This is a genomic window from Mesorhizobium sp. Cs1299R1N1 (assembly GCF_037179655.1).
GTDB lineage: Bacteria > Pseudomonadota > Alphaproteobacteria > Rhizobiales > Rhizobiaceae > Mesorhizobium > Mesorhizobium salmacidum.
The window spans coordinates 167,951-225,308 of record NZ_JAPYKR010000008.1; the positions used below are offsets into that span (position 1 = coordinate 167,951).

A 57,358-nucleotide genomic window follows, 5' to 3' on the forward strand; every position below is an offset into this window, starting at 1 on the left:
ACCATGCCGACGAGCGGCTGACCGATCCGCTGGACGATCCCGAGAGCTACTATAAGGCTCTGTGGCATCACGAAGAATTGCCGCCGCTGATGAAATTCGTGCTGAAGATCAACAACACCATGGCCGGTCGCCTCGTGCTTGGGCCATGGCTGTCCTGCATCGGCTTCTTCATCGATGACGCCAAGCAGGCGATCGCCGGCGACAAGGCGATCCGCAAGGCCTGGCTGCTGCATGCGATCGGCCTTGTCGTGGTGCTGCCGGTCGTGCAGTTCGGGTTCGGCATGCCGGTTTGGCTCTATGTGCTGGTGCCGGTCTGGCTCGGCCAGTCGCTGATCTCGATCCGCACCTATGCCGAGCATCAGTGGTCGGAGCATCCGGAAGGCCGCACGGTGATTGTCGAGCGCTCGCCGCTGTCGCTCCTGTTCCTCAACAACAATCTGCACTTTGTCCATCACAAGAGCCCGACCATCGCCTGGTACCGGCTGCCGAAGCTGTTTCGTGACCGGCGCGAGGATTGGCTGCGGATGAACAATGGCTATGCCTACCCGAACTATTTCGCGCTGGTCAAAGCCTATGCCTTCAAGGCCAAGGAGCCGATCGTGCACCCGGTTCTGCGGCGCGCCCCCGAGCCGGGCAGGGCGTTCAAGCCGCGCGTCAGGGCGCGCAACATCAATGGGCTTGGCACGGTGCCGGTCCCGGCCGAACCGCCCAAGGAATAGCATCCGCGGATGGCGTGGATACCGTGTCGGCCAATTCTGATCGGGCGCCGCGTTTTTGCGATCCTTTCTCCCGACTTCGTGGTTTGATATCGGCATGAGCGAATTGATTGCGGCTTTGCCAATGTACGACTGGCCCGAAGTGCGTGGGGAAGTCGATGCGCAGTGGACGTCGTTGCGCGATGCCTTCCGGCGGAAGGGTATCGACGCGCCGCAAAGCATTGTGCGCCGCAATGGCGACCTGCCGGTCGTGCCGGGTGGTATCCATGAGGCTCAGGGGGGCCTGATTGCTCCGGATCCTGCGACGCTGCCGCCGGACGAATTCGATTCCCACAAGCTCTGGCTGCATCCGGCACTGTTGTTCGCGCAGGCCTGCTGGGGGCCGATGGAACTCGGCCTGTCCCGGCATGTGCAGGTGGTTGGCCAGCCAAGCTATGACGCCTATGAGGGCGGACAGGGCGAACTCTATTCGAGCGCGCTGGTTATGCGGGCAGGCGAGGGACCGCAGGTTCGGTCGCCCGCCGACGGCAAGGCCTGGCTGCCGCTCGATCTCATCCGAGGCAGGCGCTTTACCTTCAACAGCCTCGATTCCATGTCGGGCATCATCGCGCTGACGCGCGACCTGGGAGCGGCCGGCGAAAACCTGGACATATTTTCGTCGAGCGGCGAAAGCGGCGGCCATCGCGACTCGATCGTGGCGGTCGCCGAAGGCAGAGCGGATATCGCGGCGATCGACTGCGAAAGCTGGGCGCTGGCGCAGCGTTTCGAGCCGGCGGCGCGAAAGGTCGTGATCGTCGGCTGGACGGCACGACGCAAAGGCCTGCCTTACATCACCGCCAGGACGACGCCGGAAAAGACCATGCGCTCGATGCGCGAAGCGCTTGCCGGACTAGCCGAGCAGCCTCGCATCCAACGGGTAGGTTGAAAGCTTCTCGTTGCCGGTCTCGGTGATCAGGATCTGCTCCTCGATCTTGACGCCTTCGCGGCCGCTCAGCCGGCCGATATAGCTTTCCACGCACAGCACCATGCCTGGTTCAAGCACGCCATCGGGCGTGTCTGAGGTCCAGTCACTGGCATGCGGCAAGGTCGGGTATTCATCGGCCAGTCCAACGCCGTGGTAGAGCACGCCGTAGCGGGTCGGGAAGCAGTCTCCCGGCGGGATGGCTGAGCGTTCGACAAGGTCGCGGAACGAGACGCCGGGCTGCATCAACGCGATGTTGTGTTCGATCTGGTCGGCTGCGATGCGGAACAGGTCGCGCTGTTCGTTGGTCGGCTTTGTATCGCCGCACAGCCAGGTGCGCGAGAGATCGGCGCAGAAGCCGTAGGGGCCGATCAGGTCGGTGTCGAAGGCGACGAGGTCGCCCGTCTCGATGTTCCGCGACGAACATTCCTGGAACCACGGATTGGTGCGCGGTCCCGACGTCAGCAGCCGCGTTTCGATCCATTCGCCGCCGCGCGCGATGTTGCCGCGATGGAGTTCGGCCCACAATTCGTTTTCGGAGATACCGGGCTTGAGCGCATGTTCCATCTCGCCCATGGCCGCCTCGCAAGCGACGATGGCGCGGCGCATGGCGAGGATTTCGTCCGGCGATTTTAACAAGCGGGCGTTCTCCAACACCGCTTCGCCATTGCCGATTGAAACACCAAGGCGCGCCAGTTCCTCGACGCCTTCCGGGTTGATGTGGTCGACGGCGATGCGGCTGTTGCCGCCACCGTGCTCCCTGACCAGATCGGCGACACCGGCCGCCCAACGGCGGACTTTTTGCTCGGTCAGTTCGCCGCTGTAGAGATACATCCAAGACACCGCCGGCCGCACTTCGTCGACCATGCCGGAATGGTCTGACAGGTGCTCGCAGGAAAAGTAGTCGAACAGCACCACCGGCCCGTCGGTGGCGACGAAGCAATGCCGCGTCGGGTTGTGCGCGACCCAGAGCTGCATATTGGTAGAGTCGGTGGCATAGCGGATATTGACGGGATCGTAGAGCAGGGCGCCGGCACAGCCGCGGCGCTTCAGCTCGGCGCGGATGCGCTCGAGCCGGTATTTTCGCATCGCCGACAGGTCGGGCGCGGCGATACCTGCCGCCGCCCATTCCGCTTCAGCTTGTGCACCATAGCCCAGTACATGCTGGTTGAGCGACGCCGCCTTCTCCCGGGAGGCTTCGCGCAACGCTTCGATCGAGCCTGATACAAACGGCATGATCTTGCGGTGGTGGCCGAAGCTTCCCTTTGGCGCCCCGCTATCCATGACGAAACCTCAGGTTCGCATCTTCTCGCCGCTGGGGTCGAAAGGCGCTTCGACATTGATCCGGGCCGGGCGGCGGGATCCAAGAATCTCGATCTCGAACAGTCCGGCACTTTCATCCTCGGCGAGGGCTGCCGGCACATAGCCTTGTGCCATCGACTTCTGGACGTAATGCGCATAGCCGCCCGACGTCACCCAGCCGACCACACGCCAGTCGCCATCGACGATGCCGCGCACGGCGGACGCGCCTTCAGCGGCCTTTGAACCGCGTATTTCCTGGCCTGACGTGTCGAAGCGCGGCGCACCGTAGCCATGTGGCTTTTCCACCGTGCCATAATCCTTGCTGACCTTGGCCCAGATCGGCTCGTCGCCCATTACGTCGGCGTCCCCTGCATCGACGATGAAGGAGACGCGGCGCAGTTTTGGCCCTTCCGCCTGTTCCTTGGCGGCCGCTTCACGGCCGATGAAGTCGTTCTTCTCGAGCTTGATGAAGCGGTCCATCGAGCCTTCGAACGGCCCGTAGATCGGCCGCAGCTCGCGGAACCAGGTTGGGAAGTTCTTTTCGAGACGCATCGACAGCAAGGCGCGCATGCCGAAATCGACGACGCCGAATTCTTCGCCCGCATCCTTGATCGCCTTATAGACGAGGCGCTCATAGGCCGGCGCCATCCAGATCTCATAGCCGAGGTCGCCGGTGTAGGTGATGCGGTTGACCAGGCAGGGCGCGCCGCCGACCGCCATCTCTCGGAAATCCATGAAGCGGAAGGCCTTGGTCGAAATGTCGACATCGACCAGTTTCTGCAAGAGGTCGCGGGATTTCGGACCGGCGATGGAGAGGCCGACCAGTGTCTGGTCGAAACGGTGGATGCGCACCGATCCGTCTTTGGGCAGGTGCTTTTCGAACCAGCGCATGTGGTACTTCTGCGCCGCCGACGAACCCCAGATCATGAAGCGGTCCTCGCCGGCCTTGGCGATGGTGAAGTCGCCGATCAGCTTGCCGAACTCGTTGATCATCGGCGTCAGCACGATGCGGCCGGTCTTCGGCATGCGGTTGGTCATCAGCCGGTTGAGGAACTCTTCCGCACCCGGTCCCGACACTTCGTATTTGGCGAAGTTGGCGATCTCGGTGACGCCGACGCGCTCGCGCGTGGCGCACACTTCCTCGCCGATCGGCCCGAAATCGTTGGAGCGGTGGAAGGAGACGACGTCTTTCGGCTCCTTGCCCTTAGGCGCGAACCAGAGCGGGGTTTCGAGGCCCCACGAATCACCCATGACGGCGTTGTTGGCGAGCATGGTGTCGTAGAGCGGCGTCGTCTGCGCCGGGCGGGCGGCCGGCAGTTCTTCGTTGGGGAAGCGGATCGAGAAGCGGCGCGAATAGTTTTCGCGCACCTTGGCGTTGGTATAGCGCAGGCCGGCCCATTCGCCGAAGCGGGCGACATCCATGCCCCAGACGTCGAAGCCGGGGTCGCCGTGGACCATCCAGTTGGACAGAGCGAGACCAACGCCGCCGCCCTGGCTGAAACCGGCCATCACGGCGCAGGCACACCAGAAATTGGTCAGTCCCTGAACTGGGCCGACCAGCGGGTTGCCGTCGAGCGCGAAGGTGAAGGGGCCGTTGATGATCTGCTTGATGCCGGCCTTCTCGATGCCGGGGAAATGCTTGAAGCCGATTTCCAGCGACGGTGCGATGCGGTCGAGGTCGGGCGGCAGCAGTTCATGGCCGAAATCCCACGGCGTGTTGACCGGCGACCACGGCTTGCAGGCCTTTTCATAGGTACCGAGCAGGATGCCGTTGCGCTCCTGGCGGGTGTAGATCTCGCCCTTGAAGTCGAGCACGCCGATCATTTCGCGGCCGGTCGACTTGTTGAACTCCTCAACCTCCGGCATCGGTTCGGTAAGCAGATACATGTGCTCCATGGCCAGCACCGGCAGCTCGACGCCGACCATGCGGCCGATCTCGCGCGCCCACAGGCCGCCGCAGTTGACGACATGCTCGGCGTGAACCGTGCCCTGTTCGGTGACGACATTCCAGGTGCCGTCCGGCTGCTGCGTCAGGTCGACCACGCGGTTGCGCAGCACGATTTCGGCGCCGAGTTTTTTCGCCGCCTTGGAATAGGCGATGGTGGTGCCGGAGGGGTCGAGATGGCCTTCAACCGGATCCCACATGGCGCCGACGAAATTGGTCTCGTCCATCAGCGGGAACATCGCCTTGGCTTCGGACGGCGTGATCAGTTCGGTGTCCATGCCGAGATAGCGGCCCTTGGCGTGGGCAAGGCGCAGGAAGTCCATGCGCTCGGGCGTATCGGCCAACATCACGCCGCCCGTCAGGTGCAGCGAGCAGGATTGGCCCGAAATCTCCTCGATTTCCTTGTAGAGCTGGACCGTATAGGCCTGCAGCTTGGCGACGTTCGGATCGCCGTTCAGCGTATGGAAGCCGCCGGCCGCGTGCCAGGATGAGCCCGAGGTGAGCTCCGAGCGCTCGATCAGCATGATGTCGGTCCAGCCGGCCTTGGCCAGATGATAGAGCACCGAGCAGCCGACGACGCCGCCGCCAATGACAACCGCTTTTACATGGGATTTCATGAAGATAGGTCCGTTTCTGAAGAGATTGAATCAGCTAGGTCAGTCCGCCGCGACTGGCCTCGACCGTGGAAGCCAAAGGTCACTGCGGCATACGATCAAAAATCGGTCGGCGCGCCGCCTTCGGCCGTGCGCTTCTGGACGAAGGCGTTGAGCTCCTCGCGGATGGCGGGATCCATGTAGGGCTCGTCATAGGACGCCAGCCGCTCCTTCCAGACCTTGTTGGCCTTTTCCAGCGCCGTCGGCGAGCCGGCTTCCGCCCAGGTCTCGAAATTGCGCCAGTCCGAGAGGATCGGCGAATAGAAGGCGGTCTTGTAGCGGTCCTGCGTGTGCTGGGTGCCGAAGAAATGGCCACCGGGGCCGACCGACTGGATGGCATCGAAGCCAAGTGCCTCTTCGGAGAGGTCTAGCGGGGTCAGGAATTCGGCCACCATCTGCAAGAGGTCGATATCCAGAATGGTCTTCTCGTAGGAGCAGCGCAGGCCGCCCTCGAGCCAGCCGGCGGCATGCATCATCAGATTGCCGCCACCCTGGATGGCGCCCCACAGCGAGAACACGCTTTCATAGGCGGCCTGCGCGTCGACCGTGTTGGCGGCGCAGGTGTTGGAGGTGCGGTAGGGAATGTTGTAGCGGCGGGCAAGCTGGCCACCGACCAGCTGCGCCTTCATGTATTCGGGCGTGCCGAAGGCCGGTGAACCGGACTTCATGTCGACATTGGAGGTGAAGCCGCCATAGCCGACAGGTGCGCCCTTCCTGACCATCTGGGCGAAGGCAATGCCGGACAGTGCTTCGGCATTCTGCTGCACCAGCGCGCCGGCGATGGTGACAGGCGCCATCGCCCCCGACAGGGTGAAGGGCGTGACGATGACGACCTGGCCCTTGCTCGACATCTGGATGATGCCTTCCATCATCGGCACGTCGAGCTTGAGCGGCGAATTGGTGTTGATGATGGTGAAGACAGATGGCTCCGCGAGCAACTGCTCATGGCTGATGCCGCGCGCGATGCGGGTGATCTCGATGCCGTCGACATTGCGCTCCTTGCCGAGCGAATAGATGTGGAACACCTTGTCGGTCAGCGTGGCGAGGTCGCGGATGCATTCGAGATGGCGGACCGACGGGTGGATATCGGTCGGCTCGACCGGATAGCCGCCCGTGCAATTCAGGATGTTGTGCATCTGGGCCAGCCGCAGGAAATTGCGATAATCCTGCTGGTTGCCCGGCCGGCGGCCACGATCGATGTCGGAGCAATTGGGCGCCGACGCCATCATCGAGATGATCAGATTGTCGCCGCCAAAGCGCACATTGTGGGCAGGGTTGCGGGCGTGGATGGTGAATTCGGACGGGCAGTTCGACACCAGCTCCAGGATCATGTCGCTGTCGAAGCGCACGCGCTCCGAGCCCTCGCGCACATCGGCGCCATGCGCCTTCATGATGCTGCGGGCTTCGTCGTGCAGAACGTCGACACCGATTTCGCGCAACACCCGCAAGGAAGCGAGGTGGATCGATTCCAGCTCGTCCTCGGAAACCAGCTTGGTCGGCGTCAGCGGATTTTTCAGCTGGCGGAAAGCCGGCTGCTCGAACGCGGCCGAGCCACCGGCGCGCTTTCCGGCGCGACCGCCACGGCGGGCACGGTCGGGCGCCAAAGCCGGCTCTGAGGGTTGTAGGGCGGCGGTCATGATGGTCCTCGTAGGATGCGATAATGGGCGGCATAATGGACCGGCGCCCGCCCGGCCATTGCGGAGGCGGCGACCACTAGGGCGAGGGAAGCGACATGCCGGAACGGCAGTTGCGTGGACGCGACATCCGCCTTGATCATCCATCCGTTGGCGCAAGCGGATCTTGCTTGCCGGCCCTTTCTTTCCGCCGATCGAACCCGTAGCTAGTGGGGCCTGTCGGCAGGGAGGTTAGCCGGCACCTCACATGGAATGACAGCATGGTCGCAACCGGCTCGAGCGAAGGCGAAGCGGGAACAGCGATAGGACCACTGGGATTGCCACCGTGATCGTCGCCCTCGACGCTTTGCTGGTCGCCTTCGCGCTCTATAGATCCGCCAGCCGCAGAAGCTCCTGGCAGGGTCTGGCTGGAGCCGGGCGTCGGTTCGGGCCGCGGGGCTTACTCCCATCGGACCGAACCGCTAAGTCTGCAACCACGACAGCATTATGGATCATGGACTTGGTGGACACGAGAAGCGACGAGATGATGCAGTGGGCGGCGATCACCGGTGTGATCGCAACCGTGTCCGTGTTCGCCATCGCGCAGGGCCTGTCCTATCCGCTGTTGAGCTTCATCCTGCAGCGCCAGGGTGTCTCGCCGGCGATGATCGGCCTGTCGGCGGCAATGACGCCTGTCGGCTTCATCCTGTCATCGCCGCTGATACCTGGCCTGGCAAGGCGGTTCGGGGCAGGGCGCACGGCGCTCACCTGTGCCGCACTCTCGGCTGTCGTGCTGGCGCTGATCGGCTGGACGCAGAACGTCTATCTCTGGTTTCCGCTGCGCTTCCTGATCGGCGTAGTGACCAACCCACTCTATGTGCTCAGTGAGATCTGGGTGATCGCGCTCGCACCGCCGGCCCGGCGCGGCCGCATCATGGGTCTCTATTCGACGATCATTTCCGCTGGCTTCGCGACCGGCCCGCTTTGCCTGCTTGCCGTCGGCACGGAAGGCTGGCCGCCGTTCCTTGTCGGCATTGGCGCCTTCGTGCTCTGCGGCTTCTGCCTGGCATCGGTTCTGCCACGGCTGCCCAGGGTGGACGAGGCCGGGCATCAGGTTTCGGTGATGGGTTTCATGCCTCTCGCCTGGCTGCTTCTGTCGGCGGTGGTCGTGGCCGCCGGCTTCGAGCAGGCGGTGCTGGCACTACTGCCTGTCTATGGCACGTATCATGGCATTGCGGAGGCTCGCATGTCCGCGCTGCTGTCGGTCATGATTGCCGGCAACATTGCCATGCAGGTGCCGCTTGGCCTGCTGGCCGAGCGGCTGACGGCCCGCCTGGTGCGCTTCATCTGCGTCTCGCTGACGCTGTTCGGTTGTGCGCTGCTGCCGGTGCTGATCGATACCCCGCTGATCTGGCCCTGCGTCTTCGTCTGGGGCGCGGTGTCCTACGGCATCTACACGATGTCGATCATCGAGCTTGGCGAGCGCTTTACCGGCTCGGCACTGGTTGCCGGCAATGCGGCATTCTCCCTGATGTGGGGCGTCGGCGGCATTCTGGTCCCGCCGCTTACCGGCGGCGTGATGGATGTGTTTGGCGCGGTCGGCCTGCCGGTCACGCTTGGCGCGATCTGCGCTACGCTGGCCTTGGCGACGATCATCCGCCGGCGGGTGCTGTGAAGCAACGTGACGTGGACCGCAAAAGACCATATCGCATCTTGAATGTAAGCGCCGCCAACGCGATGTAGGCAAGGCCGCCCAGAATCCCCCGGAGACCTGCATGACCTTTTCGACGACCAAAGCCCAGCCCTCCCAGAAGGCCGGCGATCCTTTCCTCTGGCTGGAAGACAGGACCAGCAAACAGTCGCTCGACTGGGTGCATAGCCAGAACGAGGTCACGGTGGCGGAATTGCAGGGCGATCCATCCTACCAGGTTTCGTTCCAGACGGCGCTCGACCTGATGACGGCCGAGGACAATATCGCGGTTGGCGCGGCAATCGCGGGCCATGTCTACAATTTCTGGCAGGACAAGAACAATGCGCTCGGCCTGTGGCGGCGCACGACGGTCGCTTCCTACAAAACCGACAAGCCCGACTGGGAGACGATCATCGACTTCGATCAACTGGCGGCGAAGGAGGGGATAAAGTGGGTGTTCGGCGGCGCTGTCAGGCTCTACCCAGATTTCAATCGCTGCCTGGTCTCGATGTCGCCCGATGGCGGTGACGCCAGTGCGATGCGCGAGTTCGACATCGCGGCCAAGTCCTTCGTCGAAGGCGGTTTTCAGGCGCCGGCCTCGAAATCGGGCTTCGGCTGGCTGGACGAGGATACGGTGATCGTCTCGGCCGCATTCGAAGACGCCGACAAGACAGAGTCCGGATATCCGCGGGTGGTCAAGCTCTGGAAACGCGGCACCAGGCTGGAAGAGGCGACCCCGATCTTCGAGGGAAAGACCGAGGATCTTGCCGTTGGCGCCGGTGTCGAGTTCGACGGCGAGAAGCGTCACCTGTTTCTGGCGCGGACACTCAATTTCTTCGCATCGCACAGTTTCCTGCGCCTGCCTTCGGGAGAGAACCGCCGCATCCCGCTGCCCGACGACGTCACCGACACCGCGCTTTTTAGGGATCAACTGGTGTTTGGAGTGCGGACGCCATGGACGGCGCCGGACGGCACCGCATGCCAGCCGGACGGGCTTTATTCGATCGATTTCGCGTATTGGATCGAAACCGGCAGTTTTGGCCCGATCGAGACGTTGCTGGCGCCGGCATATCGCGTCTCGATCGCCGGTATCAGCCGCACGCAGGACCGCCTGTTCGTCAACCTGATGGACAATGTGCGTGGCAAGGTTCTCGTTTGCGAGCGTAGGGACGACGCCTGGTCGCTGAAACCTGTCGCGCTGCCCGAAAACGGCACTGTCGGCATCAGCCATGCCGAGCATTTCGGCTCCACCGTCTCCTTCTCCTTCACCGATTTCCTGACGCCGAGTTCGATCATCTGGTCCGATGACGATGGCGAGACGCTCGCCACCGTGAAGTCGCAGCCGGCGCGCTTCGATGCCTCGCCGCTTGTCTCGGAACAGTTCGAGGCGCGCTCGAAGGATGGCACGATGATCCCTTACTTCGTCGTCAGGCGGCGCGACCAGAATGGGCCGGTGCCGACGCTGCTCTACGGTTATGGCGGTTTCGAAGTGCCGCTGTTGCCCGGCTATGCCGGCGTGCGCGGCAGGCTTTGGCTGGAGAAAGGCAATGCCTATGTGCAGGCCTGTATTCGCGGCGGTGGCGAGTTCGGCCCGGCCTGGCACCAGGCGGCGCTGAAAGGCAAGCGCCAGACCGGCTTCGACGATTTTGCCGCGGTGGCTGAGGATGTCGTCAGGCGTGGCATCGCAACGCCTGCCTCGCTTGGCATTCAGGGCGGCTCCAACGGCGGCTTGCTGACGGGCGCTTCCCTGACGCAGCATCCCGAGCTTTTCGGCGCCGTCATCATTGAGGTGCCGCTGCTCGACATGCTGCGCTACACCGAACTGCCGCCGGGCGCTTCGTGGATGGCCGAATATGGCGATCCGTCAAAGCCTGAAGACGCCAAATGGCTTTCCGCCTATTCACCCTACCAGCATGTCAAGGCGGATGCCGCCTATCCGCCGGTGCTGCTGACCACCTCGACCGCGGACGACCGGGTCCATCCGGGCCATGCGCGCAAGATGGCGGCCCGCCTGCAGGAAGCCGGACACGGCAAGACGCTGTTCTTCGAAGAGACCGAAGGCGGTCATGGCGGGCGCGGCGACCGACGGCCGCAGGCGGCGCAGACGGCGATGAAGTTTGTGTTCCTGCAGCGGGCGCTGAGCGGCGAAGCCTGACATCATGCCATGGCGCCACTTGAGCAAAGGGTGGTTCACCTCGACCGCCCTTTGCTCTAAGGTGCCTTCATGGCTCTCGCTAGATTATCAGCTCGCGCATTCCGGGTCGCGGTGACGCCATCGTCACGCACGCTGCGCGCCGAGCTTTTGCGGCTGTGCGCCCGCATCGGCTATTCGCCACCTGGCGTCCTCTGACGAATTCGCCCCGGCACCGCCGGAATGATTTCAGAGGAAAGATCAAATCAATGACCTATCAGAATTATTCGCTGAAGCAGCTTCAGCAGATCGACGCCGCGCATCACTTGCATCCCTTCACCGACCATAAGGAGCTGCGTGAGGCCGGCGCGCGCGTCATCACCCACGCCAAGGGCCCGTTCATCTACGATTCCGAAGGGACGGAGCTGCTGGACGGCATGGCCGGCCTGTGGTGCGTCAATATCGGCTACGGTCGCGACGAACTGGCCGAGGCCGCCTATGCCCAGATGAAGGAATTGCCTTACTACAATTCCTTCTTCAAATGTTCGACGCCGACGCCGGTGCTGTTGTCGAAAAAGCTGGCCGAGATCGCGCCACGCAACGTCAACCAGGCGTTTTATGGCTCATCCGGTTCGGAGGCCAACGACACCGCGTTGCGCCTTGTGCGCCACTATTGGGTGCTGGAAGGCAAGCCGGAGAAGAACCGCGTCATCTCGCGCAAGATGGCCTATCACGGTTCGACCATCGCCGGCACTTCGCTCGGCGGCATGGATGCCATGCACAAGCAGCTCAACGGCGCGGTGCCCAATATCGTCCATGTGATGATGCCCTATGCTTATGAGCTGGCTCTTCCTGGCGAAAGCGATCACGATTTCGGCCTGCGCGCGGCAAAGTCCGTCGAGGATGCCATCATCGAGGCTGGCGCCGACAAGGTCGCGGCTTTCATCGGCGAGCCGGTGATGGGCGCGGGCGGCGTCAAGATCCCGCCGGCGAGCTACTGGCCCGAAGTGCAGCGCATCTGCCGCAAATACGATGTGCTTTTGATGCTGGACGAGGTCATCACTGGCTATGGCCGCACAGGTGAGTGGTTCGCGGCCCAGACCTTCGGCATCGAACCGGATACCATCACCACGGCCAAGGCGCTGACATCGGGCTATCAGCCGCTCTCGGCGCTGCTGGTTGGCGATCGCATTGCCTCGACGCTGGTCGAGAAGGGCGGCGAGTTCAACCACGGCTACACCTATTCGGGGCACCCCGTGGCCTGCGCCGTGGCGCTGAAGAACCTCGAGATTATCGAACAGGAAGGCCTGGTCGATCGCGTCAGGAACGACACCGGACCCTATTTCGCCAGGGCTTTGCAGGAGCGTATCGCCGGGCATGACTTGGTCGGCGAGGTGCGTTCGATCGGCCTGATGGGTGCGATCGAGATCGTCAAGGACAAGGCGACTAAGGAACGCTTCCTGCCGTCGGGAAGTGCCGCGGTGACGGTGCGCGATCATGCGATCGCCAACGGCATGATGCTGCGCGCCACCGGCGACACGATGATCCTGTCGCCGCCGCTGATCTGGACCCGCGACACCATCGACATGGCCTGCGAGCGCATCGGCAAGGCGCTCGACTTGGCGCAGGCCGATCTGCGCAGGCGATAGGAGCAAGCCTCGATTGGGCGTTTCTACGAAGAGACGCCCAATCCCCGGAATATGCGTCATGGCCGGGAACGAATTTCGTCGCGGCCGAACGGTCGATCAGCGCCGCGCTGAAGCCGGCCAGCCGCGCCGTGAAGGCAAATTTTCGCCGGCTTTCGACAAAGGGTTGAAGCGGACGCCGCGGAACTTCTTTGCGCATCGTCGAAGTCATGCGCTAGAACCAATCGGCATACGCACCGATGGGGGACAACATGGCCGGACAACCGCTCAACCAGCCGGCTGAAATTCCAGCCGAACTCGATCGCTGGAATTGGGGCGCCTTCTTCCTCAACTGGATTTGGGGCATCGGCAACAGCACCTTCGTCGCGTTGCTGGCGCTGATCCCCGTCGTCAACCTCATCATGATCTTCGTGCTCGGCGCGCGCGGCAGCCGCTGGGCCTGGCGGAACCGTGCCTGGCGCGACGCCGAGCAGTTCCGCAAGACGCAGCGCAATTGGGCGATTGCCGGCCTTGCCGTCTGGGTGGTCAGCATCGGCGGCTGTGCGACCATGGTCGGCAGCATCCCCTTCGTGCTCAAAGGCAGCGACGCCTTCCGGATGACCATGGACGCCGTCCGCGCCGACAACCGGGTGAAGGCCGCCATTGGCGAAGATGTGACCGACAATTTCTGGGTCGGAGGCCACCTCAACGTTAATGCGAATGGGGCGGGCGATGCCCAGTTCAGCATTCCCGTCCACGGCGCCACGGGCAAGGGCACCGTGTTTTCCCATCTGGTTCGCAATGCGGGCACTTGGACCACGCGCCTGCTCGTGGTCCGCGTGGACGGCGTCGATGCACCGATCGTGCTGACCAACGAAGATCACGTGCCGATCCCGGGCGCGGCGATCGGAATATAGACGGATCGTCGATAATAAAGGGGTCGGAAACGCAAAAACCGCGCCCCATCGGGAACGCGGCTTTGCCAGATACGCATGGCGTTTCGCTACGAAGACACTTGCGAAACTTACGGGCTCCGGTACGCGAGACCTGATCCGGAGCGCCGGGCGGATGCGATATATCCGCCTCGCAATCCGTTTTATAGGGACATCGTTACCGCGGAGTTATCGAGAGCTTAAGCAAATCTAAATTTGCCGCTCTTTCCCTGGAAATATCCGAAAAAGCTATATCGAATCCGCCACTTACGCTGAATTGCCGCGCAGAAAATTAATTATGCCGGAGAAATCCGCGCCGCCATGTCCCTGGGCGTTGAACAAGGCATAGAGCTGCGCCGCTTCGGCGCCGAGCGGCGTCACCGCGCCGGCGCCAAGCGCTGCTTCCTGGGACAATTTCAGGTCCTTCAGCATAAGAGCCGCAGCAAATCCCGGCTTGTAATCCTTGTTGGCGGGCGAAGTGGGAACCGGGCCGGGCACCGGGCAATAGGTGGTCAGCGACCAGCACTGGCCTGACGACGTCGAGGCGACGTCGAACAGCGCCTGATGCGACAGGCCGAGTTTCTCCGCCAGAACGAAGGCCTCGGCGACGCCGATCATCGAAATGCCAAGGATCATGTTGTTGCAGATCTTGGCGGCCTGGCCGGCGCCATCACTGCCGCAATGGACGATGCGCCCGGCCATCGGGTTCAAGATCGGCTCGGCGGCGGCGAAAGCATCGTCGGAACCCCCGGCCATGAAGGTCAATGTGCCGGCCGTGGCGCCACCGGTGCCCCCCGAAACCGGCGCATCAATCGACAGCAGGCCATGCTTCGCGGCAATCGCATGCGCCTTGCGTGCCGAGTCCACGTCGATGGTCGAGGAATCGATGAACAAGGCATTTTTCTTCGCCTTGGGAGCGATGTCCTCATAGACCGACAAAACATGCTTGCCGGCGGGCAGCATGGTGATCACCACGTCGGCATCCTTTGTCGCTGCGAGCGCATTGGCCATGACGACGACACCATGCTCGCGCGCGATGGTGAGGTTTTCCGGCATCAGATCGAAGCCATGCACCGTATGGCCCGCCTTGACCAGGTTTGCGGCCATCGGATTGCCCATATTGCCGAGGCCGATGAAGGCGATCGTCGTCATAGTCTCTCTCCCGGAGTTTGCTGGCGTCAGCGGCCGATCAACGCGCGCGCGATGATCACGCGCATGATCTCGTTGGTACCTTCGAGAATCTGGTGCACGCGCAGATCGCGCACCAGCTTCTCGATGCCGTAGTCGTGCAGATAGCCGTAGCCGCCGAGCAATTGCAGCGCATCGTTGGCGACGTCGAAGCCGGTGTCGGTGACGAAGCGCTTGGCCATCGCCGACCATTTGCTGGCGTCCGGCGCCTTGCGGTCGAGCTTCGAGGCCGCGGCATAGAGAAAGATGCGCGCGGCCTGCAACTCTGTCTCCATGTCGGCAAGCCTGAACTGCAGCGCCTGGAACTGGTTGATCTTCGAGCCGAAGGCCTTGCGTTCGGCCGTGTAGGCCAGTGCCTTGTCGAGCGCCGACTGGGCGCCGCCCAGCGAACAGGCGGCGATGTTCAGCCGGCCGCCGTCGAGCCCGGCCATGGCGATGCCGAAACCGGCGCCTTCGCCCGACAGGAGGTTCTCCGCCGGCACCTTGCAGTCCTCGAAGATGACCTGGCGGGTCGACTGCATATGCCAGCCCATCTTGTGCTCGTTGGCGCCGAAGGAGAGGCCGGGCGCATCCTTGGGCACGACAATGGTGGAGATGCCTTTCGGGCCGTCGGCGCCGGTGCGCACCATGACGGCGTATACATCGCTGTCGCCGGCGCCGGAGATGAACTGCTTGGCGCCGTTGAGAACATAGTCGCCGCCGCTCTTCACCGCGCGGGTCTTCAATGCAGCGGCATCGGAGCCGGAACCCGGCTCGGTCAGGCAATAGCTCGCCAGCCATTCCATGGAGGTGAGCTTCGGCAGGAAACGCCGGCGCTGTTCTTCATTGCCGAAACGGTCGATCATCGAGGCCACCATGTTGTGGATCGAGATGAAGGAAGAAAAGGCCGGATCGGCATGTGACAGCGCCTCGAAGATCAGCACCGCGTCGAGTCGGCCGAGCGCGGAACCGCCGACGTCGTCCTTGATATAGATGCCGCCGAGGCCGAGCGGTCCGGTTTCCCGGATCACGTCGGCGGGGAAGTGTTTCCTGCGGTCCCAGTCGAGTGCATTCGGCGCGACGCGATCGGCGGCGAAGGCCTGCGCCATCTCCTGGATGGCGCGCTGTTCCTCGTTGAGTTCGAACTGGCTGGTGCTCGCATCGACCGCGGCGTCCATGGCGTGCTCCCTATATGTTGGCCAGCTAGCCCGCTGGCCTGTCGTTTTTGGCTTTGCGCGCGCACCAATCTAGACCAATGATGCCGCCGCGCAACCCGACCCGCCGCCGAGCGGCTGTGCACCAATGCATGTCCGGAGCAATTTGTGACGACAAAATTCGACGAACTGCTGGAACAGTTCCACGCCTACCTTGCTTCCGTCGACGACGCCCTGGTGCGCGAGGCCGTGGCGCGCATAGGCTGGGACATGCCGGCCCGCGATCTGGAGCCGTATGCGCTCGGTTGCCTGCGCCATCTCGAACGCTCGGCTGATCTGGCGCCGATAGCCGCGAAACCGCTGTTGCAATTGCTGGCACGGCAGCGCAACGACCTCCATTGGGGGCAGACTTACGGCGAATCGGATTTCGGGAAAGATTTCATCGACAATTACGGCTGGCTGGAAATATTCGGCACGCGCGGCCATTTCGCCAATGACGAGGTTGCGGCCGGGCTGCTGATCCTTGGACCCTGGATCGTCTATCCCGACCACCATCACGTCGCCGAGGAGATCTATATTCCGCTGACCGGCGGCACCGAATGGCGCATGGGCGAGGGCGGTTTTCGCGCGCGTGAAGCCGGCGAGGTCGTCCACCATGCCTCCAATGTCAATCACGCCATGCGGACTGGCAAGGAACCTCTGCTGGCGCTTTATATCTGGCGCGGCGGGCCGCTGGCGCAGAAGTCCACGGTCACCGGAACCGCGACGCAGGGCCAGAGCTGATGGCCAAAGCGATCATGCTGCAAGGCACGGGCTCGGATGTCGGCAAGACGGTGCTGGTCGCCGGGCTGTGCCGCGCCGCCAGGAATCGCGGCCTGAAGGTGCGGCCGTTCAAGCCGCAGAACATGTCGAACAACGCTGCCGTTGCCGATATTCCCGGTAACAACAACCATGGCGGCGGCGAGATCGGCCGTGCGCAATGGCTGCAGGCGATCGCTTGCGGGGTTGCACCGTCGGTCCATATGAACCCGGTGCTGCTCAAGCCGCAGACCGATGTCGGCGCCCAGGTCATCGTCCAGGGCAAGATGTTCGGCGAAGCCAGGGCGCGCGACTATCAGGCGCTGAAGGGCCGGCTGATGGATGCGGTGCTGGATTCCTGGGGCAAGGTCGGCGAGGGCGCCGACCTCGTCATCGTCGAGGGCGCCGGTTCGCCGGCCGAAATCAACCTCAGAAGCCGCGACATCGCCAATATGGGCTTTGCCACGCGCGCCGACGTGCCGGTGGTGCTGGTCGGCGACATCGACCGTGGCGGCGTCATCGCCTCGGTCGCCGGCACGCACCTGATCCTGCCGGAAGAAGACCGGCGCATGATCGTCGGTTACCTCATCAACAAGTTCCGGGGCGATGTTTCGCTGTTCGATGATGGCCTGAAGGCGATCGAGAAATTCACGGGATGGCGCTGTTTTGGCGTCGTGCCGTGGCTGAAGGCGGCGGCGCGGCTGCCCTCGGAGGATTCCGTGGTGCTGGAGCGGCTGGCGTCCGGTGAGGCGCGCGCGTTGAAAGTGGCGGTGCCGGTGCTTGGCCGCATCGCCAATTTCGACGATCTCGACCCGCTCAAAGCCGAACCGCAGGTCGAGGTGGTGTTCGTGCCGCCGGGAAAGAAGCTGCCGGCCGATGCCGGGCTGGTGGTCATTCCCGGCTCCAAGTCGACTATCGGCGATCTCCTGAAGTTTCGCGAGAACGGCTGGGACCGGGACTTGGCGGCGCACCGCAAGCGCGGCGGCCATGTCGTCGGCATTTGCGGCGGGTTCCAGATGCTCGGCCGAACGGTGCGCGACCCCGACGGCATCGAAGGCAGCGTCATCGAGGCTGAAGGTCTTGGCCTGCTCGATATCGAAACGACGATGGAGCCGGAGAAGACGGTGCGCAATGTCAGTGCCCGCTCTGTGCCGTTCGACTTGCCGCTCGAGGGCTACGAGATCCATCTCGGCCGCACCACCGGCCCGGACACCGTGCGGCCGTCGGCGATCATCAACGGCATCGAGGATGGTGCGATCTCCGCCGATGGCAAGGTGATCGGCACTTACATGCATGGCCTGTTCGGCGCCGATGCCTTTCGGGGAAAATTCCTCGAAAGCCTCGGCATCAAGGGCGGCGGCATCGACTACCGCGCCGAGGTCGAGCGGGCGCTGGACGAGGTCGCGGCCGAGCTGGAAAACCATCTCGACTGCGATGCGATTTTCGCGCTGGCACGTTGAAGGTCCAAATCAGGCCTCCTCACCTGCTTTCGGCCAGTAGGTGCCGAACGACCAGACATTGCCTTCGGGATCGCGGCAGATGAATTCGCGGCTGCCGTAATCGCGGTTCGTCAGTTCCTGGATGATCGTCGCGCCGGCCTTCCTAGCCTTGGCGTAGGCGGCGTCGGCATCGTCGATGGCGATATAGATCGACTTGCCGCCGCCTGAACCGGGTTCGCCGACCATCTTGCCGTAGTCGTCGTCGCGCACCGTGCCCAGCATGACCATCGAAGAGCCGAAGATCAGTTCGGCATGGTGCACGACATCGCCTTCGCCATAGCGGGCACGGACGCTGAAGCCGAAGGCTTCGCCCAGCCAGTCGATCATCCTTGCCGCATTCTTGTAGCGCAAAGCAGGGTAGAGCCGAGGTGCTTCAGTGGCGGCGGGCATGGGAACCTCCTTCGTGGGTTGATCGATAAATTCCTGTTTGTGCATGTCGTTGTCCCAAACTGCTGCGCATTTTTGGGCGACATGCATCACTCTGTTCGAAGGCCGTTCCAGCGTCTTGAAGAAATGTTACCTGACCGAAAGTGCCGTTGGCGTCTCGCCTGCAAACTCGCGGAATTCGCGCACAAGATGCGCCTGGTCGGCATAGCCGCAATCGGCGGCGATATCGGCCCAGTCGGCGGTCGGCTGCCTCGACAGGCCGAGCGCCCGGTTGAAGCGGACGATTCGCGACAGCGTCTTGGGGCCAATGCCGGTCGCGTCGGAGAATTTGTCGGCGAGGTGTTTGCGGCTCCAGCCCAACCGTTCGGCAAGCGATGCAATCCGGGTCCGGCCGCCTGATGTGACGATACGGTCATAAGCCCAGGCGATTTCCAGCGGCGTCTCAGCGGCGCTCTCAAGACGAGCGGCGACGAAGGCCTCCGCAAGATCGAAACGCGCCGTCCAGTCAGGCGCGTTGCCGAGCTGTTCGCGCAGCGCCATGCCTTCCGCGCCAAGCACGTCATCGAGCAAGACCATGCTGTCGGTCAAGTCGCTCATCGGCAGGCGGAAGAAGCGGCGTGCGCCAAGAGGTGTGAAATTGACCTGGATGCAGCAGGCGCCGCCGAAGGATTCGATCATTACCGGACCGGCGAAAAGGCCGGCGGCGAAACTGGCGAAGCGGTCATTGTCATCAGGCGTCCTGCCGAGGCCGATGGCGAAGGGCTCGGCGAAGCTGATCACCAATGGCACCGTCAGCGACGCGTATTCGACATTGCGGAAATGGCCCGCCGCCGTCTCGCGATAGCCGCAGATGTCGATGACCACGCCCTCGAGCGCAGGATCGGGAAAACGCCGGCGCATTTCGAATAGCCCCGATATGGAGCGATCCTGTTCTTTCCGGCGCTGCATCTCGATTGGCATTGGCCATCCTTCCGCCAAGCGAATCTAGCAGAGCCCGCATCAAAATCAAAAACGCCCGGCTTTTGGCCGGGCGCTCTCGGTCCCCACTTGTCGAGGGAAACTTGTCAGGCGCCGCGCATCAGGCAGCCGGCGGCGAGGACGATGTAGGCGACGAGCACGATCCACACCGATGCGAGCGGAATGAACGCAAAAACGCCAAGCGCGGCAAGAATGCCGATGATGGCGATGACCAGGGAAATGATGAAAACAATCTGGGTAGGCGCGCTGAGATTCATGTCTGGCTCCTCCAACATGATTCGAACAGCGATATTGTAACAGGCGCGTGATCACACACCAATCATGACACGCAGCGGGTTGGCCGGATCGGCCAGCAGCTTCACCGCCAGAGCCACGCAGACGATGACCAGCAGCGGCTTGATCAGTTTGGCGCCGATGCGCATGGCGAGACTGGCACCAAGCCGGGCGCCGAGGAACTGGGCAACGCCCATCATCAGGCCGATCTTCCAGGAGATGACGCCGACGGCGGCAAAGACGATGAAGCCGCCAATGTTGGAAGCGAAATTGAGCAGTTTGGTGTGCGCCGTCGCCTTGAGCACGCCGTAGCCGGCGAGCGTCACGAAGGCCAGCATATAGAAGGAACCGGCGCCCGGCCCGAATACGCCGTCATAGAAGCCGATGGCCGGCACCACGGTCACGCCGAACAGGAAGGGCGACAGGCGCTCGGCCCGGTCGACATCGTTCATGTTGGGCTTGAGCGCGAAATATAGCGCAATGGCAATCAGCACCAGCGGCAGAGCCGCGCGCAACAGGTCGCCGGGCACGATCGTGGCCAGCAACGCGCCGACGGCACCACCGGCTAATGCCAGCAGCGCCGATGGCAATTGCCGGCGCAGGTCGACATGGCCTTTCGAGGCATAGTGAATCGTCGCCGACCCGGAGCCGAACATGCCTTGCAGCTTGTTGGTTCCAAGCGCCTCGACGGGCGAGAAACCGGCAAGCAGCAACGCCGGAATGGTGATCAGTCCGCCGCCGCCGGCAATCGAATCGACAAAGCCCGCGGCAAAAGCCGCGAGGGCAAGCATGGTGATGGACTGGATGCTGAGGTCGATCATCTGATCTGTCGAGATGTCCGGTCGGCTGAGATAGCGCGCGTTCGACCACGACCACCCCGTTTGCGCAAGGCCGATTCCGCGCTAATTCTATTGAAGAGGAATCGGAAAGGGGCCGTTCATGGCATTCGCGTTGCTGGACCAGATACGCTCGATCTTCGACGGCGACCCGGGCGTGCGCAAAGTCGCTGACGACCCCGTCCTGTCGGCGGAACTCTTGATGCTGTTCCGGATGATCCTGGCAGATGGCACAGTGAGCGAGAGCGAGATGGTTGCCTTCCGGCGCATCTGCAAGGATGCCTTCGGCATTCCGGAAACCAGCATCGACAGCGTCATCGAATATCTCAACGAATTCGGCTACGAGACCAACGGCTCGCAGGCGATCGCGCTGTTCCGCGATCTCGACGTCGAGCGGCGCAAGCAATTGGCGCAGCATATGGCAGAGATCGCCAAGGCGGATTCGCAGCTGGCCGAAACCGAGGTGCGGCTGCTCCGCCGCACGCTCGATTTGCTCGACATCAGTCCGGTCGATGTGGTGAAGCCGGAAGGTTGACACTGCATGAGACAACCAATCGCCAGCGCCGAGGGGCTGTTTGTGTGAGCTTCGCCGATAGCTACCTCGGACAATTGCGGGCGCTGATCGGCGACCGTCTGGTGCTGATGCCGGGTGCGCGTATCGTCATTGAACGCGCAGACGGCAGCATTCTCCTGCAGAAACGAACCGATTTTGGCTTGTGGGGCTTGCCCGGCGGTAGTGCCGAGGAAGGCGAGGGCCTGGAAACCCTGGTGATCCGAGAAGTACTTGAGGAGACCGGCTTGGTCGTCAGCGATGTCGAGCCGTTCGGGTTCGGCTGCGACCCGAATTATGAAACCTTCCAGTTCCCGAATGGCGATCGCGCGCAGTTCTTCGCGCTGATGTTTTACACGCGCTCATTTGAAGGCGAGCCGGCCGTCACCGATGACGAGAGCAGTGCCGTCGACTGGTTCGCGCCCGACGGCTGCCCGAAATGCTGCCCAATATGGCGCGCAGCGTTGACGCCTATCTCCGGTTCAAGACCACCGGAAAATTCCAGATGATCTGAGAGGGTCCCAAAGCGGCGCCACTTTGGGCGACATGCATCAGCCCTGTTCCTGCATCCGTCGAGCGATCGCGCGATGCAAATCCGGGGCGGCGGTGACCAGCGCCCTGGCGGCTTCGGATTGCGGATGGTCGAGCACCTCGCTCGTCTTGCCGCGCTCGACGATCTTGCCGTCATGCATGACCAGCACTTCATCCGTGATGGCGCGGGCGACGGTCAGGTCATGGGTAATGAAGAGATAGGCGATGCCGAGTTTCTGGTTGAGATCGGCGAACAGGTCGAGGATCTGGGCGCGGATCGAGACATCGAGTGCCGAGACCGGCTCGTCGGCGACCACCAGTTTCGGGCGGGTGATGATGGCGCGGGCGATCGACAGGCGCTGACGCTGGCCGCCCGAAAATTCGTGCGGGTATTTGTCCATGTCGCGTTGGTCGAGGCCGACTTCGTGGAGCGCGTGCGCCACCATCTCGCGGCGTTCGGCCCGCGTCGGTTTTTTCTCCAGGACATGAAGCGGCTCGGCAACCAGTTTTTCGACCTTCTGGCGTGGATCGAAGGACCCGTAGGGATCCTGGAACACGACCTGCATATCGCGCCTGGCCGGCTTCAGCTCGGCTTCGCTCTTGCCGGTGATGGCTTCGCCGCGAAACCGGATCGCGCCCGAACCCGGCCGGTCCAGTGCCAGGATCATGCGGGCAAGGGTCGACTTGCCGCAACCGGAGCGGCCGACCAGTGCCACCGACTGGCCCGGCGCCATCGAAAGGGAGACGTCGTCGACGGCGCGAATCGCCGGCGCACGGCTGAACAGCGAGATGCGGCGGCCGGGGTAGTCGCGGGTGACGCCTTCGACCTGGAGCAAGGGTTGGTCCGTCCCGACACGGTGAGGCTTGGCGCGCGTCGGAACATGCATCGAAGCCTGCGCCAGCTGGCGCGTATAGGGATGAAGCTGGCCGGAGAGCGTGCGCGCCGTGTCGCCTGCTTCCATCACCTCGCCATGGCGCAGGATGGTGATGCGGTCGGCCATCTCGGTCACGACAGCGAGATCATGCGAGACCAGCAGCAGGCCCATGCGGTTCTCCACCACAAGGTCGCGCAGGAGGTCCAGGATCTGCGCCTGCAGCACCACGTCAAGCGCCGTCGTCGGCTCGTCGGCGATCAGCAGCTTTGGCTTCAGCGCGCAGGCGATGGCGATGACGACGCGCTGGCGCTGGCCGCCTGACAGTTCGTGGGGATAGCGCGACAGCGGGAACTTTGCCGAGGGCAGACCGACGCGGTCGAGTATTTTTCGCGCGCGCTCCTCGGCATCGGCACGGCTTGCCCTGGTGTGCCAGCGTATGCCTTCCGCAACCTGTTCGCCGATCGTCTTGACCGGATTGAGCGCTGTCATCGGTTCCTGGAACACCATGCCGATGTCGTCGCCGCGCAGGGCGCACATCTGGTCCTCGGTTGCCGTCAGGATATCGATGCCGTTGAATGTGACGCGCCCGGTGGGGCGTGCGGCATGGGGCAGGAGCCGCATCACCGTCAACGCGGTCATCGATTTGCCGGAGCCGGATTCGCCGACCAACCCCATGACCTCTCCGGGCGCGACGGAGAGCTGCATGTTCTTCAGGATTTGAGTGTCGCCGATGGCCAGCGACAGATTGTCGACTTCGAGCAGGCTCATCGCTGCCGCCGCGATTTAGGATCCAGAATGTCGGCGATGCCGTCGCCCAGGAGGTTCAGGCCGAGCACGGTGACGACGATCGCCATGCCGGGGAAGATCGCCATCCACGGCGCCACCACCATGCGCGTCTGGGCGTCGAACAGCATGCGGCCCCAACTCGGCATTGGCGGCTGCGCGCCGAGGCCGAGATAGGAAAGCCCGGCTTCGGCCAGGATGCCCAGCGCGAACTGGATTGTGCCCTGCACCAGGAGCAGCGTGGCGATATTGGGCAGCACATGTTCGATCGATATCTGCGTGCTGCTCTTGCCGGCGGCGCGCGCGGCAAGGATGAATTCGCGCGGCCAGACGGCAAGCGCGCCGGCACGGGCGACGCGGGCAAAGACCGGAATGTTGAAGATGCCGATGGCGATGATGGCGTTGATGGCGCCCGGCCCGAAAATGGCGGTGATCATTATGGCCGACAGCAGCGCGGGGAAGGCGAAGACGAGATCGTTGACGCGCATCAGCGCCTCGTCGACGAGGCCGCCGCGCGCCGCGGCGAAGGCGCCAAGCGGCACGCCGACTCCCATGCCGATGCCGACGGCGACCAGCGCCACGGCAATTGAGTTGCGCGCGCCAACCATGATCATCGACAGGATATCGCGGCCGAAATGGTCGGTGCCGAACCAATGCGCCAGCGAGGGGCCTTGCGTCTTGTCCGCTATGACCAGCTTCGTCACATCGTAAGGTGTCCAGACATAGGAGACGATGGCCATCGCAAGGATCAGCACCGTGATGACGAAGCCGGCGACGAATGCGGTATTCCCAAACGCCTTGGCCAGGATGCTGCGGAACGTCTCTTCGGGGATGTCAATGCGCAGCGTCATTGCCGGGTCCTCAGGCGAGGATCGACCACCGCATAGGAAAGGTCGACGACGAGGTTGACGGCAATGACGGCGGCGACCAGCAGCATGACAACGCTTTCGACGACGATCAGATCGCGCTGGGTGATCGCCTGGAACACCAGCCGGCCGAGACCGGGCAAATAGAAAACATTCTCGATGATGATGGTACCGGCGAGCAGGAAGGCGAATTGCAGGCCAAGAATGGTCAGCACCGGGATCATGGCGTTGCGCAGCGCGTGCCGCCACAGCACGGCGCGATAGGGCAGGCCCTTCGCGCGGGCGGTGCGGATATAGTCCTCGTTCAGCACCTCGATCAGCGCCGAGCGGGTGACGCGCGCCAGGATCGCCGCTTGTGGCAGGGCAAGCGCTACCGCCGGCAACAGCAGCGATTTCAGCGCGGGCCAGGCGCCGGCTGCCCAACCGGGAAAACCACCGGCTGGGACCAGGCGAAGCCAGACGGCAAAGACATAGATCAGCATCAGCGCGAACCAGAAATTGGGGACGGCGACGCCAAGCTGCGCCACGCCCGTTGAAATCGTGTCGCCGGCCCGTCCGCGCCGGCTGGCGGAATAAAGCCCGACCGGAATGGCGATGATGGTAGAGAGCGCCAGCGCGATCAGCGCCAGCGGCAGCGAGACGGCGAGCCGTTCACGCACGAGGTCGATGACCGGCACCGAATAGGTATAGGAGCGGCCGAAATCGAGGCTGAGCAGGCCACCGACCCAATGCAGGTAGCGCAGGACAAGTGGCGCGTTGAGACCCATCTGGTTGCGCAAGAGTTCGACCTGATCGGCGCTGGCATTCATACCCAGCATCAGCCGCGCAGGGTCGCCGGGGAGGACCTCCAGCACGGCGAACACCACCATCGAGGCAAGCACCAGCGTGGCGAAAGCGATGGCGAGGCGCTTGAGGAGGTAGGCTGTCATGGGAACTGGGGGAGCGTGGCGTTCTTCCTTCTCCCCTTGTGGGAGAAGGTGGCCTCGCGAAGTGAGGTCGGATGAGGGGTGCTGGACGAATTGCAGGTTGAGTTTGTTCCAGCACCCCTCATCCGTCTTGGCGCTTTGCGCCAATCCACCTTCTCCCACAAGGGGAGAAGGGAAGTCCCGCGCAACCGCTGCCGCACCACAAGCCTCACTCGCTCCACTTCACCTTGGTGAGATCATTGGCCTGGATAGGCGCGTTTTCCCATAATCCCTGCAATTTGGCGTCCCAGACGCCGATCTTGGGCAGTTCGTAGAGGAAGCCGACCACGGCATCGTCGGCCAGGATCTTCTGTGCCTCGCCAAGCAGTTCCTTGCGCTTGGCTTCGTCCGAGGTGAGGTTGAGGTCGGCGATTATCTTGTCGAAGGTCGGATTGTCGTAGTTGAAGTAGTAGTCCTTGCGCGAATAGATATCGATGTCGTTGGGTTCGGTGTGGGAGACGATGGTCAGGTCGTAGTCCTTCTTGGTGAACACCTGGTCCAGCCACTGCGCCCATTCGACCGGGATGATTTCGAGGTTGATGCCGACATCGCGAAGCTGCGAGGCGATGATCTCGCCACCCAGCCGTGCATAGCTGGGCGGCGGCAGTTTCAGCGTCGCCTTGAAGCCGTTCTCCAGCCCAGCTTCCTTCAGCAACTCCTTGGCCTTGTCGATATTGTGCGGATAGAGGCCGGTGAGGTCGACATAGTCCTTGTTGGCTGGCGACATGTGCGAGCCGATCGGCACGCCAAGGCCGGCCGAGGCGCCGTCGATGATCGCCTTGCGATCAAGCGCGTAGGAGATCGCCTGCCTGACCTGCAGCTTGTCGAAAGGCGGCTTCTTGTTATTGATCGCCAGGATGGTCTCGCCCTCGGTCGAGCCGATCACCACCTTGAACCGCGGGTCGTCCTTGACCTGTGCCAGGCTGTCGGGATCGAAGAAGGGGAAGGCCTGGATGTCGCCGGACAGCAGCGCCGGCACATAGGCCGCGGCATCCGGCACGATGCGGAACTCGACCTTGTCGAGGAACACCGGAGCGCCCCAGTAATGGTCCGCTTTCACCAGCGTGATCGATGATCCCTTGGCCCAGTTCTGGAATTTGAAGGGGCCGGTGCCAACAGGTTTTTCCTTGTTGGTATCGGCGGATTTCGGCGACACCATCACCGCGTCGCCCCATCCCATATTGTAGAGGAAAGACCCTTGCGGGTTCTTCAGCGTGACCTTGACCGTTGCCGGATCGATGATCTCGACCTTGTCGATGGCCGCGAACAGGCCCTTCTGCGCATTGACCGAATTGTCGGCGCGGGCCCGGTCGAGCGAGAATTTCACGTCGTCAGCGCTGAAATCGGCGCCGTCATGGAATTTGACGCCGGTGTGCAGCTTGAACGAATAGACCTTGCCGTCGTCGGAAATTGTCCAGCTCTCGGCCAGATCCGGCAGAACCTCACCATTGGGGCCGATCCGGGTCAGACCCTCGAAGACGTTGGCGTAGAGCACTTCCTTGATCGCCGCCGCGGCGCCCGCGGTTGGATCGAGATGGGGCGGTTCGAGCGGAATGCCGATGACCAGGTCGGTCCGGGCCGCAAAGGCCTGACTTCCTGCGGCCAGCGCAAGGACCGCCGCGGCCAGAATGGTTTTCCACAGTCTCATCGTGCAACTCCCCATGCGTTCAGGACACGTGCTCAAACCGGGCGATAGAAGCGTGATTTCGCGCGGGAGTAAATTGCGTTTCGTGCTGCCGGGCAGCATGGCCGGGAATGTTTTTGCCGTGCCAGCTCTGTCGGCAGGTCGAAGCTTGTCGCGATGCTGGGTTATTCCGTGGCGGTGCCACGCAGCAGCACGTTGAGCCCGATCGCCATCACCTTGGCTGATTCCACCATGTCCGATATGCCGACCCACTCGTCCGGCCGGTGGGCAAGATCGAGAATGCCGGGTCCGTAGGCGATGCAGTCATAGATGTGGCCGATGCGAGCGATATGCTTCTGGTCGTAGGTGCCGGGCGAAATGACGTAGTCGGGCTCGCGGTCGAAGACCGCATGAATGCCTTGCGCCACCGCCTTGACCACGGGCGCGTCGCGCTCGGTCATCAGCGGCAGTACTTCCATAAGGTCGCGGATTTCATAATCGAACTTTTCGCGCTCGCGCTTCAGTCGGTCGAGAATGCCGGTCACTTCGGCTTTGACCGTGACGAGATCCTCCTCCAGCAGGAAGCGGCGGTCGATTGTCAGCCGGCAGGAATCGGGCACGTTGGGCGAGGGCAGGCCGGGCCGGAAATCCTCGGTCTGGCCGCCATGGATGGAATTGATGTTCATGGTCGAGCGCCTGGCGCCTTCCGGCACCACCGGCATGCGCGTGATCTTGCGGTCGAGCGCCGGAAACAACTCGTCCTCGAAGGCCCGCAGGACGGCGCCCATGTGGCGCACCGCATTGTCGCCGAGAAACGGCATCGAACCGTGTGCGATCTCTCCCTTGGTCTCGATCTCCGCCCACCAGACGCCGCGATGGCCAAGGCAGATGCGGTCCTTGTTCAACGGCTCGGGGATGATGACGTGGTCGACCTTGGGTTTCGAGAAATAGCCGAGCCTGGCCAGATGGGCGACGCCGCCGAAGCCGCCGGACTCCTCGTCGACCGTTCCCGAGATCTCGATGGCGCCGGGAAAGTCGGGGAAGACTTCCATGAAGGCTTCGACAGCGATGATGGAGGCGGCGAGGCCGCCCTTCATGTCGCAGGCGCCGCGGCCATAGACCTTGCCGTCCCTGATGACGCCGGCAAAGGGATCCACGGTCCAGCCCTCGCCGGCCTCAACCACGTCTATATGCGAATTGAAGTGGACGCAGGCGCCGGGTGACCGGCCGTCGAAACGGGCAACGACATTGACGCGCGGATAGCGATCGGTGTCGCCGGGCGTGCCTTCGGCGCGGATGAACTCGGTCTCAAAGCCGCGCTTCCTTAGCCGCGCACCAATATAGTCGGCGCATGGCCTGTAGGCTTCGCCGGGTGGATTTACGGTCGGAAAACGGATCAGGTCGGCGGTCAGCGCCACCAACTCGTCGCGCCTGATATCGATTGCCTTGAGGAGTCGCTCGTTCATGCCGCGATTTGAGCAGCGATCGCCGTGGTTTTGCAAGCCCGTCGATCAAACCGTGCAGCGTGTCCCTGCGGCAACTATCGCGGGAAATCGTTCAAATTAGCTGCTTTGGATTGGCGAATTGATCAAGGACTGTGTGTTATCCGTTCACCGCCATTAAAAAGGTGAAAAAGAACGTGATGGCGGGCAGGCAAGGGGCAATCAAAGGGGTTTGATCGCATGAAAATGTCATTTCTCAAGGCAGCAGTATTGGTTGTTGCGCTGTTTGGCGCATCGGTCGCAAGTGAGGCGGCCACATTGGTGGCGAATATCGATGTGTCGTCGCAGACAATGACGGTCCGCTATGGCGCTTCGGTCTATCGGTGGGCCGTGTCGACCGCTCGGCCAGGCTATTTCACGCCACGCGGCACCTACCGGCCGCAACGCACGGCGCGGATGTGGTATTCGCGCAAATACGAAATGTCGCCGATGCCTTATTCCGTATTCTTCCATGGCGGCTATGCCATCCATGGAACAGGCGCCGTCAGGCAGCTCGGCCGCCCGGCTTCGCATGGCTGCGTGAGGCTGCATACGGCCAATGCCGCGGCATTCTATTCGATGGTGCGCGACGTCGGATTCGTCAACACGCGCATTGTCGTCACCAATTAGGCAATTGGCGGTTCACTGATATTGGCTTTGTCTGCTGGCGGAGGAACTCACGTTCCCGCCAGCGGCTTGCTCAGGTGTTTGAGGCGGAAGCCGGCTTGGTGCGCGTTTTTCGCCGCCAGTTGCTGATCTCCCACCTTTTGTGGAACCACATCCACTGGCCGGGATCCTCGCGCACCCAGCGCTCGACGACGTCGTTCAGCATCTGGGTGGTGGCGTGAACGTCGACGCTGCCGTCGGCGGTGCGCGGCAAGACCAGCTTGTCCTCGATCTCGAGCCGGAAGCGGTTGCCCGGCAACCTGACACAACGCGCCGGATAGACATCACAGTCATAGTGACGGGCAAGGGTGCCGAGCACGCGGTTGCTCTGGCAGGGACGGCCGAAGAAGGTGGTGTCCAGGCCGTTGGAGAATTTCTGGTCGACGAGAATGCCGATATTGCCGCCATTCTCCAAGACTCCCGCCAGCGCGAACGAGGCGCCAGCCATCGAAGGCAGCAAGCCTCCCATGGTCGATCGCCTTGTCGAAAGGATGTAGTCGGCCAGGTAGGGGTTGTTGGGCGGCCGAAACAGCGCCGTGATGTTCATGCCGAAGGTCGCGGCCGCCACCGGCAGCAGCTCGAAATTACCGAGATGGCCGGTGAAGACGATATGCGGCTGCTTCTCGGCCGCGATCTCGACGAAATGCTCTGTTCCCTTGACCTCGATACGACCCGGCTTGCCGGCGGCGGGGTCATAGTCGAACAGGGCGTCCAAAAAGATGTATTCGGCGGCAAGGCGGGCCATGTTGCCCCACATGTCGGAGGCGATGGCCTGGATTTCGCCATCACTCTTTTCCGGATAGGCCTTGCGCAGATTGTCGATGGCGACCTGGTGGCGTCCGACCCTTGGGCCGATGAGGCGAGCCGTGCGGTCGGCAAAATTCAGCGCGCTGTCGACCGGCAGCAGGCGCAGCAGCGACATGATGATCATCGCCACGCGCGCGACAAGCCAGTAATTCATCTGGCGCAGTTGTCTGCCATAGCGAAATGTCAGATCGCGGCGAAGCTTCTTGAGCACGGAAATCTAGGCTCTAGGCGACGCGCAGGATGATCTTGCCGAAGACGGCGCGGCCTTCCATGCGCTTCAGCGCGGCATCGATATCGTCGAAGCCGACCTCGGTGTCGATGACCGGCGCGACCTGCCCCGCGGCCATCTTCTGCATGGCGTTGGCCATGTTCTCCATGCGGCAACCGAAGGATCCGAGCAGTTTCAACTGCTGCTGGAAGAGCTGCATCAGGTTGATCTGCGTCGACACGCCCGAGGTCGAGCCGCAGGTCACCAGGCGGCCACCGCGCTTCAGGCACAGCATCGAGCCGGCAAAGGTGTCGGTGCCGACATGCTCGAACACGACGTCGACGCCCTTCTTCTTCGTCAGCTTGCGCACGACGCCTTCGAAGCGGTCGTCGCGGTAGTTGATGACGTGGTCGGCGCCCAGCGCCTTGGCCTTGTCGATCTTGTCGTTCGAGCCGACCGTGGTGATGATCGTGCAGCCCATCCGCTTGGCCAACTGGATAGCCGCCGAACCGATGCCCGATCCGCCGGCATGGACAAGGATCGTCTCGCCGGACTGCAGCCTGGCATTGTCGAACAGCATGTGCTCGACCGTGCCGAAAGTAACGGGTGCTACCGCGGCCCCGATGTCGGTCACGCCGGGCGGGGCGGGGACCAGCAGGCGCGCCGGCAGGTTGATCTTCTCCTGCGCGAAGCCGTCGAGATGGAAGCCGTGAACGCCCGAAACATGTTCGCAGAGATTGTCGCGGCCTTCGCGGCAGGCGCGGCAGAGGCCGCAGGTGCGCGCGCCGTAGATCGACACCAATTGTCCGGGAAGCAGGCTGGAAACGCCGGGACCGACCGTCTCGACCTCGCCGGAAGCCTCGGCGCCGACGACCAGCGGCAGCTTGCGCTTGGCGAAGGCCATGCCACGCCAGCCCCAGACGTCGATATGGTTCAGCGCCACCGCCCTGATGCGCAGCGTGACTTCGCCAAGCGCGGGGGGTGGCGGGGGTGGCAGGTCCACCGTTTCAAGGCGGCGGTCCTCGATAAGTTGCAGTGCGCGCATGGAGCCTGTCGGTTCTGTTAAGCGGAAAGGGCTCGCTTAGACCGGTTCCCGCGCCATGACAAGGCAAGTGTTCTGACCGCCGAAGCCGAAGGAGTTCGACAGTACAGTGCGAACCTGCGCATCGCGCTTCTTGTTCGGCACGACGTCGAGCACGATCGCAGGGTCGGGATTGTCATAGTTGATGGTCGGGGGAATGACGCTTTCGCGCATCGTCATCAGCGAAAACGCCGCTTCGACCGCGCCCGCCGCCGACAGTGTGTGGCCGATCATCGACTTGTTGGACGAGATCGGCATAGAGCCGATGCGCTCGCCAAACACCGTAGACAGCGACAGGTGCTCCATCTTGTCGTTTTCCGGCGTCGAGGTGCCGTGGGCGTTGACATAGTCGATCTCGTCTTCGCCGAGGCCCGCATCGGCAAGTGCGGCCCGGACAGCGGCAATCGCCGGCGAACCGTCCGGCTTGGAGCGGGTGCGGTGGAAATCGTCGGCCTTTTCGCCACAGCCGCTGAGGATACCAAGAACGGCGGCCCCACGGGCGAGCGCCGCCTCCAGCGATTCCAGCACCAGAGCGCCGGACCCCTCCGCCAATACGAAGCCGTCGCGGTCCTTGGAAAACGGCTTGGAAGCCTTTTCCGGATTGTCGTTGTGAGTGGAAAGAGCCGACAGCAGCGAAAAGCGGATCAGCGCCTCGGCGGTTGCCGAACCGTCGGCGCCGATCGACAGGGCCCGGTCGCATTCGCCACGGCGGATCGCCTCGACGCCGAGCTGGATGGCGGTCGCGCCGGACGCGCAAGCCGTCGAGAGCGTGATCGGCAGGCCGCGCGTACCGAACCGGTCGGCGAGCCGGTCGGCGATCGAACCGAACTGGGTGGTTTCGAAGACATCAAGCTCCTTCAGGCCGCGCGCCACACGCAGCAACCTTTCGGCGCCGGAATCCTGCTTGTCGGAATTGTAGAGCGAAAAGCGGTCGTGCCAGTCGAGTTCGACCGGTGGCGAGGCGAGGAACAGAGGGCCGCCGAAATCATCGGAATTCAGGCCGGCTTCGCCAACGGCCTCCTGCGCCGCGGTTTCCGCCAGCTCGTAGGTGAGGAGGCTTGCTCCCTTGGAGCTCGACGGCAGAAAATCGACCATGCCGGAGATACGCGTGTTGAGGTGATCGACCGGGAAACGGGTGATCGGGTGGATGCCCGACTTGCCCGAAGTCAACGCTGCCCAATTATCTGATTTGCCGACGCCGAGCGAGGTCACCACCCCGATGCCGGTGACGGCGACAACGGGCCTGCCCATGTGATCTCTGAACTTGGCCATCCGGGAGCCCCTCTTATCTCTGCGGCATGATCGGGAAACGCCTCAGGCGGCGTTGACCAGCGCCATGCCCTCGAATTGGTGATAGCCGATCGCCGTTGCAAGGACGCTCGCGGGAATGCCTTCGAATGGCTTTTCGGCCGTAGCATCAAAAACAGGGTAGGCGGCCTTGCGGTCGACAGCCAATGCCGCCAGCGCCACGGCGAAGGGGAACTGTGCTTCCTTCATATGCCCCGTCAGCGTCGAGAAACCGCGCGCGGCGATTGCCGGATTGGCATCGAGCGCTGCTTTCTCGGCAATGGTTGCCGCATGTGCGCCGGACGCGCCAGACATGGCGAGCAACTTGCCGTTCGGCGGCGCCGCCTGTTTGAGCAGGAGAGCGATCTCGCCATCGAGTCCTCCGCGCGACCGCCTGGCACGGCCGGACACGATTTGTCCGAGCTCCGCGTAAATCTTGCGCCCGCGGCTTGCCGCGTGTTCGCGCTGCTCAAGCACCAGGAAGGCCCCGCCGGAACCTGACACCACGCCGCCGCCCTCGGCGCCCTGCCTTTGCCAGACAGGCTTCCACGGGCCGCGATGCAGATAACCGGCCAACTCATAGCCGAGCAGCATGTCGGAATGTTCGGTCTGGAAGGCGCCGCCGACCAGGATGTGCGTCGACTGGCCGGAGCGGATTCGCGCGGCCGCGGTCTCGACGGCGGCGACGCCAGCGCCTTCCTCGCCCATGAAGGTGCGCGACGAGCCCGTCACCTTGTGGACGATGGAGATGTTGCCGGCGAGCAGATTGGAAAGCTGCGCCAGGAACAGAGTTGGGCGCAGCTCGGTGGTCAGCTTCTCGTTGAGCAGCACGTCGCGGTCGTTGCGGTTTTCCGAAGCGGCGAGAATGTCGGCGTCGACCGCTTCGTCGCGCTCGCCGCCGCCGGCCGCCACGACCATGTCCATGGTGGTGCACAGCTCGTCATTGCCCTTGATGCCGGCATCGTCCAGGGCGAGGCCCGCGGCATAGGTGCCGAGCCTCTGCCATGTCTCCATCTGCCGCTGGTCGCCGCGCTTGGCGATCTGAACGTTCCAGTCGATCTCGGACAGCGGATGGACGGTGTAGGGTGCAAAGCGCGCGGCTTCGAGCACCGGCTGCTGGCCGGGTTGAGCCAGCTTCTGCCAATGGGCGTCAGGGCCTTCCCCCAGCGAGGAAACAAGGCCGATACCTGTGATGACGACGTCGTGGGGGCTGCTCATGGGCGGCTTTGTGGGTCAGTCGGCGGAGCGCGTCAAGTCACGCGCCCTGATGACCTCAGGCGGTCTTGGCGGCAACCAGCGCATCGATCTTGGCGCACAGGTTCTTCATGACGAAGTAATCGTCGGTCGAAGCCTTGCCGTCATTGACTTCCTGGGTCCACTTTTCCAGCGGCACCTTGATGCCGAATTCCTTGTCGATGGCGAAGACGATGTCGAGGAAGTCGAGGCTGTCGATACCGAGATCGTCAATGGTGTGGCTCTCGGGCGTGATGGTGTCGATATCGATCTCGCTGGTATCGGCAATGATCTTGGCGACTTTGTCGAACGTGGTGGAGTTCGTGGTGGACAAGGGCTTTTCCTTCTTTGCGGGCGGAATCTGTCCGCATTCGTTTGAGCGCTGTCTAATCGGTTTTTTCCGGCAGGAAAAGGCCTGATAAGCCGGGCACAGATGGGCAGGGCGCCCAGGAAACGCAAGAAGGGCCGCCGGTTGACCCGGCGGCCCTTCCATTGACGTAACGTAAGCTCAGCTGTCGCGGAGCTTGACCAGGTCGTTCAGCAGCCCGCCCGTTCCGTTGTGGACGGTCAGCCGCTCGACCTTGCCGGCGATGGTTTCCAGAGCCTCGAGCTCCTTCAACCGCAGCATCACCGGGTTTTCCGCCATCACCCTGGCAGTATTGAGCAGGGAACGCGTGGCGTTCGTCTCCTCACGGCGGCGGATGACGTTGGCCTCGGCCTGCTTTTCGGCCGAAACCACCTGGTTGAGGATCTCGCGCATCTCGCCCGGCAGGATGACATCCTTGAGCGCGATATCGCTGACCTCGACCCCGATCTCGGCCATGTCGGCCCGGACCTTGGCCGCCGCCTCTTCGTCGACCGTCACCTTCTTTTCAAGGATCTGGTCGAGGGTGAGCGCGCCCAACGTCTTGCGGAAGGCGTACTGCAGGGCACGGTAGAGGGCCTCGGAGAAGTCCTTCACCGCGCTCACCGCCTTGACCGGATCGACGACCCGGTATTCGGCGGCGATGTTGACGCGGATCGTGACGCGATCCCTGGTCAGCACTTCCTGCCCGGCGACGTCGAGCGACTGGCGCTTGAGGTCGACGACCTTGATCTGCACCATCCGTCCGACGTTCCAGAAGCCGTGCACGCCAGCGGCAAGTGTCCGCACAAGGACACCGTCGATGAACAGCAGCCCGGCCTGGCCGTCGACAACCGGGTGAACGGACATCAATTCCGCCTTCCGAGCCTGGCCGAGCCGGCGCATGACCGCCGGATCGATGGCAAGATCGGCCGAGGTGTCGATCACCGTCACCTTCCACGGTCCGGCATCGGTCCACAGCACCAGCTTGCGGTCCGGCGCCAGCACGGAATGGAGGTTGCCGTCACGCTCGATGACGGCGACTTCCGTGCGTCCGGTGCGGACGACGGTGAAATGACGCGCCGCCACGTCCGGGAGCTTGTCGAACAACGCCTTCTCGTACGCCGAAACGAATTCCGGGTTCTTCAAATCGTGCCGGGACACCTCAAGGCCCTGGTTCCGGTTGGCGAGCCAGTGCTCACCCGGCAGCAGGACAGCCTTGATCTCCCCCTTGTGGAGGGTGAGGGCACGTTCGTTTTCCCTTACGAGGACGCGCTCGCGCCCAAGAACCTTGTCGAGAATAGTCGTCATTGTCTTACTCCTGTCGGGCATGGCCCCATGCGAGGCGTCACGTCATGCGTCGATCTTCCCTTCGTTTCTCGTTTCACTTCGAATTCCGGCACGAATGATCCAGGGACTGGTGGCATCAATCCGAGGCGGGCCTTCGGGAGCGGATCGCGGGGCAGTGAAGCGGGCGCCGGAAGCCAAAACCTCCCTTGCCGGCGGCGCTGCGCCTTGACCATCACCGCGAGCCTGGCCGCGAGCCGATGGCATCCGACCGTTCGATACGGCCTTGGCCCGAAGGCTTCGGCCGTCCGTCAGGTCTTCAGCATTCCAGTCCCCGGACCGTTTTCAGATAACACCTGGTAGGGTGCTGGCTTATCAGGCCAAAGGAGAAGGAATCGAACCTTCGACAGTCAGATTATGAGTCTGATGCTCTTCCAGCTGAGCTATCCGTGGTGCAGACGACGGGACTCGAACCCACAACCTCCGGATTATGTCCGGCGCTCTCCCAGTTGAGCTACATCCGCGATCCCAATCCCCAAAGCGGCGCCGTATACAGGACGGCAAAGCCGCCTGCACGGGCGGAGACGAAAGCTCCAACCGTTGTGCTCGCTTCGGTTTTCGTGACCGGGAGCGCGCCTATAGCCCCTGCGACGGGTTGTCGCAAGCGGCATTGTCGCGGCCAAATCGCGGCTTCTTACGGCAGTGGCATTTCGGCAACATCCGCCTATCGGCGATTGCATGTACCAATGTACCATGGTAAATCTAATTATGGATATAGAGCGCGTGCAGACCGGGGTCCGTCTGGAAAAACGATTGGTGAAGGTACTCAAGGCCTTGGCCGAACATCGCGACATGAGCCTCGGTGATCTCATCGAGGGCATCGTGCTGCATGCTTTCGAGGGGCAAACGCCGTTTTCCCTGGAGACCCTCGAAACAATCGGCCAATTGAAACGCATCTACGGGTTGGAGCTAGGCGCGGCGGACAGCCACGGTCTGGCTGAACGGAAGGAGAAGGCGGATGACGAGCCATCTTGAGCGCAGCCACAGCATTGTCCTTGCCGCTCCGGTCGAGCGTGTCTTCCCGCTTTTCACGCCGATCGGCGAGACCTTGTGGGTGGAGGGCTGGGCCCCGGAATTTCTGCACCCGCAAGGTGGAGAAACACGGCAAGGCATGGTCTTCCGAACCGTCCACCGCGACGAGACAACGCTCTGGGCCTGCGCTGACTGGGATCCAACCGCGCATCGTGTCCGCTATGTCAGGGTCACGCCGGACTCGCGTTTCGGATTTGTCGAAGTGGCCTGCCGTTCGGCATCCGATGGCGGCACCGAAGCATCGATTGCCTATACGTTCACGGCTCTGAACGGGGCGGGAGAATCCTATCTGTCGATGCTGACCGAGGATACCTTCGCGCGCATGATCGAGACGTGGAAAGTCCGTATCGATGCGTGGCTGCTCAGTGAGACGTCAGCTGGCTCTGATCATCGTTAGAAGGTGACGCGGCCGAGTACGCGCAAGCCGTCGCCTTGCGGTTCGACCACCACTGCTTCGCCTTCGCGTGGCGACACGCCGGTCAGCGCCACGATGTTTTCGAGATGGGTGACCATGACCATATTGTCGGAACCGGTATAGGCGCGGATCTCCTTCATCACCGCCGCGATCTGCGCCGCCTTGTCCGCCGCATCGCTCTTCAAAAGGTCGAGGGGTGCAAAAAGCTCCGGCTCGGCCTCGAAGGCGGTGCGCGCCGTGTCGAGGCAGCGGCAATAGCGGCTGGACAGAACGCGCTCGATGGGAGCCGCGCGGGCGGCAAACAGGGCGCCGATCTTGCTTGCCTGCTGCTTGCCGCGCGCCGACAGATTGACCTGGGTGGCGCAATTGCCGATGTCGAAATTGGCCGGGTCGGTGGTGCCGGTGACCATGGCGTGCCGCAGCAGCACGACATGGCCGCCGTCGCGCAGCAGCGCCCAGCCGGCGTCCGTCGCGTGCGCGGCGGCGGGGACGACAAGCAGGAACAACGCCAAGGCTAACCGGATCATCGCCACCCTTCCATGAGTCCGTATCGGGCTCCAACCATTCGCATATAGAGATTGGAAAGCGGGCACAAAGACAAGCCGGGCGTCGGCCGCGTCTCAAGCCTCACTTTTTGGCGAGCTGCTGCTTCACCAGATCGATCTTCTGGTCGGTGAGCGGGATGGGGATCGTGTAGCCGGCTTCGATAAAGCCCTGTTTGGCGTTCTCGAAGAACGCGATCGCCTTGAGGTATTCCGGCTTGCCGCCGCCATAGCTGGCGCGGTTCCAGTGGATGTCGCCAAGGTTGTTCTGTTCGAAGGCCCACTGCATGGGCTGACTTTCCCTGGTGAACACTTTCAGCGTCGCCGTGAAAGCCGCCTCGGCCTTATCGAGATATTTGCCGGTCCGTTCGATGTTGCCGAGGTTGAGGAGGCTCATACCGATACCGTTCTGGGCGTTGGCCCAGTCGACGGGTGCCGTCTCGATGGTCAGCACTTCGAGCGCCGCACGCCGCGCGGCGATCGAATCCTGCAAGGTCCCGGGGTCGGCATTGCTCATGCTCAACCAATGCAGCGTCGAGCCGAGGCCAGCCTGGGTCAGCGCCCATTGCCGCGGGTTGGTCTCGCGTTTGTACTCGCGCAAGGCATCGCGGTAGGCGGCAATCGCCTCGCTGTAGTGTTCGGGCTTGTCCGTCACGCCGCCAAGAAGCTGCAGCGTGTTGCCGAGATTGTAGTAGCTCATCGCCCAATCGAGGGGAAATTTCCGTCTGACATAGACCTGGCGGGCCGCCTGGAATGCCGCGGCCGACTGCTCCAGCCTGGATGCGTCGCGGGTACGCTGGCCAAGCGTCTGGTAGATCGAGCCGAGATTGTTCTGCGCCGACGCCCAATCCATCGGGAAGCGCTGCTTGGTGAACACCGTCAACGCGTCGTCATAGGCTGCCGCCGCCTCTTCAAGCGTGCCGGTGCCCGTGTCGAAACGGGCTACACCACTCAGCGCATTGCCGAGGTTGAGCCGGCTGGTGGCCCAGGAGACGTGGAATGTGTCGCGGGTTCGCACTTCGAGCGCGGCGCGAAAGGCGTCGACGGCCTCGTTGATTCTGGTCTTGTCGTTGAGCTGGATGCCGAGGGTCACAAGTGTGTTGCCGAGATTGTTCTCGACCATCGCCCATTCGACCGGCGTCTTCTGGCGTGTGTATTCCTCGAGCGCCAGCCGGTAGGCCGCTTCCGCCTGGGCCAGATGCTCGCCGCCGGGTTCACGTTCGGAGAGCGCATAGAGCGCGAGGCCAAGATTGTTCTGCGAGGAAGCCCAGTCGAGGGGAACCTTGTCGCGCGGGCGCTTTTCCAGCGTGGCACGCATCGCCGCCACCGCCTCGTTCAAGCGCTTCGGGTCGCTCTCGCGTTCGCCGATCTTCAACAGAACGTTGCCGAGATTGTTCTGGGCGGCGGCCCAGTTGAGATCGTCTTTCACACGTTCGAACACGGCGAGCGAATCGCGAAAGATCTGCGCGGCCTCTTCGAGATGAGCGGTCTCGGTCTCGCGCTCGCCGATGTTCTGCAGCACCACGGCCATGTTGTTGCGGGTGATGGCCCAGTCGCGATTCTGTTCGCCATTGGGAATGAAGTTCAGGATGGCGCGATAAGCTTCGATCGCATGCTGCAGAGCATCCAGGTCGCCGGTGGCGTAGCCATAGGAATTAAGTGCCTCCGCCTCCTGGTTCTTGTAGTTCCAGCGCAGTTTGTCATCCCATTTCTCGGCCAGCGAGAACGCCTTGGCGTAGTCGTTGGCGGCCGATTTGTAGTCGAAGACCAGCGCCGAGGCGTCGGCCCGCTTGGCGTAGATCGCGGCATCGGCGATGCGCTTCTGCTTGATCAATTCCTCAGCCTGGTCGACCGTGTCGTTGGTCTCCTCGACCCGCCCCACGGCATCATCGAGGAATTTTCGCGCCGTGGCGATCGCGCCCTGGCCGATGGCCTTGTCGGCGGAGGCGACCAGACGTTTGATTTCCGGGTCGTCGGTGCGCAACGCGGCGCGCTCGGACATCATCTTCTTCAGGCGCTCGGCCTGCGCATCGAGCACTTTCCGCAGGTCGGTCGGATCTTCGGGGATCTTCTCGGTGCCGAGTGCCCGCAGCACGCCAAAGAGTGCGTCGAGCGGCACGCCCTCCTGCAGCGATGCCAGTTCCACCTGTGCCCGCTTGGGGTCCGGCAGATCGGAAATGGTCAGCAGCAACTGTCGCCGCTCACCGGTGATCAGCCCGTCATCGCCGGTCGGCTCCGGCGGAGCCACGCCGAAATAGAGCAGGCGGCGCAGGCTTTCGTTGACCCAGGGGCGCTGCTTCGCCTTGGTGTCGAGATAGACCTCTTCTGTGACCATGCGCATGACCGAGCCGAACTCGGTGCCTTTCATCGCCGCGAGGTGGCGCAGCAGGGCGGCCGCATAGGGGCTGTTTTCGCCCGCGGCGCCATCGAGCGCCGGACGGCCGGGTTCCGCGGCGAAGCCGATCACCGTGCCGAGGCTCGCATCGGCCGCCGGCGCGTTGCCGAGAGCCTTGGCGCCGCGCACCGGTTCCAGTCCACCTGCGCCGATCGGCTCGGCTGAAGCGGTCGGCGCACGCCGCACCACGGCGTTTGATGGAAACGGATTGGTGCGGCAGGCATCGAGCAGCATGATCGTCACCGGCACGGTCGTCTTCAATTCGTCCATGACGGCGGAAATCGGCACCAGTGCCTGATCGGCATCCTTGAGCGACGAGACGTCGGCGTCGACCGGAACCAGATAATTCTCGCCACCGGCCTCGATGCCGTGACCCGAGTAGTAGATGAGAGCGACGTCGGCGCCCTCGGCATCCTCGACGAAGCGTTCGAGGTCGCGCTTCAGCTTGCTCGCATCGCGGTCGGTGACGTTGCGGGCGTCGAAACCGAGATCGGTCAACATCTTGGCCACGTCGCGGGCATCATTGGCCGGGTTGGGCAAGGCAGCGATGTGTTCGTATCTGGACTGGCCGACGATCAGCGCCACGCCCTTGAGGTCTTTTGCCTCGGAAGCCTGAAGCATCGACGCGGCAACGGAGGCAAGCATGGCGACAAACAACGTCAGCCACGCACGCCGGAAAAGACGCAGTTTCGAGGTTTCGACAAAGGTCATTTGTCGTTCCGCCCTGATGATCCAAACCCTCTATAACCCTGGCAGCCGACGATGATCAAATTCGGGCGCGATTGCACCGCGACCGTGGCTCGCCTATCCCTGAAAAATGTCTCCGCTCACCGAAACCGTCCTGTTCGTCTTCAGCCTTGTCGCGCTCGGCTATCTCGCCGGGTACACAGGCTATCTGAGACCGGCGAGCGGCGAGGGGATATCCGACTTCGCGGTCTCCGTGGCAATGCCGCTGCTTCTGTTCCAGACCATGGTCAAGGCCGATTTCCATGGCGTGGCGCCATGGCCGCTATGGGGTGCCTATTTCACCGCCGCGGCGATCACCTGGGCGGCGGGCCATGTCGTAACCACGCGAATCTTCGGTCGCGATGCACGCGCCGGGGTCGTCGGCGGGGTGTCATCGGCCTATTCCAATGTGGTGCTGCTCGGTGCCCCCTTCATCCTTGGCATATTTGGTCCGAGCGGCTTCGAAGTGCTGTCGCTGCTGGTCTCGGTGCATCTGCCGATCATGATGATGGCTTCGATCGTGCTGTTCGAGATGTTCGGCCGGGGCAGCGGCGACCATGTGCATCCGTTGCGCGTCATCCGCAGCTTCCTGAGGCGGCTGTTCATCAACCCGCTGATCATCGGCATTCTCCTGGGGCTGGCATGGCGGCTCAGCGGCGTGCCGTTGCCCGGTCTCGTCATGCGGCTGGTCGATGCGCTGGCGAATACGGCCGGGCCGGTGGCGCTGTTTGCCATGGGGCTCAGCCTGCGCCGCTTCGGCATATCAGGCAATGTCCGCCCGGCCCTGGCGCTTTCGGTGCTCAAGCTGTTCCTGATGCCGGCGCTGGTCCTTGTCTTCGTCTGGCTGCTCGGCCTGCCGCCTTTGACTGCCAAGGTGGCGGTCGTGGTGGCGGCGCTGCCGTCCGGCATCAATTCCTATCTCATCGCCGTGCAGTTCAACACCGGCCAGGCGCTGGCATCGAACCAGATGACCATCGCCACGGCTTGCGCGGTCATCACCACCGCCTTCTGGCTGACGGTGGTCTTGCATGTCTTCGGGTGAGATTGACGACGGCGCATGCCAACCCGCCCTCGTCTTGCGCTGGTCCAACCCCTATATGCCATCTTGCGATTGCTTGCGGGGCTTTCCCTAGGTTAAGAGCAATGGCTCCAGCGTGCGGCCCTGCCTGCGCTTTACCGAAGACATCCAGATAGCGGCCCGTGAGCGCCGAACGGAGGCTAGACCATGCTTCAGAAAACCAGCCATTTCATGCGCCAGGCCAATCTCATCAACGGCGAATGGGTGCAGGCCGACAGCGGCCAGACGGTCGATGTGAATAATCCAGCCACCGGCCTCAAGATCGGCACGGTGCCGAAGTCGGGCAAGGCCGAGACACGCCGCGCCATCGAGGCGGCCGACGAAGCTTTCAAGACCTGGCGCAAGACGACCGCGCTCGAACGCTCCAAGCTGCTGCGCAAGCTGCATGATGCGATGATGGACAATCAGGACGTACTGGCTGAACTGCTCACCATCGAGCAGGGCAAGTCGCTGTTCGAGTCCAAGGGCGAGATCGGTTCGGCTGCCGCCTACATCCTGTGGTTCGCCGAGGAAGGCCGCCGTACTTATGGCGACGTCGTGCCCTCGCCATGGGCGGACCGTCGCATCCTGGTGACCAAGGAACCGGTCGGCGTCATTGCCGCCATCACACCGTGGAATTTCCCGTCCTCGATGCTGGCCCGCAAACTCGGTCCCGCACTTGCCGCAGGCTGCACCGCCGTGGTCAAGCCGGCCTCGCAGACGCCGTATTCGGGTCTCGCCTGGGGAGCGCTGGCCGAGGAAGTCGGCTTTCCCAAGGGCGTCGTCAACATCCTGACCGGCGCCGCCGGCGAGATCGGCGACGAAATCTGCGCCAATCCGCTGGTCAAGAAGATCACCTTCACCGGCTCGACCGAGGTCGGCAAGATCCTGATCCAGAAATCGTCGGTCACCGTCAAGAAGGTGTCGATGGAACTCGGCGGCAACGCGCCGTTCATCGTCTTCGACGACGCCGATGTCGAGCGTGCCGTGGCCGGCGCGATCACCGCCAAATATCGCAATTCCGGCCAGACCTGCGTCTGCACCAACCGCTTCCTCGTCCAGGCCGGTGTTTACGACAAGTTCGTCGAGGAGCTCGCCGCGGCCAGCAACGGACTGAAGGTCGGTTCCGGCCTCGAAGAGGGCGTCCAGCAGGGGCCGCTGATCGACGAGAAGGCGGTCGAGAAGGTCGAGGAGCTGATCGCCGATGCCACCTCAAAGGGCGGCAAGGTCGTCGCCGGCGGTCATCGCCATGCGCTGGGCGGTTCGTTCTTCCAGCCGACGGTCATCGCCAACGCGACGCCGAAAATGCGCTTCATGAAGGAAGAGATCTTTGGCCCGGTCGCACCCGTGTTCAAGTTCGAAACCGAGGAAGAGGCCGTCGCGCTCGCCAACGACACCGAGTTCGGCCTTGCCTGCTATTTCTACACCGGCGATCTCGGTCGCGCCTTCCGGGTCATGGAGGGCCTGAAATACGGTATGGTTGGCGTCAATGAAGGGCTGATCACCACGCCGGAAGCGCCGTTCGGCGGCGTCAAGGAATCCGGACTTGGCAAGGAAGGCGGACATCAGGGCATCGAGGATTACCTCGATACCAAATATGTGTGCATCGGTGGCCTCGGCCTCTGATAGGCTGGTGCTGGGGCAGGCTGGTAAACCTGCCCCAGGCTGAACAACCAGCCGAAGTCCTTTGGATCCACTGGCATTTGCGGGCATGATGATGAAGGACGGCGAGGTTTTCGGCACGACGCAGGCAGGCGAACCGATCCGCCGCTTTACGATCAGGGGCGGCGGCCTCACCGCCAACGTCATCGGGCTTGGCGCCATCGTCCAGGACCTGCGCCTGATCGGGCACGACGCGCCGCTGGTCCTCGGCTACAACAATCTGGAGGCCTATGAGACCGACACTGGCTTCTTCGGGGCCGTGGTTGGGCGCTACGCCAACCGCATCGGCGACGGCCGCTTCACAATTGGCGGCAACCGCTACCAGACCGAGCGCAACTTCCTGGACAAGCATACGCTGCATGGCGGCTCGCAAGGCTACTCGCACCGTCCATGGGCGGTTTCACTGCATGGCAGGGACTTCGTCACGCTGACGTTGCACGATCCCGATGGCGCGATGGGCTTTCCCGGCGCGCTCGACGTTACCTGCACCTACCGGCTGAAAATTCCCGGCACGCTCAGCGTCGAACTGACGGCGACCTGCGAGGAGCCGACGCCGTGCAATCTCACCCAGCATTCCTACTTCAACCTCGATGATGGCGGCACGGGCGACATTCTCGACCACAGGATGATGCTGAACGCCGGCGCCTATCTGCCTGTCGACAGCGACATGATCCCGACCGGTGTGGTCAAGCCGGTCGACGGCACGCCCTTCGATTTTCGTCAGGCGCGGCCGCTGCGCATGGAGACCGAGGGCGAACAGCTGCCCTACGACCAGAATTTCTGCCTGGCCGCGGCGCGCGGGCCGCTCAAGCAGGCAGCGTGGGTGCAAGGGGCGAATTCCGGCGTCGAGATGGAAGTCTGGACCACGGAGCCCGGTGTCCAGCTCTACACCGGGCAATATGTGACGCCGCGCATCGGTCTGGAAGGACGGAATTACAAGGCCTTCAGCGGCTTCTGCCTGGAGCCGCAAATATGGCCGGACGCGCCGAACCGGCCCTATTTCCCGCAGGCGACGCTATGGCCGGGCGCGATCTACCACCACGTGACCGAATATCGCTTCCGGCAGAGTTAGCTTTTTCAGGGCTTGTCGAACGCCGCTCGTAGCGTCTCGAACGGCGCCAGCGCCCCGCGGACCTGCACCACGGCAGCGGCAACGCGGTGCGCGTGGCGGACAGCGTCCGTCGGACCAAACCCGGCAAGCCGTGCGGCGAGATAGCCGCCATTGAAGGAATCCCCGGCACCTGTCGTGTCCACGGGCACCGCGACATGGATCGCGGCGACCTCCCGCAGCGCTCCACCCTCGGCAATCAACGCCGGCGCTTCGCCGTTCTTGACCACGACCTCCTTGACCAATTGACCGAGGCGATCAGCGGTCGCCTGCGGTGTGTCATCGCCGAACTGCACCTGTTCGTCCGGGAAAGTCGGCAATGCAATGTCGGTGACGGCGAGCGCTTCGACGATCGCTGCCTGCGCATCCTCGCGGCGGCGCCAGAGCCGTGGCCGATAGTTCGGATCAAAGGCGATCAGCGAGCCCGCCGCGCGTGCCTTAGTCACGGCAACCAGCAGTGCCTTGCGCGAGGCTTCGTCGAGAATTGCCAAAGTGATGCCGGAAAAATACACAAGCGCCTGATTTTCCAGGTTTTTCGACAATGCCGCTGGATCCGACGCGAGCTGCCTGGCGGCGGCGTCGCCGCGCCAGTAGGTGAAGGAGCGCTCGGCGCCGGTCAGCGTGATCGCATAGAGGCCGGGGCGGGCGCCCGGTATCACCGGACTGGAGCCGATGCCGATGCCGTTTTCGGCGAAGAAGGCGATCTGGCCCTGTGAGAAGGGGTCGTCGCCGAAGGCCGAGACATAGGTTGCCGGCCGGTCAGGGCTGAGCGCATGCAGCGCCCACAGCGTGTTGAACGTGTCGCCGGCAAAGCCCATGCGCCAGTTCGGGCCGGTCTGGCCCGACAGTTCGAGCATGCATTCGCCGATCGAGGCGACGCCGTTTCCCACCATCTGCAATCCTCCAGTGATTTCGGTGCTGTAGCTTTTTGCCGGACGCAGCGCCATGCTTGGCAAGCAGGCTTTTTTCCGCCACAGCGTTTTCCCACAGGCTGGCGGGACGCGATCCGCCCGGCAGAACGTTATCCGCAGAAGAGGAACCGGTTTGGCATCGTTATGGCGTTATTTCCTGGCAGGTCTTGGTCTGGCTGCTTTGCTGGTCGGCGTTCTCGCGGCCGTCTATCTGACGGCGCCGCATTCGGCACAGCCCGTCGGCCCGGATGTCTCGCGGACCAAGAAAACCGACAACGGATTGTACGTAGCGAGTTTCGTACCGGAACACGGCGTGGTGCGGCAGGGCGAGCTGGAATCCTGGCTGCTGACGCTGAAGACAAAGACGGGGGCTTCGGTGGAGCGAGCCGCGATCACCATCTCCGGCGGCATGCCGCAACACAATCACGGTCTGCCGACCAGCCCGCAGGCAACCGATTATCTGGGCGAGGGACGCTACCGGATCGAAGGGGTGAAATTCACCATGAGCGGCTGGTGGCAACTGCGTTTCGCCATATCGTCCGGCGCGGGCTCCGACACTGTGCTGTTCAACGTGGTGCTGTGAGCGGTCGATGAGGCGCTTTTTCTGTTTTTTTGCGCTGACGGTGGCGGCCATCCTTGCCGGTTGCGGCAAGCCGGATTTTTCCGATGCCGAGAAGAAAATGATTGCTTCGCTGGCATTGAACACACTGCCGGCGCTGAAGCCGGACACCACCAATCGCTTTGCGGATGTGCCAGCCGCCGCCGCACTTGGCTCGACGCTGTTCTTCGACGTCGGGATGAGCCGCGACGGTACGGTGTCCTGCTCGACCTGCCACAAGATAGACCGCCAGTTCCAGGACGACCTGCCGCAGGCGGTCGGCGTTGGGCGCACCAACCGGCGCACCATGCCACTGGCCGGTGTGGCGCGCGACCCCTGGTTCTTCTGGGACGGACGTCGCGACAGCTTGTGGGCGCAGGCGCTGACCCCCCTCGAAAACCCGTTGGAACAAGCGGGAAACCGCACCGGCTATGCGCATTACATGAAGACACGCTTCGGCGAACGCTATGAACGGATCTTCGGGCCATTGCCCGATTTGTCCGGCATTCCGCCGAATGCCAGCCCGCTTGGAAACGATGCCGAAAGGGCAGCCTGGAACGCGATGAGCGGCGCGCAGCGCGATGCGGTGAACCGCGTCTACGCCAATATAGGCAAGGCGATCGCCGCTTTCGAACGCTCGATCGAGCCGTCGCCGACGCGCTTCGACCGCTTTGCGCTGGACCTTGCCACAGGTGCCGAGCCGAAAGGCGAAGCCGCCTTTTCGCAAGAAGAAATCCTTGGGCTGAAACTGTTCATCGGCAAGGCCAATTGCGTGACCTGCCACAACGGCCCGCGCTTCAGCGACAACGGTTTTCACAACACGGGCGTGCCGCCCGTCGCCGGCCTGCCGGCGGATCGTGGGCGCGTCGATGCGGTGGCCCAGGTCGAGGCCGACCCGTTCAACTGCTTCGGCGCCTATCGCGATGGCGACGCCAGTGCCTGCGGCGAACTGCGCTTCATGGTCAAGGATGCGGCGGAACTTGTGCGCGCCTACAAGACGCCGTCGCTGCGCGGTGCGGCGACGCGTCCGCCTTACATGCATGCCGGGCAGTTTTCATCGCTGGACGAGGTTGTGGCGCACTACGCCAAAGCGGCAGGAAGTGTTGAGGGCACCTCTGAAATTCACCCGCTTGAGCTGTCCGACCGCGAGCGCGCCGCACTGGTGGCGTTCCTGAAGACGTTGTCGGAATAGGTTACCTATCCTTGACCGTCTCCATCGCCACGAAGGTCGAGGTCTGGGCGACGTGGGGCAGGGCCGAGATGCGCTCGCCGAGCACGCGGCGGTAGGCGGCGATGTCGCGGGTGCGGACCTTCAGGAGATAGTCGAAGCTCGACGCCATCATGTGGCACTGCTCGATCTCCGGCACGGCCTGTACGGACCGGTTGAAGGCATCGAGCGCGGCGGATCGGGTGTCCGACAATTTCACCTGGACGAAGGCGACATGGCCTTCGCCCATGCGTTCGCGGTCGATGATCGCCTGGTATCCCCTGATATAGCCGTCCTTCTCCAGCCGCTTCACCCGCGCCTGCACCGGTGTCTTCGACAAGCCGACCTTGGCGGCCAGTTCCGACATGGAAAGCCGGCCGTTGCCGGCCAATGCCGACAGGATGTTCCTGTCGATGCGGTCCAATTGGTCTTCTGTCATCGAAACCGCAGCCTGAATCAACAATTTTCAGCGACATGATAGGTCAATTGAGCTGCCCTGTCGATTTTTTCAGACCGACTGAAATCTGGCACTTGTGCTAGCTTGCGCCATTCGGTCCGGTGACCGCCGGCCGCTCCCTTATGCTTGCTCATAGGACCGCCATGCCGCTCGACGCCATCCGCCAGCAGATCCGTGCCAATTATTTGCCCGACGAAGACGCAGCGGTTAAGCGATTGGCCGAGGCGACCGGGCTTTCTACCGGACACCGCAAGGCGATCTCGGCCCGCGCGGCCGACCTGGTGCGGGCGGTACGGGGCTCCACCGATCCCCGGCTGATGGAGGTCTTCCTCTCCGCCTACGGTCTCTCCACCAAGGAAGGCGTGGCGCTGATGTGCCTGGCCGAGGCACTGTTGCGCGTGCCCGACACCGAGACGATGGACGATCTCATCGCCGACAAGATCGCGCCGCACGACTGGTCGGCGCATTCCGGTGGTTCGAGTTCCATTTTCGTCAATGCCTCGACCTGGGCATTGATGCTGACCGGCCGGGTGCTCGACGAAGGCGAGGGCGGCATCGAAGGCACGCTGCGCTCGATGGTGCGAAGGCTGGGCGAACCCGTCATCCGCAAGGCGGTGGCCGCCGCCATGCGCGAGATGGGCGAACAATTCGTGCTTGGCCGCACGATCGCGGAAGCCGTCAAGCGCGGCCGGCCGATGACCCAGAGGGGTTATCTCTATTCCTTCGACATGCTGGGCGAAGCGGCTCGCACCGAGGCCGACGCCTTGCGCTACCACAAGGCCTATGCCGACGCCATTTCCTCGCTCGATGCCGGCTCGAACGGGCCAGATATCCGGTACAACCACGGCATTTCGGTCAAGCTCTCGGCGCTGCATCCGCGCTACGAGGTGGCGCAGAAGGAAGAGATGCTGCCTGTGATGGCCGAGCGGCTGTTGTCGCTGGCTCTGGCCGCACGGCATTCGCGGATGGGCCTCAACATCGATGCCGAGGAGGCGGATCGTCTGGATCTGTCGCTCGACGTCATCGAGCGGGTGCTGGCAGAGCCGGAACTCGCCGGCTGGAACGGTTTTGGCGTCGTCGTGCAGGCCTATGGCCCGCGCGCGGCTTTCACCATCGACTGGCTCTACGCACTGGCCAAGAAGTACAACCGCAACATCATGGTTCGGCTGGTCAAGGGCGCTTATTGGGACACCGAGATCAAGCGGGCGCAGACGCTCGGACTGTCAGGCTATCCCGTGTTCACGCGCAAGGCCAACACCGACGTTTCCTACATCGCGTGCGCGAAAAAACTGCTTTGCATGACCGACCGAATCTATCCGCAATTCGCCACCCACAATGCCCACACCGTCGCCGCCATTCTGTCGATGGCGGACAACCGCGACACCTTCGAATTCCAGCGCCTGCACGGTATGGGCGAGGCCTTGCACGAAACCGTGCGCCGGTCGGAGGGCACGCGTTGCCGCATTTACGCGCCGGTCGGCGCGCATTCGGACCTGCTTGCCTATCTGGTCCGTCGCCTGCTGGAGAACGGCGCCAATTCCTCCTTCGTGCATCAGCTGACCGATGAGGACGTCGAGCCGGAGGACATCGCGCGTGATCCATTGGATACGGTCGAACGCCAGGGTCCCGCCGCCAATCCGGCGATTGCCTGGCCTTCCCAGATATTTGGCGCGGGCCGTCGCAACTCGAAAGGGTTCGACATTGCCGATGCGGTGACGCTGGCTGCTATCGACCAGGCCAAAGCGGCATTCGCGGGTCCCGATCGCTGGCACGCCAAGCCGATCACGCGCGCCGCCGGCTACGGCAAGCAGCGCCCGATCGTCAATCCGGCAAAACCTTCCGAGGTCGTCGGCACGGTTCACGAGGCCGCCGCCAAGCAAGTCGCGACCGCCGTGCGCATCGCGGCGGAGGCGCAGCCGGCCTGGGCAAAACGGCCTGTCGCCGAGCGTGCCGGCATCCTCAACCGCGCGGCTGACCTTTACGAGGCCAATGCCGTCGAGTTCTTTGCGCTCGCTACGCGCGAAGCCGGCAAATCGTTGGCCGACGGCGTCGCCGAGGTGCGCGAGGCCGTGGACTTCCTGCGCTACTACGCCACCGAGGCGGCGAATGCCGAGGCGGGCACGCAAGCGCGCGGCGCCATTGTCTGCATTTCGCCATGGAATTTCCCGCTCGCCATTTTCACCGGCCAAGTCGCGGCAGCACTCGTCACCGGCAATTCGGTGATCGCCAAACCGGCCGAGCAGACGCCGCTGATCGCCTTCCGTGCCGTCGAGATGCTGCGCGAGGCCGGTGTGCCGGAGGACGTCATCCAGCTCCTGCCCGGCGACGGCCCATCGGTCGGCGGCCCGCTGACTGCGGATCCGCGTATTGCCGGCGTCTGCTTCACCGGGTCGACCGAGGTTGCCAAACTGATCGAAAAACAACTGGCCGAGACCGCCGCGCCGGACGCCATGCTGATCGCCGAGACCGGTGGTCTCAATGCCATGATCGTCGATTCCACCGCGCTGCCCGAACAGGCGGTGCGCGATATCCTGGCGTCGGCCTTCCAGAGTGCGGGCCAGCGCTGCTCGGCGCTGCGCGTGCTCTATGTGCAGAAAGACGTCGAGAAGAAGATGCTGGAGATGCTGAAGGGCGCCATGGAGGCACTCAATGTCGGCGATCCCTGGCTGATCTCGACCGACATAGGGCCGGTCATCGACGACGAGGCGCAGGCCTCGATCCGCGATTATTGCACGACGATGGGGCTGCAAGGGCGGCTGATCGCCAAACTGGAAGGCCCCAAGGACGGCCGCTTCGTCGCGCCGCATGTCTTCCGGGTCAAGGGCATCGAGGAGATGGAGCGCGAGGTGTTCGGGCCGGTGCTGCACGTCGCCAGTTTCGACGCCGACCAGATCGACAGCGTCATCGCCGCCATCAACCGCAAGGGTTATGGCCTGACCTTCGGCCTGCACACCCGCATCGAGGGGCGTGTGCAGCATTTCGTCGACGGCATCCATGCCGGCAACATCTATGTCAACCGCAACCAGATCGGCGCCGTCGTCGGTTCGCAGCCATTTGGCGGCGAGGGCCTCTCCGGCACCGGGCCGAAGGCAGGCGGCCCGTATTATCTCAGGCGCTTCCGCAAGGGGCCGGAAGCAGGCACGGAAGTTGGCGAAGGCCACAAGGTTACGGCGACCGAGCTTGCCGACAATCTGCCCGATCCGGCACTTGGCGGCTGGTCGACGCGGCCGGACCGGATCGCCATTCTGAGGAAGCATCTGCGTGGCAAGGGCGCGGCGGCGATCGGTGCCGCCGCCAGCATCGATTTCGGCCAGGTCGATTTGCCTGGCCCGACCGGCGAGGCCAACACGCTGTCGCTGTCGCCGCGCGGCCGGGTGCTGTGTCTGGGGCCGGACGCCGACACGCTGCTAGCCCAGACCATCCAGGCGCTCGCCGCCGGCAATGCGGTGCTGGCGGTGGCGCCAGGTGCCCCGGCTACCCTCTCCGCATTGACCGGGAAGGGCTTGCCGCTGGCGGCCATCGATGGCCGCCCCGATCCTGTCGAGGCGCGCTCGCTGCGCGTCGATGTCGTTGCTTTTTCAGGCACGCCCGAGGCGGCGCGCATCGTGCGCAAGGTCATCGCCGAGCGCAGCGGGCCGATCGTGCCGCTGGTCAGCGAGGTGCTCAATCCGGCGGCCTATGCGCATGAGCGGGCGGTCTGCGTCGACACGACGGCAGCGGGGGGCAATGCCAGCCTGTTGGCCGCTGCATAAACTGGTCGGTACTTACGCGCCTTCGACGACGGAAAAGCCCTCGAATTGCGGGTGGCCGAGATAGTGGACCTTTGTCGTGCCGACATTGCGGTGGGCGGCGCGAAAATTCTCCGACTTGGTCCAGGCGACGAAGTCGTCGTGGCTGGCCCAGACCGTATGGGAGGCAAACAGCGTGTAGCCTTCGGTCTCGTTGGCCGGGCCGCGCAGCAGATGGAATTCCCGGAAGCCCTTCATCTCGGCAAGGCTGGAATCGCGGTTCTTCCACACGGTTTCGAAGTCGGCCTCGGAGCCGGTCTGCACCTTGAAGCGGTTCATGGCGATATACATGGGGTTCCTTTCAGCGGGTCTCGAACGTTGATGATTGATGGCTTGAGTGAATGGCCACGGCTCAGAACGGACCGATTGGCGCCTTGAAGCGCCAGCTCGACATCCCGGTCTCGGGCGGGATTGGCGGGAATGGCGCCTGTTTTCGCACCAGGTCCAATGCGAATTGATCGAGCTCCGGGGAGCCGGAGCTCTTGGCAAGTTGCAAGTCGGCTATGTTGCCATCGGCAAGCACGACAAATGCCACCATCGCGTTGTTGCGGGCTGTCGTTTGCGCAGATTTCGATACACGGCGATTGGCGCGAGCCAACTTGCTGGCCACTTCGCCGCTATAGCGGGAAGCCGCCGCGTTGCCGGCCTCGCTTCGCTTTCTCCCTTTGCTGGCAATGGCCGCCTTGATTTCATGGCCGTCAGCCGAGCCGCGTTTCTCGTATGGTTCGCCGGCGGTTGCTGGAGCACCTTCCGGGCTCGGCCTTGCGATGGGAACCTGCGGCTGCTCTGGAACCGAGGCAGGCGTTTCGGTGTCCTCGGCCTGCACGGTCGGTTGCGCCGGCATTTCAGTTCTGGGAGGCGCCACGCTCTGGTCGTCGGAACGTGGCGTCCCCGCCACCAGTATGTCCGGCGTGACCGCCGGCAGCTTGACAGGTTCCGGCAGAGGCTCGGAAGGTGGCTTCGCGCCTTCCCGCGCGGGACGTGGAGGTTTTGTCGGTGATGTCGACCCCGCTGCCTTTTCCGGCCGCGGCTTGGCCGGCTGCGGATTCGGCACCAGCGTGACATTCATCGCAGCCTGGTCCTTGTCCAGTGCGCTAACGACCACCTTGTCTCCTGTGTGATCGCTGCCTTCCGACTGCACCCCGCCCTGGAGATCGAACGTTCCCTTGGGCGATATAAAAAAGGCCGCCGCCACGCCCGCGTGCAGCAGACAGGAGACGACGATCGCAGCCGGCCATTTGCCGTTGCCGGCAGGCGGCCGCGTCTGGGCAAACGGCTCGGCCGGCACGATGGCCAACTCGTCGCCGGCGTCGGGAAGGGGACTGGTTTCCTGCATGTCGCGCGGCGGAAAATGCAGCGGCCCAGGCGCCATTGTCAAATCAAGATAGACTGGCTCGAACAACAGAAGGCCGGCCAGGGGCCGTGCCTGGATATGTCGCGCCAAGGCGGGTTCTGGTCCCACATCAGACGCCGAAAGCAACGCCGGTCCTGGTGTCCGTCTTCAGCTTGCGCATGCAGGCGGCCGGTTCGAGGCCCGTGCCGGCGCATTCCGTCGCGCTGTTGATCAGCACACGGCTGACCTTGGTGCAGTCGGTGCCGGCCAGGTCAAAGCGCGTCACCTTTGTCTTGCCCGATGGCAAATCCTTGAAGTCGAGCACCGTCAGCCGGTCGACCACCCCGGCCTCGTTGAACAGGGCGATCTCGAACGCCGCCTTGGTGAGGTCGGCGCCGAGATTGTTGTTGACCAGGAAGGTCAGCCGGCAGCCTTTGTCAGAAGGCTGCGCGGCATTGAGTTCGAGGGTCAGGACCGGCTCGGACTGTTCAGCCCGCGCCGGAACCGTCGCAAGCGACATCGCCAGCGTCGAGGTCAGCAGACGAAGGGATGTCGTCAAGCTCGTCATGCTCAGCCTCCAAATCGCATGGTTGCGGCCAACTTCAGCGTGATGCCCGGTTCATAGACAGCGACCGTCGTGCTGCCGTTCAGCGGGTTGGCGTATTTGACGTCGAACAGGTTGTCGGCACGGAAATCGACTTTCAGATTGTCGGTCGCCTGATAGCTGGCGAACGTGTTGACCAGTGTGTAGTCCGTGGCCACCGCATTGCCCTTCGGCTTGCCGTTATACTGTACCTCGCTGCCGACGGTCAGCTTGTCCTCGAGGAAGCGCAAGCCGAGCTGAGCGGTGACCTGAGAGGAAGGAATGGTGGCGAGGTCGGCTTCCACACCCTTGTAGGAAACCGTGTGGCCATCCGTGATCGAAGCCGAGAGGCCGGCATAGCCCCATGCCGCGTCGTAGACACCTTCCAGCTCGAAGCCGTTGATCTTGGCCTTGGCGAAATTCTGATACTGGAAGCAGATCGGGATGCCGGGGCCGAAGGGGCAGCCGCTGCCTGGAGCGAACGGCGACAGCGTTACGCCGTCGATATAGTCGTCGACATCGTTGTTGAAATAGGCCGCCTTGATACGGAGTGCGTCGCCAGCCTCGAAGATGTCGTTCTGCTTGTAGTTGACGCCGAACTCGGTCGTCTTGCCGGTTTCAGGCCGCAGATTTGGATTGGGCAGGAACGGGAAGCTGACGCCAGCCGGATGGTTGCCGCTGATCAGCGTTTCCGTGATCGACGGCGAGCGATAACCTTCAGCATAGGTGCCGTAGAATTGCAGGCCGGCAAGCCCGGCGCTCTCGAACGGCGAGACACCGACCGTGACGCGCGGCGATAGCCTGTCGCCGGAAATATCGTGCGTGTCATCCTTCAGGCTATAGCTGTCGTAGCGCAGGCCGGCGATGACTTCGAGCCAGTCCCAGCTGAGCTTGTCCTGGACGTAGGCGCCCGACACATTCCGCTTGCCAGAAGGGGTGTAGAAACTGTCGCCGCCGGCAGCGCCGCCCGTCTTGACGTTGTCGCCGACCCAGTCACCGCCATAGGTCAGTTCATGTACGATGCCGCTCGTCTCGAACCGTGACGTGTTCCAGATATCGATGCCGGTCGTGCCGACATCGAATGTCGACTGCGATCCTGCCGGCAGCACCACGGGAAAACCGGTCACCGGATCGAAGCGGTTCTGCGGCACAAGACTGGTCAGGTCGAGATTGGTCTTGTTGTAGGAGGTGTTGATGTGGAGATCGAGCCAGCTCTTGTCTTCGTCCGTGATGTTGTAGCGGGCCGTGAAGGTGTCCGACTTCAGGTCGACATCATTCACAGACAGGCCGCCGCTGGTCTCGTTCCAGCCATCGCTAGAGCCGAGCCAGCCAAGCTTCAGTTCACTGTTCTCGGTCGGCCGGATGGTGGTCTTGACCAGGCCGCTCAGCACGTCGAAACCAGTGCCGTTGACGGTGTCGCCGCCGCCGTCCTTGTAGTTGTCGTAGTCGCGGTAGACGATGTTGCCCAGCACGTCCCAGTTCTGATTGATCCGGTAGGCGCCGGATGCGCTTGATGTCCAGCCCTTGCCATTGCTTTCGTAGCGTCCAGTGACGGAGCCTGCCCAGGTCTCGTCAGGCTTGAGGAAATCCGCCGCATCCTTGGTATCGAAGAAGACGACGCCGCCAATGGCGCCAGAACCATAGGTGTTGGCGACCGGACCACGGATCACGTCGACGGATTTGACCAGTTCGGGATCGATGTAGAAGGTCGACTGCGTGCCGTGGTCGGAACGCTGGAAATTCTGGCGCGCGCCATCGACGATCACAGCGACGCGGCCGAAATCCTGCAGGCCTCGGATGTTGATGCTGGTGCTGACGCGCCTGGCGTCTGCCTGCGCGGCGACACCTGGTACGCCGAGCAGCATTTCGTTTGGCGTCGTCGCCATGCGGCCGTCGAGTTGCTCCTGGTCGACGTGGCTGGCCGAAGCCAGCGATTCGATCGCCGTTTCGCCGGTGCGGCTGAGCACCAGGATCTTGTCGAGCAGCGTCGCGCCCGAGGGAGCTGCACTTTCCTGGTCAGTCTTTTTCGATTGACCGGTCTGCTCGCTCGCCGGCTGCGTCGCCTGTTGCGCGTGAGCCGATGGCGCGGATAGGGCGATCGCCGCCACACTTGCAAGCAAAGCCATTGCACGGTTCGCCTTCGACCGGCCGCGCCATTCCCAATTCATCAACCCCATGCCCCAACTCCAAATTCCAGGTTCCATGCTGGCTGGCCCGGGGCTTGCTGGCATTTTTGATCGTATCCGGCATCTTAAATGTTGACTCATTTAGTCCGGTATTGCACTGACTAGTAAACATGATTATTCGAGTCAAGAAATGAATCGGCAATTTCGCAACGCCTAGCCAGATGCCCGGCACAGGAAGGGATCGACCCAGATGAACACGCACAATCCCAACGATTTTCGCTATCGCGTCCGCCGTTCGGACGATGCCTCCGCCCGTTTCGATCGGATTCCGCTGGCGGTGCGCACGCTGTCCAGCAACACGCTGTTCCAGGGCGAGCACGAGATCGGCATCGAACATCATGGGGCGCTCTACCGGCTGAAGATCACCCGCCAGGGCAAGCTCATTCTCAACAAGTAAGGCAAGGCATCAGGGGTAAAGACATGGACCAGCGCGTAAAACCCGCTCCGCATGAAATCCGGCGGGCACGGATCGAGAATCCGAAAGCGCGCGAGCGTGACCTGGCCGGCCAGCTCGGCATTTCGGAGGCCGAGCTGGCCGCCGCGCATTGCGGCGACGGCGCCGTCCGCATCGAACCGCGCGTCAACGACCTTCTGACCGGTCTCGAGGCCATTGGCGAGGTCATGGCGCTGACCCGCAACGAAAGTGCGGTGCACGAGAAGATCGGGGTCTATGACAAGGTCGTCACCGGCAACCACAATGCCATGGTGCTTGGCGAGAACATCGACCTGCGCATCTTCCCGAAAGTCTGGGCGCATGGCTTCGCCGTGGAGAAGCGGGACGGCGACGACATCCGCCGCAGCCTGCAGTTCTTCGATGCGGCCGGCGAGGCGGTGCACAAGGTGCATCTGCGCCCGGCCTCCAGCCTCTATGCCTACCAGAAACTGGTCGCCTTACTGGAATCGTCGAACCAGGAGCCGACGATCGACATTTCACGGCCCGTTCTCGACGAGGAAAGCGAGGCCGGGACCGCAAGCCTGGACGATCTGCGTGACCGCTGGAGCCGACTGACGGACGTGCACCAGTTCTTCGGCATGCTGAAGACGTTGAAGCTCAGCCGCCGCCAGGCGGTGCGCATGGTCGGCCAGGACTATGCCTGGCTGCTCGACAATGACGCGGTCCGGGCCATGTTCCATCACGCCGCCGAAGGCGAGATGCCGATCATGTGCTTCGTGGGCAACCGCGGCTGCATCCAGATCCATTCCGGCCCGGTCAAGTCGATCAAGACGATGGGACCGTGGATCAATGTGCTGGACGAGACCTTTCATCTGCACCTGCGAATCGACCACATCCATGAGGTCTGGGCGGTGCGCAAGCCGACCAAGGACGGCCATGTCACCTCGCTCGAGGTCTATGCCGCCAATGGTGACATGATCATCCAGTTCTTCGGCAAGCGCCATGAAGGCGAGGGCGAACGCGACGACTGGCGTTTCCTGGCCGAGCACCTGCCGCGCATTCCAAGCCCGACGGCAGCCTGAGGAAAGTGTAATGCGTTCTGTTTCGAGACTGTCCGCTCTGCGCGGATCGATCGTCGGTTCCGCGATCGGCCTTTCCCTGGCTTTCGCCGCAATGCAACCAGCCGGCGCCACCGAGGACGTTTCGGTCTTCGCCGACCCTTCGAAGATCGCCGCCATTGGCGGTTCCATCACCGAAATCGTCTATGCGCTTGGCGAGGAAAAGCATCTCGTAGCGCGCGATTCCAGCAGCCTCTATCCGAAAGCGGCACTCGAATTGCCCGATGTCGGCTACATGCGCCAGCTGTCGCCGGAAGGCGTCTTGTCGGTCAATCCGACAGCCATACTGGCATTGCACGGCAGCGGCCCCAAGGAAGCCGTCGACGTGCTGAAGAAGACGAGCATTCCCTTCATCGAAGTGCCCGAGCAGTACAACCGCGAAGGCATCCTCCAGAAGGTCCGCATTGTCGGCAAGGCGCTCGGGGTCGAGACCAAGGCGGAGGTGCTGGCCAAGGCGCTCGATGCCAAACTCACGGCCGCCGAAAAGCAGACAGCATCGATCAAGGAGCGCAAGCGCGTCCTGTTCGTGCTCTCGATGC

At 63.2% G+C, this 57,358-nt stretch carries 51 protein-coding genes and 2 tRNA genes (2 of these 53 cut by a window edge); 23 read left to right on the forward strand and 30 right to left on the reverse strand.

What is annotated here, in order from left to right:
* Together O7A70_RS19060 and O7A70_RS19065 are read left to right on the forward strand one after the other, a co-directional pair.
* Positions 1–719, forward strand: partial view of a fatty acid desaturase gene (locus O7A70_RS19060; RefSeq protein ID WP_337141753.1) — the 3' portion only. The gene continues 292 nt to the left of window position 1, outside the view; 719 of the gene's 1,011 nt are visible here — the last part of the coding sequence; its start codon lies beyond the left edge, outside the window; it ends in the stop codon at positions 717–719.
* A 94-nt stretch (positions 720–813) separates the two neighbouring features.
* Positions 814–1,641, forward strand: coding sequence for a phosphate/phosphite/phosphonate ABC transporter substrate-binding protein (locus O7A70_RS19065; RefSeq protein ID WP_337141754.1), 828 nt, complete (start codon positions 814–816; stop codon positions 1,639–1,641).
* On the opposite strand, the gene O7A70_RS19070 is transcribed toward O7A70_RS19065, so the two are convergent.
* The 3 genes from O7A70_RS19070 to O7A70_RS19080 all read right to left on the reverse strand — a co-directional run bounded on the left by O7A70_RS19070 (position 1,606) and on the right by O7A70_RS19080 (position 7,214).
* Positions 1,606–2,961, reverse strand: a complete 1,356-nt coding sequence (locus O7A70_RS19070; protein ID WP_337141755.1) for a M24 family metallopeptidase — start codon at positions 2,959–2,961, stop codon at positions 1,606–1,608. The two genes, O7A70_RS19065 and O7A70_RS19070, sit on opposite strands and share 36 nt — an antisense overlap.
* Positions 2,962–2,970: 9 nt before the next feature.
* On the reverse strand, positions 2,971–5,541 hold the full coding sequence (locus O7A70_RS19075) for a GcvT family protein (RefSeq protein ID WP_337141756.1): 2,571 nt from the start codon (positions 5,539–5,541) through the stop codon (positions 2,971–2,973).
* Between the two features lie 95 nt (positions 5,542–5,636).
* Positions 5,637–7,214: a trimethylamine methyltransferase family protein gene (locus tag O7A70_RS19080; protein ID WP_337141757.1), complete on the reverse strand. Its 1,578-nt coding sequence runs from the start codon at positions 7,212–7,214 to the stop codon at positions 5,637–5,639.
* A gap of 490 nt (positions 7,215–7,704) precedes the next feature.
* Between O7A70_RS19080 and O7A70_RS19085 the strand changes: the two genes are divergently transcribed.
* The 5 genes from O7A70_RS19085 to O7A70_RS19105 all read left to right on the forward strand — a co-directional run bounded on the left by O7A70_RS19085 (position 7,705) and on the right by O7A70_RS19105 (position 13,553).
* Positions 7,705–8,865 (forward strand): MFS transporter, encoded by a 1,161-nt coding sequence (locus tag O7A70_RS19085; protein WP_337141758.1) that lies wholly within the window; start codon positions 7,705–7,707, stop codon positions 8,863–8,865.
* Positions 8,866–8,965: 100 nt separating this feature from the next.
* Positions 8,966–11,035, forward strand: a complete 2,070-nt coding sequence (locus tag O7A70_RS19090; RefSeq protein WP_337141759.1) for a prolyl oligopeptidase family serine peptidase — start codon at positions 8,966–8,968, stop codon at positions 11,033–11,035.
* A gap of 69 nt (positions 11,036–11,104) precedes the next feature.
* Positions 11,105–11,230: a capsid protein gene (locus O7A70_RS19095; RefSeq protein ID WP_337141760.1), complete on the forward strand. Its 126-nt coding sequence runs from the start codon at positions 11,105–11,107 to the stop codon at positions 11,228–11,230.
* 50 nt (positions 11,231–11,280) lie between these two features.
* Entirely contained in the window at positions 11,281–12,660 is a 1,380-nt protein-coding gene (locus tag O7A70_RS19100; RefSeq protein WP_337141761.1) for an aspartate aminotransferase family protein, read from the forward strand.
* A 248-nt stretch (positions 12,661–12,908) separates the two neighbouring features.
* A complete protein-coding gene (locus O7A70_RS19105) occupies positions 12,909–13,553 on the forward strand; it encodes a cytochrome c oxidase assembly factor Coa1 family protein (RefSeq protein WP_337141762.1) in 645 nt (214 codons plus the stop codon).
* 282 nt (positions 13,554–13,835) lie between these two features.
* Here O7A70_RS19105 and mmsB read toward each other — a convergent pair whose 3' ends face one another.
* Together mmsB and O7A70_RS19115 are read right to left on the reverse strand one after the other, a co-directional pair.
* Complete coding sequence (gene mmsB / locus O7A70_RS19110; protein ID WP_337141763.1) at positions 13,836–14,720, reverse strand: 3-hydroxyisobutyrate dehydrogenase; 885 nt, start codon at positions 14,718–14,720, stop codon at positions 13,836–13,838.
* A 26-nt stretch (positions 14,721–14,746) separates the two neighbouring features.
* Positions 14,747–15,913 (reverse strand): isobutyryl-CoA dehydrogenase, encoded by a 1,167-nt coding sequence (locus O7A70_RS19115; RefSeq protein WP_337141764.1) that lies wholly within the window; start codon positions 15,911–15,913, stop codon positions 14,747–14,749.
* Between the two features lie 144 nt (positions 15,914–16,057).
* Here O7A70_RS19115 and O7A70_RS19120 point away from each other — a divergent pair, with 144 nt between their 5' ends.
* Positions 16,058–16,672, forward strand: coding sequence for a dimethylsulfonioproprionate lyase family protein (locus tag O7A70_RS19120; RefSeq protein WP_337141765.1), 615 nt, complete (start codon positions 16,058–16,060; stop codon positions 16,670–16,672).
* Positions 16,672–18,147, forward strand: a complete 1,476-nt coding sequence (locus tag O7A70_RS19125; protein ID WP_337141766.1) for a cobyric acid synthase — start codon at positions 16,672–16,674, stop codon at positions 18,145–18,147. The genes O7A70_RS19120 and O7A70_RS19125 overlap by 1 nt, the downstream gene beginning before the upstream one ends.
* Positions 18,148–18,156: 9 nt before the next feature.
* On the opposite strand, the gene O7A70_RS19130 is transcribed toward O7A70_RS19125, so the two are convergent.
* From O7A70_RS19130 to O7A70_RS19145, 4 genes are all read right to left on the reverse strand, one after another.
* Entirely contained in the window at positions 18,157–18,576 is a 420-nt protein-coding gene (locus O7A70_RS19130) for a VOC family protein (protein WP_337141767.1), read from the reverse strand.
* A gap of 126 nt (positions 18,577–18,702) precedes the next feature.
* Entirely contained in the window at positions 18,703–19,533 is an 831-nt protein-coding gene (locus O7A70_RS19135; RefSeq protein ID WP_337141768.1) for a helix-turn-helix domain-containing protein, read from the reverse strand.
* A gap of 104 nt (positions 19,534–19,637) precedes the next feature.
* Positions 19,638–19,808, reverse strand: coding sequence for a hypothetical protein (locus O7A70_RS19140; RefSeq protein ID WP_084636692.1), 171 nt, complete (start codon positions 19,806–19,808; stop codon positions 19,638–19,640).
* Positions 19,809–19,859: 51 nt separating this feature from the next.
* Positions 19,860–20,645 carry a TSUP family transporter gene (locus O7A70_RS19145; protein ID WP_337141769.1) on the reverse strand — a complete coding sequence of 262 codons (786 nt, stop codon included), beginning with the start codon at positions 20,643–20,645 and terminating at the stop codon, positions 19,860–19,862.
* Positions 20,646–20,763: 118 nt separating this feature from the next.
* Here O7A70_RS19145 and O7A70_RS19150 point away from each other — a divergent pair, with 118 nt between their 5' ends.
* Positions 20,764–21,195 (forward strand): TerB family tellurite resistance protein, encoded by a 432-nt coding sequence (locus O7A70_RS19150; RefSeq protein ID WP_337141770.1) that lies wholly within the window; start codon positions 20,764–20,766, stop codon positions 21,193–21,195.
* Positions 21,196–21,239: 44 nt separating this feature from the next.
* The gene (locus tag O7A70_RS19155; protein ID WP_337141771.1) at positions 21,240–21,719 is read left to right on the forward strand and encodes an NUDIX domain-containing protein; all 480 of its coding nucleotides are present in this window, start codon (positions 21,240–21,242) and stop codon (positions 21,717–21,719) included.
* A gap of 42 nt (positions 21,720–21,761) precedes the next feature.
* On the opposite strand, the gene O7A70_RS19160 is transcribed toward O7A70_RS19155, so the two are convergent.
* The 5 genes from O7A70_RS19160 to O7A70_RS19180 all read right to left on the reverse strand — a co-directional run bounded on the left by O7A70_RS19160 (position 21,762) and on the right by O7A70_RS19180 (position 28,320).
* Positions 21,762–23,384, reverse strand: a complete 1,623-nt coding sequence (locus tag O7A70_RS19160; protein WP_337141772.1) for an ABC transporter ATP-binding protein — start codon at positions 23,382–23,384, stop codon at positions 21,762–21,764.
* Complete coding sequence (locus O7A70_RS19165) at positions 23,381–24,250, reverse strand: ABC transporter permease (protein ID WP_337141773.1); 870 nt, start codon at positions 24,248–24,250, stop codon at positions 23,381–23,383. The genes O7A70_RS19160 and O7A70_RS19165 overlap by 4 nt, the downstream gene beginning before the upstream one ends.
* A complete protein-coding gene (locus tag O7A70_RS19170; protein WP_337141774.1) occupies positions 24,247–25,194 on the reverse strand; it encodes an ABC transporter permease in 948 nt (315 codons plus the stop codon). The genes O7A70_RS19165 and O7A70_RS19170 overlap by 4 nt, the downstream gene beginning before the upstream one ends.
* Positions 25,195–25,399: 205 nt before the next feature.
* The gene (locus O7A70_RS19175; RefSeq protein ID WP_337141775.1) at positions 25,400–26,878 is read right to left on the reverse strand and encodes an ABC transporter substrate-binding protein; all 1,479 of its coding nucleotides are present in this window, start codon (positions 26,876–26,878) and stop codon (positions 25,400–25,402) included.
* 161 nt (positions 26,879–27,039) lie between these two features.
* A complete protein-coding gene (locus tag O7A70_RS19180; protein ID WP_337141776.1) occupies positions 27,040–28,320 on the reverse strand; it encodes an acetylornithine deacetylase/succinyl-diaminopimelate desuccinylase family protein in 1,281 nt (426 codons plus the stop codon).
* Between the two features lie 216 nt (positions 28,321–28,536).
* On the opposite strand from O7A70_RS19180, the gene O7A70_RS19185 reads away from it, so the two are divergent.
* The gene (locus tag O7A70_RS19185; protein ID WP_337141777.1) at positions 28,537–28,965 is read left to right on the forward strand and encodes a L,D-transpeptidase; all 429 of its coding nucleotides are present in this window, start codon (positions 28,537–28,539) and stop codon (positions 28,963–28,965) included.
* Positions 28,966–29,035: 70 nt separating this feature from the next.
* Here O7A70_RS19185 and O7A70_RS19190 read toward each other — a convergent pair whose 3' ends face one another.
* The 8 genes from O7A70_RS19190 to O7A70_RS19225 form a co-directional block, all read right to left on the reverse strand.
* Positions 29,036–30,019, reverse strand: a complete 984-nt coding sequence (locus tag O7A70_RS19190; protein WP_337141778.1) for a lipid A biosynthesis lauroyl acyltransferase — start codon at positions 30,017–30,019, stop codon at positions 29,036–29,038.
* Between the two features lie 13 nt (positions 30,020–30,032).
* Positions 30,033–31,061 (reverse strand): zinc-binding dehydrogenase, encoded by a 1,029-nt coding sequence (locus O7A70_RS19195; protein ID WP_337141779.1) that lies wholly within the window; start codon positions 31,059–31,061, stop codon positions 30,033–30,035.
* 36 nt (positions 31,062–31,097) lie between these two features.
* Positions 31,098–32,369, reverse strand: coding sequence for a beta-ketoacyl-ACP synthase (locus O7A70_RS19200; protein ID WP_337141780.1), 1,272 nt, complete (start codon positions 32,367–32,369; stop codon positions 31,098–31,100).
* Positions 32,370–32,411: 42 nt separating this feature from the next.
* A complete protein-coding gene (locus O7A70_RS19205) occupies positions 32,412–33,602 on the reverse strand; it encodes a beta-ketoacyl-ACP synthase (RefSeq protein ID WP_337141782.1) in 1,191 nt (396 codons plus the stop codon).
* A 55-nt stretch (positions 33,603–33,657) separates the two neighbouring features.
* Complete coding sequence (locus tag O7A70_RS19210) at positions 33,658–33,951, reverse strand: acyl carrier protein (RefSeq protein ID WP_027029416.1); 294 nt, start codon at positions 33,949–33,951, stop codon at positions 33,658–33,660.
* Between the two features lie 174 nt (positions 33,952–34,125).
* Positions 34,126–35,271 carry a slipin family protein gene (locus O7A70_RS19215; protein ID WP_337141783.1) on the reverse strand — a complete coding sequence of 382 codons (1,146 nt, stop codon included), beginning with the start codon at positions 35,269–35,271 and terminating at the stop codon, positions 34,126–34,128.
* A gap of 356 nt (positions 35,272–35,627) precedes the next feature.
* Positions 35,628–35,695: transfer RNA gene (locus O7A70_RS19220), tRNA-Met, on the reverse strand.
* Between the two features lie 2 nt (positions 35,696–35,697).
* Positions 35,698–35,771 (reverse strand) — tRNA-Tyr (locus O7A70_RS19225).
* A gap of 259 nt (positions 35,772–36,030) precedes the next feature.
* Here O7A70_RS19225 and O7A70_RS19230 point away from each other — a divergent pair.
* Entirely contained in the window at positions 36,031–36,282 is a 252-nt protein-coding gene (locus tag O7A70_RS19230; protein WP_337141784.1) for a hypothetical protein, read from the forward strand.
* Entirely contained in the window at positions 36,266–36,736 is a 471-nt protein-coding gene (locus O7A70_RS19235) for a hypothetical protein (RefSeq protein ID WP_337141785.1), read from the forward strand. Before O7A70_RS19230 ends, O7A70_RS19235 begins: the two co-directional genes overlap by 17 nt.
* Here O7A70_RS19235 and O7A70_RS19240 read toward each other — a convergent pair.
* Together O7A70_RS19240 and O7A70_RS19245 are read right to left on the reverse strand one after the other, a co-directional pair.
* The gene (locus tag O7A70_RS19240; RefSeq protein ID WP_337141786.1) at positions 36,733–37,281 is read right to left on the reverse strand and encodes a histidine phosphatase family protein; all 549 of its coding nucleotides are present in this window, start codon (positions 37,279–37,281) and stop codon (positions 36,733–36,735) included. The genes O7A70_RS19235 and O7A70_RS19240 overlap by 4 nt on opposite strands.
* A 100-nt stretch (positions 37,282–37,381) precedes the next feature.
* Complete coding sequence (locus tag O7A70_RS19245; RefSeq protein WP_337141787.1) at positions 37,382–40,402, reverse strand: caspase family protein; 3,021 nt, start codon at positions 40,400–40,402, stop codon at positions 37,382–37,384.
* A 106-nt stretch (positions 40,403–40,508) separates the two neighbouring features.
* Between O7A70_RS19245 and O7A70_RS19250 the strand changes: the two genes are divergently transcribed.
* The 3 genes from O7A70_RS19250 (at position 40,509) to O7A70_RS19260 (ending at position 44,208) form a co-directional block, all read left to right on the forward strand.
* A complete protein-coding gene (locus O7A70_RS19250) occupies positions 40,509–41,459 on the forward strand; it encodes an AEC family transporter (protein ID WP_337141788.1) in 951 nt (316 codons plus the stop codon).
* Between the two features lie 183 nt (positions 41,460–41,642).
* A complete protein-coding gene (locus O7A70_RS19255; protein ID WP_337141789.1) occupies positions 41,643–43,100 on the forward strand; it encodes an NAD-dependent succinate-semialdehyde dehydrogenase in 1,458 nt (485 codons plus the stop codon).
* Positions 43,101–43,185: 85 nt separating this feature from the next.
* A complete protein-coding gene (locus O7A70_RS19260; RefSeq protein ID WP_337141790.1) occupies positions 43,186–44,208 on the forward strand; it encodes an aldose epimerase family protein in 1,023 nt (340 codons plus the stop codon).
* A 5-nt stretch (positions 44,209–44,213) separates the two neighbouring features.
* Here O7A70_RS19260 and O7A70_RS19265 read toward each other — a convergent pair whose 3' ends face one another.
* A complete protein-coding gene (locus tag O7A70_RS19265) occupies positions 44,214–45,137 on the reverse strand; it encodes a sugar kinase (protein ID WP_337141791.1) in 924 nt (307 codons plus the stop codon).
* Between the two features lie 151 nt (positions 45,138–45,288).
* Here O7A70_RS19265 and O7A70_RS19270 point away from each other — a divergent pair, with 151 nt between their 5' ends.
* Entirely contained in the window at positions 45,289–45,738 is a 450-nt protein-coding gene (locus O7A70_RS19270; protein ID WP_027144063.1) for a FixH family protein, read from the forward strand.
* Between the two features lie 7 nt (positions 45,739–45,745).
* The gene (locus O7A70_RS19275) at positions 45,746–46,945 is read left to right on the forward strand and encodes a cytochrome-c peroxidase (protein ID WP_337141792.1); all 1,200 of its coding nucleotides are present in this window, start codon (positions 45,746–45,748) and stop codon (positions 46,943–46,945) included.
* Between the two features lies 1 nt (position 46,946).
* Here the strand turns inward: O7A70_RS19275 and O7A70_RS19280 are convergent, their stop codons facing one another.
* Positions 46,947–47,399 carry an Lrp/AsnC family transcriptional regulator gene (locus tag O7A70_RS19280; protein WP_027046935.1) on the reverse strand — a complete coding sequence of 151 codons (453 nt, stop codon included), beginning with the start codon at positions 47,397–47,399 and terminating at the stop codon, positions 46,947–46,949.
* Between the two features lie 161 nt (positions 47,400–47,560).
* Here O7A70_RS19280 and putA point away from each other — a divergent pair, with 161 nt between their 5' ends.
* Complete coding sequence (gene putA, locus O7A70_RS19285; protein WP_337141914.1) at positions 47,561–51,169, forward strand: bifunctional proline dehydrogenase/L-glutamate gamma-semialdehyde dehydrogenase PutA; 3,609 nt, start codon at positions 47,561–47,563, stop codon at positions 51,167–51,169.
* A 12-nt stretch (positions 51,170–51,181) separates the two neighbouring features.
* Here putA and O7A70_RS19290 read toward each other — a convergent pair whose 3' ends face one another.
* The 4 genes from O7A70_RS19290 to O7A70_RS19305 form a co-directional block, all read right to left on the reverse strand.
* The gene (locus O7A70_RS19290) at positions 51,182–51,496 is read right to left on the reverse strand and encodes an antibiotic biosynthesis monooxygenase family protein (protein WP_337141793.1); all 315 of its coding nucleotides are present in this window, start codon (positions 51,494–51,496) and stop codon (positions 51,182–51,184) included.
* Between the two features lie 61 nt (positions 51,497–51,557).
* A complete protein-coding gene (locus tag O7A70_RS19295) occupies positions 51,558–52,649 on the reverse strand; it encodes an energy transducer TonB family protein (protein WP_337141794.1) in 1,092 nt (363 codons plus the stop codon).
* 19 nt (positions 52,650–52,668) lie between these two features.
* Entirely contained in the window at positions 52,669–53,106 is a 438-nt protein-coding gene (locus O7A70_RS19300; protein ID WP_337141795.1) for a hypothetical protein, read from the reverse strand.
* 2 nt (positions 53,107–53,108) lie between these two features.
* Positions 53,109–55,298, reverse strand: a complete 2,190-nt coding sequence (locus O7A70_RS19305; protein WP_337141796.1) for a TonB-dependent hemoglobin/transferrin/lactoferrin family receptor — start codon at positions 55,296–55,298, stop codon at positions 53,109–53,111.
* 199 nt (positions 55,299–55,497) lie between these two features.
* Here O7A70_RS19305 and hemP point away from each other — a divergent pair, with 199 nt between their 5' ends.
* The 3 genes in view from hemP to O7A70_RS19320 are tightly spaced (at most 23 nt apart) and all read left to right on the forward strand, a layout consistent with a single transcriptional unit that may run on beyond the window.
* Positions 55,498–55,704 carry a hemin uptake protein HemP gene (gene hemP / locus O7A70_RS19310; RefSeq protein WP_027051401.1) on the forward strand — a complete coding sequence of 69 codons (207 nt, stop codon included), beginning with the start codon at positions 55,498–55,500 and terminating at the stop codon, positions 55,702–55,704.
* A gap of 23 nt (positions 55,705–55,727) precedes the next feature.
* Positions 55,728–56,783, forward strand: a complete 1,056-nt coding sequence (locus tag O7A70_RS19315) for a hemin-degrading factor (RefSeq protein ID WP_337141797.1) — start codon at positions 55,728–55,730, stop codon at positions 56,781–56,783.
* Between the two features lie 10 nt (positions 56,784–56,793).
* Positions 56,794–57,358, forward strand: the 5' portion of a protein-coding gene (locus tag O7A70_RS19320; protein WP_337141798.1) for a heme/hemin ABC transporter substrate-binding protein. Its footprint extends 344 nt past the window's final position; 565 of the gene's 909 nt are visible here — the first part of the coding sequence; its start codon is at positions 56,794–56,796; the stop codon falls past the right edge of the window.

Coding starts and splice junctions, on each gene's coding strand:
- O7A70_RS19065 (WP_337141754.1), top strand. CDS start 814: ATGAGCGAATTGATTGCGGCTTTGCCAATGTACGACTGGCCCGAAGTG.
- O7A70_RS19070 (WP_337141755.1), bottom strand. CDS start 2,961: ATGGATAGCGGGGCGCCAAAGGGAAGCTTCGGCCACCACCGCAAGATC.
- O7A70_RS19075 (WP_337141756.1), bottom strand. CDS start 5,541: ATGAAATCCCATGTAAAAGCGGTTGTCATTGGCGGCGGCGTCGTCGGC.
- O7A70_RS19080 (WP_337141757.1), bottom strand. CDS start 7,214: ATGACCGCCGCCCTACAACCCTCAGAGCCGGCTTTGGCGCCCGACCGT.
- O7A70_RS19085 (WP_337141758.1), top strand. CDS start 7,705: ATGGACTTGGTGGACACGAGAAGCGACGAGATGATGCAGTGGGCGGCG.
- O7A70_RS19090 (WP_337141759.1), top strand. CDS start 8,966: ATGACCTTTTCGACGACCAAAGCCCAGCCCTCCCAGAAGGCCGGCGAT.
- O7A70_RS19095 (WP_337141760.1), top strand. CDS start 11,105: ATGGCTCTCGCTAGATTATCAGCTCGCGCATTCCGGGTCGCGGTGACG.
- O7A70_RS19100 (WP_337141761.1), top strand. CDS start 11,281: ATGACCTATCAGAATTATTCGCTGAAGCAGCTTCAGCAGATCGACGCC.
- O7A70_RS19105 (WP_337141762.1), top strand. CDS start 12,909: ATGGCCGGACAACCGCTCAACCAGCCGGCTGAAATTCCAGCCGAACTC.
- mmsB (WP_337141763.1), bottom strand. CDS start 14,720: ATGACGACGATCGCCTTCATCGGCCTCGGCAATATGGGCAATCCGATG.
- O7A70_RS19115 (WP_337141764.1), bottom strand. CDS start 15,913: ATGGACGCCGCGGTCGATGCGAGCACCAGCCAGTTCGAACTCAACGAG.
- O7A70_RS19125 (WP_337141766.1), top strand. CDS start 16,672: ATGGCCAAAGCGATCATGCTGCAAGGCACGGGCTCGGATGTCGGCAAG.
- O7A70_RS19130 (WP_337141767.1), bottom strand. CDS start 18,576: ATGCCCGCCGCCACTGAAGCACCTCGGCTCTACCCTGCTTTGCGCTAC.
- O7A70_RS19135 (WP_337141768.1), bottom strand. CDS start 19,533: ATGCCAATCGAGATGCAGCGCCGGAAAGAACAGGATCGCTCCATATCG.
- O7A70_RS19140 (WP_084636692.1), bottom strand. CDS start 19,808: ATGAATCTCAGCGCGCCTACCCAGATTGTTTTCATCATTTCCCTGGTC.
- O7A70_RS19145 (WP_337141769.1), bottom strand. CDS start 20,645: ATGATCGACCTCAGCATCCAGTCCATCACCATGCTTGCCCTCGCGGCT.
- O7A70_RS19150 (WP_337141770.1), top strand. CDS start 20,764: ATGGCATTCGCGTTGCTGGACCAGATACGCTCGATCTTCGACGGCGAC.
- O7A70_RS19160 (WP_337141772.1), bottom strand. CDS start 23,384: ATGAGCCTGCTCGAAGTCGACAATCTGTCGCTGGCCATCGGCGACACT.
- O7A70_RS19165 (WP_337141773.1), bottom strand. CDS start 24,250: ATGACGCTGCGCATTGACATCCCCGAAGAGACGTTCCGCAGCATCCTG.
- O7A70_RS19170 (WP_337141774.1), bottom strand. CDS start 25,194: ATGACAGCCTACCTCCTCAAGCGCCTCGCCATCGCTTTCGCCACGCTG.
- O7A70_RS19175 (WP_337141775.1), bottom strand. CDS start 26,878: ATGAGACTGTGGAAAACCATTCTGGCCGCGGCGGTCCTTGCGCTGGCC.
- O7A70_RS19180 (WP_337141776.1), bottom strand. CDS start 28,320: ATGAACGAGCGACTCCTCAAGGCAATCGATATCAGGCGCGACGAGTTG.
- O7A70_RS19185 (WP_337141777.1), top strand. CDS start 28,537: ATGAAAATGTCATTTCTCAAGGCAGCAGTATTGGTTGTTGCGCTGTTT.
- O7A70_RS19195 (WP_337141779.1), bottom strand. CDS start 31,061: ATGCGCGCACTGCAACTTATCGAGGACCGCCGCCTTGAAACGGTGGAC.
- O7A70_RS19200 (WP_337141780.1), bottom strand. CDS start 32,369: ATGGCCAAGTTCAGAGATCACATGGGCAGGCCCGTTGTCGCCGTCACC.
- O7A70_RS19205 (WP_337141782.1), bottom strand. CDS start 33,602: ATGAGCAGCCCCCACGACGTCGTCATCACAGGTATCGGCCTTGTTTCC.
- O7A70_RS19215 (WP_337141783.1), bottom strand. CDS start 35,271: ATGACGACTATTCTCGACAAGGTTCTTGGGCGCGAGCGCGTCCTCGTA.
- O7A70_RS19235 (WP_337141785.1), top strand. CDS start 36,266: ATGACGAGCCATCTTGAGCGCAGCCACAGCATTGTCCTTGCCGCTCCG.
- O7A70_RS19240 (WP_337141786.1), bottom strand. CDS start 37,281: ATGATCCGGTTAGCCTTGGCGTTGTTCCTGCTTGTCGTCCCCGCCGCC.
- O7A70_RS19245 (WP_337141787.1), bottom strand. CDS start 40,402: ATGACCTTTGTCGAAACCTCGAAACTGCGTCTTTTCCGGCGTGCGTGG.
- O7A70_RS19250 (WP_337141788.1), top strand. CDS start 40,509: ATGTCTCCGCTCACCGAAACCGTCCTGTTCGTCTTCAGCCTTGTCGCG.
- O7A70_RS19255 (WP_337141789.1), top strand. CDS start 41,643: ATGCTTCAGAAAACCAGCCATTTCATGCGCCAGGCCAATCTCATCAAC.
- O7A70_RS19260 (WP_337141790.1), top strand. CDS start 43,186: ATGATGATGAAGGACGGCGAGGTTTTCGGCACGACGCAGGCAGGCGAA.
- O7A70_RS19265 (WP_337141791.1), bottom strand. CDS start 45,137: ATGGTGGGAAACGGCGTCGCCTCGATCGGCGAATGCATGCTCGAACTG.
- O7A70_RS19275 (WP_337141792.1), top strand. CDS start 45,746: ATGAGGCGCTTTTTCTGTTTTTTTGCGCTGACGGTGGCGGCCATCCTT.
- O7A70_RS19280 (WP_027046935.1), bottom strand. CDS start 47,399: ATGACAGAAGACCAATTGGACCGCATCGACAGGAACATCCTGTCGGCA.
- putA (WP_337141914.1), top strand. CDS start 47,561: ATGCCGCTCGACGCCATCCGCCAGCAGATCCGTGCCAATTATTTGCCC.
- O7A70_RS19290 (WP_337141793.1), bottom strand. CDS start 51,496: ATGTATATCGCCATGAACCGCTTCAAGGTGCAGACCGGCTCCGAGGCC.
- O7A70_RS19300 (WP_337141795.1), bottom strand. CDS start 53,106: ATGACGAGCTTGACGACATCCCTTCGTCTGCTGACCTCGACGCTGGCG.
- O7A70_RS19305 (WP_337141796.1), bottom strand. CDS start 55,298: ATGGGGTTGATGAATTGGGAATGGCGCGGCCGGTCGAAGGCGAACCGT.
- hemP (WP_027051401.1), top strand. CDS start 55,498: ATGAACACGCACAATCCCAACGATTTTCGCTATCGCGTCCGCCGTTCG.
- O7A70_RS19315 (WP_337141797.1), top strand. CDS start 55,728: ATGGACCAGCGCGTAAAACCCGCTCCGCATGAAATCCGGCGGGCACGG.